This is a genomic window from Agrobacterium sp. K11, assembly GCF_059429395.1.
Genome location: NZ_JCAHRB010000001.1, coordinates 230,687 through 284,957, shown reverse-complemented (window position 1 = coordinate 284,957; position 54,271 = coordinate 230,687). Strand labels below are relative to the sequence as shown.

The 54,271-nt window shown below is 59.5% G+C and carries 64 protein-coding genes, 1 tRNA gene and 1 pseudogene (2 of these 66 cut by a window edge); 51 read left to right on the top strand and 15 right to left on the bottom strand.

What is annotated here, in order from left to right; all coding sequences use genetic code 11:
• Positions 1–326: pseudogene (locus AC5SEO_RS01370) on the bottom strand (helix-turn-helix domain-containing protein); its annotated part reaches 55 nt to the left of the window's first position; the annotation flags it as partial.
• Between AC5SEO_RS01370 and AC5SEO_RS01365 the strand changes: the two are divergent.
• From AC5SEO_RS01365 to AC5SEO_RS01315, 11 genes are all read left to right on the top strand, one after another.
• Positions 241–570: a helix-turn-helix domain-containing protein gene (locus AC5SEO_RS01365; protein WP_112357452.1), complete on the top strand. Its 330-nt coding sequence runs from the start codon at positions 241–243 to the stop codon at positions 568–570. The pseudogene AC5SEO_RS01370 and the gene AC5SEO_RS01365 overlap by 86 nt on opposite strands.
• Entirely contained in the window at positions 567–863 is a 297-nt protein-coding gene (locus tag AC5SEO_RS01360; RefSeq protein ID WP_495363698.1) for a hypothetical protein, read from the top strand. The genes AC5SEO_RS01365 and AC5SEO_RS01360 overlap by 4 nt, the downstream gene beginning before the upstream one ends.
• Complete coding sequence (locus AC5SEO_RS01355) at positions 860–1,528, top strand: hypothetical protein (RefSeq protein ID WP_112285852.1); 669 nt, start codon at positions 860–862, stop codon at positions 1,526–1,528. Before AC5SEO_RS01360 ends, AC5SEO_RS01355 begins: the two co-directional genes overlap by 4 nt.
• Positions 1,529–1,659: 131 nt before the next feature.
• The gene (locus AC5SEO_RS01350; protein ID WP_112191594.1) at positions 1,660–2,031 is read left to right on the top strand and encodes a hypothetical protein; all 372 of its coding nucleotides are present in this window, start codon (positions 1,660–1,662) and stop codon (positions 2,029–2,031) included.
• Positions 2,024–2,869, top strand: a complete 846-nt coding sequence (locus AC5SEO_RS01345) for a ParB N-terminal domain-containing protein (protein WP_495363697.1) — start codon at positions 2,024–2,026, stop codon at positions 2,867–2,869. Before AC5SEO_RS01350 ends, AC5SEO_RS01345 begins: the two co-directional genes overlap by 8 nt.
• A complete protein-coding gene (locus tag AC5SEO_RS01340) occupies positions 2,866–3,330 on the top strand; it encodes a hypothetical protein (protein WP_060642435.1) in 465 nt (154 codons plus the stop codon). Before AC5SEO_RS01345 ends, AC5SEO_RS01340 begins: the two co-directional genes overlap by 4 nt.
• Positions 3,327–5,345, top strand: a complete 2,019-nt coding sequence (locus tag AC5SEO_RS01335; protein WP_495363696.1) for a transposase domain-containing protein — start codon at positions 3,327–3,329, stop codon at positions 5,343–5,345. Before AC5SEO_RS01340 ends, AC5SEO_RS01335 begins: the two co-directional genes overlap by 4 nt.
• 78 nt (positions 5,346–5,423) lie before the next feature.
• On the top strand, positions 5,424–6,455 hold the full coding sequence (locus AC5SEO_RS01330; RefSeq protein ID WP_060642437.1) for an AAA family ATPase: 1,032 nt from the start codon (positions 5,424–5,426) through the stop codon (positions 6,453–6,455).
• Positions 6,452–6,778, top strand: a complete 327-nt coding sequence (locus AC5SEO_RS01325; protein WP_495363695.1) for a hypothetical protein — start codon at positions 6,452–6,454, stop codon at positions 6,776–6,778. The genes AC5SEO_RS01330 and AC5SEO_RS01325 overlap by 4 nt, the downstream gene beginning before the upstream one ends.
• Positions 6,762–7,124, top strand: coding sequence for a hypothetical protein (locus tag AC5SEO_RS01320; protein ID WP_495363694.1), 363 nt, complete (start codon positions 6,762–6,764; stop codon positions 7,122–7,124). The genes AC5SEO_RS01325 and AC5SEO_RS01320 overlap by 17 nt, the downstream gene beginning before the upstream one ends.
• Before the next feature lie 33 nt (positions 7,125–7,157).
• Positions 7,158–7,811, top strand: coding sequence for a DUF3164 family protein (locus AC5SEO_RS01315; protein ID WP_495363693.1), 654 nt, complete (start codon positions 7,158–7,160; stop codon positions 7,809–7,811).
• A 32-nt stretch (positions 7,812–7,843) separates the two neighbouring features.
• On the opposite strand, the gene AC5SEO_RS01310 is transcribed toward AC5SEO_RS01315, so the two are convergent.
• A complete protein-coding gene (locus tag AC5SEO_RS01310) occupies positions 7,844–8,587 on the bottom strand; it encodes a hypothetical protein (protein WP_495363691.1) in 744 nt (247 codons plus the stop codon).
• Between the two features lie 188 nt (positions 8,588–8,775).
• Here AC5SEO_RS01310 and AC5SEO_RS01305 point away from each other — a divergent pair, with 188 nt between their 5' ends.
• The 40 genes from AC5SEO_RS01305 to AC5SEO_RS01110 all read left to right on the top strand — a co-directional run bounded on the left by AC5SEO_RS01305 (position 8,776) and on the right by AC5SEO_RS01110 (position 38,166).
• Entirely contained in the window at positions 8,776–9,039 is a 264-nt protein-coding gene (locus AC5SEO_RS01305) for a hypothetical protein (RefSeq protein WP_495363690.1), read from the top strand.
• A complete protein-coding gene (locus AC5SEO_RS01300) occupies positions 9,023–9,217 on the top strand; it encodes a hypothetical protein (protein WP_495363689.1) in 195 nt (64 codons plus the stop codon). The genes AC5SEO_RS01305 and AC5SEO_RS01300 overlap by 17 nt, the downstream gene beginning before the upstream one ends.
• Positions 9,214–9,888, top strand: a complete 675-nt coding sequence (locus AC5SEO_RS01295; RefSeq protein WP_495363688.1) for a regulatory protein GemA — start codon at positions 9,214–9,216, stop codon at positions 9,886–9,888. The genes AC5SEO_RS01300 and AC5SEO_RS01295 overlap by 4 nt, the downstream gene beginning before the upstream one ends.
• Entirely contained in the window at positions 9,888–10,115 is a 228-nt protein-coding gene (locus AC5SEO_RS01290; RefSeq protein WP_495363687.1) for a hypothetical protein, read from the top strand. The genes AC5SEO_RS01295 and AC5SEO_RS01290 overlap by 1 nt, the downstream gene beginning before the upstream one ends.
• Entirely contained in the window at positions 10,093–10,464 is a 372-nt protein-coding gene (locus tag AC5SEO_RS01285) for a sigma factor-like helix-turn-helix DNA-binding protein (RefSeq protein ID WP_495363686.1), read from the top strand. Before AC5SEO_RS01290 ends, AC5SEO_RS01285 begins: the two co-directional genes overlap by 23 nt.
• Before the next feature lie 108 nt (positions 10,465–10,572).
• Entirely contained in the window at positions 10,573–11,316 is a 744-nt protein-coding gene (locus tag AC5SEO_RS01280) for a TIGR02594 family protein (protein WP_495363685.1), read from the top strand.
• Positions 11,317–11,321: 5 nt separating this feature from the next.
• The gene (locus tag AC5SEO_RS01275) at positions 11,322–11,615 is read left to right on the top strand and encodes a hypothetical protein (RefSeq protein WP_495363683.1); all 294 of its coding nucleotides are present in this window, start codon (positions 11,322–11,324) and stop codon (positions 11,613–11,615) included.
• A complete protein-coding gene (locus AC5SEO_RS01270) occupies positions 11,612–11,977 on the top strand; it encodes a hypothetical protein (RefSeq protein WP_495363682.1) in 366 nt (121 codons plus the stop codon). The genes AC5SEO_RS01275 and AC5SEO_RS01270 overlap by 4 nt, the downstream gene beginning before the upstream one ends.
• A 210-nt stretch (positions 11,978–12,187) precedes the next feature.
• Positions 12,188–12,406, top strand: a complete 219-nt coding sequence (locus AC5SEO_RS01265; RefSeq protein ID WP_495363681.1) for a TraR/DksA C4-type zinc finger protein — start codon at positions 12,188–12,190, stop codon at positions 12,404–12,406.
• Entirely contained in the window at positions 12,403–12,777 is a 375-nt protein-coding gene (locus AC5SEO_RS01260; protein ID WP_495363680.1) for a DUF2730 family protein, read from the top strand. The genes AC5SEO_RS01265 and AC5SEO_RS01260 overlap by 4 nt, the downstream gene beginning before the upstream one ends.
• Positions 12,774–13,085 carry a VpaChn25_0724 family phage protein gene (locus AC5SEO_RS01255; protein ID WP_495363679.1) on the top strand — a complete coding sequence of 104 codons (312 nt, stop codon included), beginning with the start codon at positions 12,774–12,776 and terminating at the stop codon, positions 13,083–13,085. The genes AC5SEO_RS01260 and AC5SEO_RS01255 overlap by 4 nt, the downstream gene beginning before the upstream one ends.
• Position 13,086: 1 nt before the next feature.
• Positions 13,087–13,749: a phage protein Gp27 family protein gene (locus AC5SEO_RS01250; protein ID WP_495363678.1), complete on the top strand. Its 663-nt coding sequence runs from the start codon at positions 13,087–13,089 to the stop codon at positions 13,747–13,749.
• Complete coding sequence (locus AC5SEO_RS01245) at positions 13,749–13,925, top strand: hypothetical protein (RefSeq protein WP_495363677.1); 177 nt, start codon at positions 13,749–13,751, stop codon at positions 13,923–13,925. The genes AC5SEO_RS01250 and AC5SEO_RS01245 overlap by 1 nt, the downstream gene beginning before the upstream one ends.
• Positions 13,926–13,989: 64 nt before the next feature.
• Complete coding sequence (locus tag AC5SEO_RS01240) at positions 13,990–15,600, top strand: hypothetical protein (protein ID WP_255610165.1); 1,611 nt, start codon at positions 13,990–13,992, stop codon at positions 15,598–15,600.
• Entirely contained in the window at positions 15,600–17,216 is a 1,617-nt protein-coding gene (locus tag AC5SEO_RS01235; protein ID WP_495363676.1) for a DUF935 domain-containing protein, read from the top strand. The genes AC5SEO_RS01240 and AC5SEO_RS01235 overlap by 1 nt, the downstream gene beginning before the upstream one ends.
• Before the next feature lie 119 nt (positions 17,217–17,335).
• Positions 17,336–18,433, top strand: a complete 1,098-nt coding sequence (locus tag AC5SEO_RS01230) for a phage head morphogenesis protein (protein WP_495363675.1) — start codon at positions 17,336–17,338, stop codon at positions 18,431–18,433.
• Positions 18,434–18,443: 10 nt separating this feature from the next.
• Entirely contained in the window at positions 18,444–18,953 is a 510-nt protein-coding gene (locus AC5SEO_RS01225) for a phage virion morphogenesis protein (RefSeq protein WP_495363674.1), read from the top strand.
• A gap of 73 nt (positions 18,954–19,026) precedes the next feature.
• A complete protein-coding gene (locus tag AC5SEO_RS01220) occupies positions 19,027–20,109 on the top strand; it encodes a phage protease (RefSeq protein ID WP_495363673.1) in 1,083 nt (360 codons plus the stop codon).
• 1 nt (position 20,110) lies between these two features.
• Entirely contained in the window at positions 20,111–20,500 is a 390-nt protein-coding gene (locus AC5SEO_RS01215; protein WP_495363672.1) for a hypothetical protein, read from the top strand.
• Positions 20,501–20,509: 9 nt separating this feature from the next.
• Positions 20,510–21,403, top strand: coding sequence for a Mu-like prophage major head subunit gpT family protein (locus tag AC5SEO_RS01210; RefSeq protein WP_495363671.1), 894 nt, complete (start codon positions 20,510–20,512; stop codon positions 21,401–21,403).
• A gap of 122 nt (positions 21,404–21,525) precedes the next feature.
• Positions 21,526–21,993 (top strand): HI1506-related protein, encoded by a 468-nt coding sequence (locus AC5SEO_RS01205; protein ID WP_219256671.1) that lies wholly within the window; start codon positions 21,526–21,528, stop codon positions 21,991–21,993.
• 146 nt (positions 21,994–22,139) lie between these two features.
• The gene (locus AC5SEO_RS01200; protein ID WP_495363670.1) at positions 22,140–22,409 is read left to right on the top strand and encodes a hypothetical protein; all 270 of its coding nucleotides are present in this window, start codon (positions 22,140–22,142) and stop codon (positions 22,407–22,409) included.
• 62 nt (positions 22,410–22,471) lie between these two features.
• Positions 22,472–22,909: a gp436 family protein gene (locus tag AC5SEO_RS01195; RefSeq protein WP_219256673.1), complete on the top strand. Its 438-nt coding sequence runs from the start codon at positions 22,472–22,474 to the stop codon at positions 22,907–22,909.
• Positions 22,909–23,487, top strand: a complete 579-nt coding sequence (locus tag AC5SEO_RS01190) for a hypothetical protein (protein ID WP_495363669.1) — start codon at positions 22,909–22,911, stop codon at positions 23,485–23,487. Before AC5SEO_RS01195 ends, AC5SEO_RS01190 begins: the two co-directional genes overlap by 1 nt.
• A gap of 8 nt (positions 23,488–23,495) precedes the next feature.
• Positions 23,496–23,678, top strand: coding sequence for a DUF2635 domain-containing protein (locus AC5SEO_RS01185; protein WP_219256675.1), 183 nt, complete (start codon positions 23,496–23,498; stop codon positions 23,676–23,678).
• Positions 23,678–25,165, top strand: a complete 1,488-nt coding sequence (locus AC5SEO_RS01180) for a phage tail protein (protein ID WP_495363668.1) — start codon at positions 23,678–23,680, stop codon at positions 25,163–25,165. Before AC5SEO_RS01185 ends, AC5SEO_RS01180 begins: the two co-directional genes overlap by 1 nt.
• A 15-nt stretch (positions 25,166–25,180) precedes the next feature.
• A complete protein-coding gene (locus AC5SEO_RS01175) occupies positions 25,181–25,543 on the top strand; it encodes a phage tail tube protein (RefSeq protein WP_495363667.1) in 363 nt (120 codons plus the stop codon).
• Positions 25,543–26,010 carry a hypothetical protein gene (locus AC5SEO_RS01170; RefSeq protein ID WP_495363666.1) on the top strand — a complete coding sequence of 156 codons (468 nt, stop codon included), beginning with the start codon at positions 25,543–25,545 and terminating at the stop codon, positions 26,008–26,010. Before AC5SEO_RS01175 ends, AC5SEO_RS01170 begins: the two co-directional genes overlap by 1 nt.
• A 216-nt stretch (positions 26,011–26,226) precedes the next feature.
• A complete protein-coding gene (locus AC5SEO_RS01165) occupies positions 26,227–28,668 on the top strand; it encodes a phage tail tape measure protein (protein WP_495363665.1) in 2,442 nt (813 codons plus the stop codon).
• Positions 28,668–29,912, top strand: a complete 1,245-nt coding sequence (locus tag AC5SEO_RS01160; protein WP_495363664.1) for a DNA circularization N-terminal domain-containing protein — start codon at positions 28,668–28,670, stop codon at positions 29,910–29,912. Before AC5SEO_RS01165 ends, AC5SEO_RS01160 begins: the two co-directional genes overlap by 1 nt.
• On the top strand, positions 29,912–31,114 hold the full coding sequence (locus AC5SEO_RS01155; RefSeq protein WP_495363663.1) for a phage baseplate assembly protein: 1,203 nt from the start codon (positions 29,912–29,914) through the stop codon (positions 31,112–31,114). The genes AC5SEO_RS01160 and AC5SEO_RS01155 overlap by 1 nt, the downstream gene beginning before the upstream one ends.
• Complete coding sequence (locus AC5SEO_RS01150) at positions 31,111–31,626, top strand: phage baseplate assembly protein domain-containing protein (protein ID WP_495363662.1); 516 nt, start codon at positions 31,111–31,113, stop codon at positions 31,624–31,626. Before AC5SEO_RS01155 ends, AC5SEO_RS01150 begins: the two co-directional genes overlap by 4 nt.
• A gap of 54 nt (positions 31,627–31,680) precedes the next feature.
• A complete protein-coding gene (locus AC5SEO_RS01145; protein ID WP_495363661.1) occupies positions 31,681–32,145 on the top strand; it encodes a phage GP46 family protein in 465 nt (154 codons plus the stop codon).
• Positions 32,145–33,284 carry a baseplate J/gp47 family protein gene (locus AC5SEO_RS01140; protein ID WP_495363660.1) on the top strand — a complete coding sequence of 380 codons (1,140 nt, stop codon included), beginning with the start codon at positions 32,145–32,147 and terminating at the stop codon, positions 33,282–33,284. The genes AC5SEO_RS01145 and AC5SEO_RS01140 overlap by 1 nt, the downstream gene beginning before the upstream one ends.
• Before the next feature lie 14 nt (positions 33,285–33,298).
• On the top strand, positions 33,299–33,895 hold the full coding sequence (locus tag AC5SEO_RS01135) for a YmfQ family protein (protein ID WP_495363659.1): 597 nt from the start codon (positions 33,299–33,301) through the stop codon (positions 33,893–33,895).
• A complete protein-coding gene (locus AC5SEO_RS01130; protein ID WP_495363658.1) occupies positions 33,895–35,073 on the top strand; it encodes a DUF2793 domain-containing protein in 1,179 nt (392 codons plus the stop codon). Before AC5SEO_RS01135 ends, AC5SEO_RS01130 begins: the two co-directional genes overlap by 1 nt.
• Positions 35,074–35,085: 12 nt before the next feature.
• Positions 35,086–35,670: a DUF4376 domain-containing protein gene (locus AC5SEO_RS01125; RefSeq protein WP_495363657.1), complete on the top strand. Its 585-nt coding sequence runs from the start codon at positions 35,086–35,088 to the stop codon at positions 35,668–35,670.
• Positions 35,667–35,933, top strand: a complete 267-nt coding sequence (locus AC5SEO_RS01120) for a hypothetical protein (RefSeq protein WP_495363656.1) — start codon at positions 35,667–35,669, stop codon at positions 35,931–35,933. Before AC5SEO_RS01125 ends, AC5SEO_RS01120 begins: the two co-directional genes overlap by 4 nt.
• Positions 35,933–37,354: an SGNH/GDSL hydrolase family protein gene (locus tag AC5SEO_RS01115; protein ID WP_495363655.1), complete on the top strand. Its 1,422-nt coding sequence runs from the start codon at positions 35,933–35,935 to the stop codon at positions 37,352–37,354. The genes AC5SEO_RS01120 and AC5SEO_RS01115 overlap by 1 nt, the downstream gene beginning before the upstream one ends.
• 92 nt (positions 37,355–37,446) lie before the next feature.
• Positions 37,447–38,166 carry a hypothetical protein gene (locus tag AC5SEO_RS01110; RefSeq protein WP_495363654.1) on the top strand — a complete coding sequence of 240 codons (720 nt, stop codon included), beginning with the start codon at positions 37,447–37,449 and terminating at the stop codon, positions 38,164–38,166.
• A 178-nt stretch (positions 38,167–38,344) separates the two neighbouring features.
• Here AC5SEO_RS01110 and AC5SEO_RS01105 read toward each other — a convergent pair.
• The 13 genes from AC5SEO_RS01105 to tolB form a co-directional block, all read right to left on the bottom strand.
• Positions 38,345–38,421 (bottom strand) — tRNA-Met (locus tag AC5SEO_RS01105).
• A gap of 135 nt (positions 38,422–38,556) precedes the next feature.
• A complete protein-coding gene (gene mnmA, locus AC5SEO_RS01100; RefSeq protein ID WP_174068912.1) occupies positions 38,557–39,753 on the bottom strand; it encodes a tRNA 2-thiouridine(34) synthase MnmA in 1,197 nt (398 codons plus the stop codon).
• 205 nt (positions 39,754–39,958) lie between these two features.
• Positions 39,959–41,149 (bottom strand): OpgC family protein, encoded by a 1,191-nt coding sequence (locus tag AC5SEO_RS01095; protein WP_003511376.1) that lies wholly within the window; start codon positions 41,147–41,149, stop codon positions 39,959–39,961.
• A gap of 489 nt (positions 41,150–41,638) precedes the next feature.
• The gene (locus AC5SEO_RS01090; RefSeq protein ID WP_111795487.1) at positions 41,639–42,721 is read right to left on the bottom strand and encodes a Tim44 domain-containing protein; all 1,083 of its coding nucleotides are present in this window, start codon (positions 42,719–42,721) and stop codon (positions 41,639–41,641) included.
• Between the two features lie 225 nt (positions 42,722–42,946).
• On the bottom strand, positions 42,947–44,542 hold the full coding sequence (gene serA, locus AC5SEO_RS01085; protein ID WP_003511378.1) for a phosphoglycerate dehydrogenase: 1,596 nt from the start codon (positions 44,540–44,542) through the stop codon (positions 42,947–42,949).
• Between the two features lie 83 nt (positions 44,543–44,625).
• Positions 44,626–45,804: a phosphoserine transaminase gene (locus tag AC5SEO_RS01080; RefSeq protein WP_003511379.1), complete on the bottom strand. Its 1,179-nt coding sequence runs from the start codon at positions 45,802–45,804 to the stop codon at positions 44,626–44,628.
• Positions 45,805–46,020: 216 nt separating this feature from the next.
• Positions 46,021–46,866 carry an outer membrane protein gene (locus AC5SEO_RS01075; protein ID WP_003511380.1) on the bottom strand — a complete coding sequence of 282 codons (846 nt, stop codon included), beginning with the start codon at positions 46,864–46,866 and terminating at the stop codon, positions 46,021–46,023.
• 188 nt (positions 46,867–47,054) lie between these two features.
• The gene (gene glmM, locus AC5SEO_RS01070; RefSeq protein WP_003511381.1) at positions 47,055–48,407 is read right to left on the bottom strand and encodes a phosphoglucosamine mutase; all 1,353 of its coding nucleotides are present in this window, start codon (positions 48,405–48,407) and stop codon (positions 47,055–47,057) included.
• Between the two features lie 188 nt (positions 48,408–48,595).
• On the bottom strand, positions 48,596–50,560 hold the full coding sequence (gene ftsH, locus AC5SEO_RS01065) for an ATP-dependent zinc metalloprotease FtsH (protein WP_013761814.1): 1,965 nt from the start codon (positions 50,558–50,560) through the stop codon (positions 48,596–48,598).
• Positions 50,561–50,714: 154 nt separating this feature from the next.
• Positions 50,715–52,052, bottom strand: coding sequence for a tRNA lysidine(34) synthetase TilS (gene tilS, locus AC5SEO_RS01060; protein WP_112178494.1), 1,338 nt, complete (start codon positions 52,050–52,052; stop codon positions 50,715–50,717).
• Positions 52,053–52,082: 30 nt separating this feature from the next.
• Positions 52,083–53,075, bottom strand: a complete 993-nt coding sequence (gene ybgF / locus AC5SEO_RS01055) for a tol-pal system protein YbgF (RefSeq protein ID WP_162632837.1) — start codon at positions 53,073–53,075, stop codon at positions 52,083–52,085.
• 158 nt (positions 53,076–53,233) lie between these two features.
• Positions 53,234–53,767 (bottom strand): peptidoglycan-associated lipoprotein Pal, encoded by a 534-nt coding sequence (gene pal / locus AC5SEO_RS01050; RefSeq protein WP_003511386.1) that lies wholly within the window; start codon positions 53,765–53,767, stop codon positions 53,234–53,236.
• Between the two features lie 210 nt (positions 53,768–53,977).
• Positions 53,978–54,271, bottom strand: the end of a protein-coding gene (gene tolB, locus AC5SEO_RS01045; protein WP_003511387.1) for a Tol-Pal system beta propeller repeat protein TolB. The gene runs 1,014 nt beyond the window's last position; 294 of the gene's 1,308 nt are visible here — the last part of the coding sequence; its start codon lies off the right edge, out of view; the stop codon is at positions 53,978–53,980.

The following is a 54,271-nucleotide window of genomic DNA, read 5'->3' as shown; positions in this document are numbered from 1 at the left end:
ACACCGAGCTGGGCCGCAAAAACGTCCCTTTCAGGATCGCCAAGCCTTCTCCGTAGCTCGCGAAGACGAGCGCCGAGAGCCGTTTTGGGCGGTATCTCCGGTCTAGCCAATAAATCACCGCATAAATCCGATTTCCGATTTACAAAATCCGAATTCTGATTTATTCCTTTCTGTGTTCGCAGAATTAATAACCCCAAAAAAGGAGGCCGGTCAGGGCCTCCCTTCTGGAAGGAATCCTTTATGCACCGTGTCTCTGACGGCGGCAAGATGAGCCGTGCCGAACGCCTTCGGCTGGAAGAAATTGCCCGTATTAAAGGCAAGCTCATCGTCGCCAAAATTACGCTTGCCGAGATCGACAAGAAATATGGCCTGCCGACCGGTACTGCCGGTAACGCAGTCCACGAGCCGCACGCGGCTGGTGAGCGCGCCATCGCAGCGGCACTGAATACCCGGCCGCACCTTCTCTGGTTCTCCCGCTACATCCCCGATGGTCGCAGGCTCAGCCCGCAGCCGTCGGAGAACTACCGGAACGGCCGTCGTGCCGCGGAAGCGGAGCAAGCCGCAGCATGAAGCGTGGAACGGTTCGGGATTGCTGCTCTAGCCTGCTGCACATCGTGTGCAAGGCGCTCAATCGCCCCGGCTGTCAGACCCAATCTCTCGACCGCTCCACACCCCGAAAATCGCCGATCAGCAGTCACCCCACAATGACGAAACCGCATGCCAATTTCGACATCCCGATTTTCATTCCGGCCCGCTCTCGCGTGTGCCGGTGGGCCGAAACCCTGCTGATTTTTAGTCCTGCGTTCGCAGGCGTTTCGGCCGTCTTTTTCACCATCCTCAAAAACTCTGGAGCAGCTCAATGACCGCAGCAGTCCGCAACTACGTCGCCGTGCCTTTCTTTGACCGTGTCCCGCCACGCATCATGGACTTGGTCATCACCACTTTCGACAACATCGTCGAGCGCGGGCAGTCAGTCCGTGAAGCCTATTATTTCTTCGGCAACGCCGTGAAAAAGCGCAATCTCGAAGGGCCAACGTTCGACGACTTCGCCCACTGGCACGAACGCGTAAAAAACGGCCTGATCGATCGCCCGCATCCTTCCGACGTGCTTCTTTTCACGCCTTCGCCGAAAACAGTAGAAGAGCGCGAAGTCAAACAACCGCACGCCGTTGCCTGCGTCGTTGATCTTGAAGCTGTCGATACCGAACGTTTGCGGCAGGCCCGCGCCATCGTAAAGGCCGCGTACGAATTCAACCAGGCCAAGCTGGCAGCCGGTTACGCCCCTGCATCCATCCTGCTCGATGACACTATCCTGCAGGAAGCCCTGCAGGAAGTCCTCTCTGCAGAGGCGAGCGCCACCGTCATGGACGCCGATGTCCACATGACACCCGGAAACAAGCTGGTCGATCTCCTTCTTGGCGAAGGCGATGAAGATATCGACGCCAAGCTTGTCGATTGCCTCACCATGGACATGCAGCCCGAGCTTTGCCGCCTCCTCTCGCGGTCAGAGGCCGCCAAATCCTGCTGATTTCCCGAACCGTCGCTCTGTTACCCCCATGGAGCGACGCCAGATGCCGGGGCGGCCAAAATCCCGGTCCCCACCGCCCCGGCATCGATCTGCCGCAATACCGTCGCCGTGCGACGAACCCGAGGTTTTCGATGGTAAATCCGTATTCCGATGAGGAGCGCCTGCAGGCGATGGTGGCGTCCAGCTACCGCGCCACACGCTCTCACTTCAATCACCTTCCCCTTCGTCACATCATCAATCCCCCTGCCGAAATGTTCGATGCGAAGCTTGCCCGCCAGCTGGCGATATATGTGCTTCATGTCGATTTCAACGTGCCGCGCCGTCGCCTGGTCGTCTTGCTCGGCGTGGCCCGCTGGACTGTCATGCAGGCGGTGCGCATCGTCGAGGCGCGACGCTTCGAGCCGGTATTTGACAAGGCTTACGAACGGATTGCCGCGCGGGCAAAAGACAACTTTATGACCATGCTGCACGAGGCGGCCGGACAGGACGCGGCATATGGCTGAGTTCATTCGCGTTGCCGTATCCAGCATCCATATCGGCGAGCGCCTGCGCCCGATCGACATGGATTACGTCGAGGCGATTGCCGCTTCGATGTCAGAACACGGGCAGATCAGCCCGATCATGATCCGCAAGACGCCTGCGAGGAAGGGAACGCCCTTCACTCTGGTGGCAGGCGGCTACCGCACCACCGCCGCAACGTTGCTCGGCTGGGCGGAGATCGACGCCATTGTCGTCAAGGCTGACGCCGTTGAAGCGCAGTTGCTCGAAATCTCCGAGAATCTGTACCGCAACGAGTTGAACCCGCTTGATCGCGCCATCTTCGTCATGAAGTACCGTGAGCTGTGGGAAGAAAAGCACGGCGAGATCAAGCGCGGCCGACCTTCGGAAAAAAACCGTAACGATTACGGAATTATCTTCTCTGGCGGGCGGGAGCTTTCCGAGCGCGTAAAAGAGCGCTTCGGCTTCGGTCAGAGCACCTATGAAAAGGTGACCAGCATCGGGAAAAATCTCGATCCGGTGCTGAGACAGGCGGTGCGCGGCACCACGGCTGAAAACGATCAGTCGCAGCTTTTGACCTTGGCCAAGCTTCCTCGGGAAGACCAGATCGCTATAGCCGGCGCGTTGAAGCACACCCGGGATGTGAAAAAGGTACTGGCCTTCACCAAGCCCCCGGCTCTGGTCGCCACGCCTCCCGTTCCTTCTCAATCCACCATCCTGACGAAACTGATCGCCGCCTGGGACGAGGCGAGCGACGAAACCCGCGAAAGCTTCCTTGAACACATCGGCATGTCTGACACGCCGGATGCGCTTATGGCCGCGATCCGCGAGGAGGCAGCATGAGCAGCAAACGCGATCCCAACCAGATGGACTTTTTCAAAGAGACAGTTTTCCCGGTGCGCTCTGCATCGGAACGTCTCGATATCGACCGCTTCCGTTCGACCTTGAAACGCGAAATGGCCCGTGCCATCCGCGAATGCCAGTATGACCGCGACACGATCGCGGCACGCATGGCCTACTATCTCGGCCTGGACAAGGTCTCGAAGTCCGCTCTCGACAGCTACACCGCCGAAAGCAAAACGGCCCACGACATCAGCATGCCGCGCTTCAAGGCGTTTGTCCGCGCCACCAACGCCTTCTGGCTTTGGGATGTCGTTGTTTCCGATGACGGCCTGTTGCTGCTCGAAGGCGACGAGGCCCGCCTCGCGGAAATGTCGCGCATTCGCCAAGAGCAAAAGAAGCTCGCCCAGGAACTGAAAGTTCTTCAGGCGACGCCGGTGCACATTCGTCGGGTGCGCAAATGAAGAAAGAATGGTTCACATCGGCCGAACTGGCCCAGGCAGCTTTGCCGGGTGTTCCGAGCACGCGCCAAGGGCTTGAGTTGTTTATTGCCCGCTCTGGCGTCCGATCCACCGTGAAAGCCCGTCCCAAGGCCGGACAGGGCGGCGGTTTTGAGTACCATTATTCCTTCCTGCCTCCGGTAGCGCAGGCGAAGCTTGCTTTCCTCAATGCGGAGCCGACCGATCCGCGCCCTACGAAACTCTCAAAGATGCTTTGGGACCGATTTGAGGCCCTTTCAGACGCCCATAAGGCTATCTGCAAGACCCGCTTCGCCGTACTGACGGAAGTTGAGGAACTGAGGGCCTCGGGCATCAGCATGAAACATGCCGTCGCCCACGTTACCCGCAGGGCCGATATCGTGCCGGCAACCTACTACGAGTGGCGCAAGATGATCGAAGGCCATTCCCGCCAGGACTGGCTCGCCGCCCTCGCCCCGGCGTTTTCGGGCAGCGCCAGCGGTGAAGCTGCCCATGTCACCCCCTGCCACCTGGAAGCATGGAAAATCCTGAAATCCGACTTCCTGCGGCCAGAGCGCCCGTCGTTTAGCGCCTGCTATCGCCGCATGATGATGGTTGCCCGCGACCAGAACCTGTCACCAATCCCTTCGGAGCGTTCCTTGCGCCGCCGCCTGGATGCGGAAGTACCAAAGGCTGCGCAGATCATCGCCCGCGAAGGCAAGGACAAGGCAAAGTTGCTTTTCCCCGCCCAGAAGCGCACGGTTTCTCATCTGCATGCAATGGAGATCGTCAACACCGATGGTCACCAGCTCGACCTGTTCGTGAAGGCACCATGGTCGGAAACACCCGTGCGCGTGATCCTGATCGGCATTCAGGATGTCTATTCCCGCAAGGTGCTTTCGTGGACGCTCTCCGAGGCCGAGACATGGGAAGCGGTTCGCACCTGCATCGGTTCGATGATCGAGAACCATGAGGGCATGCTGCCCTATCACATCTATATGGACAACGGCCGTGCCTTTGCGGGCAAGATGATTTCCGGCGGGGCAAAGACCCGCCACCGTTTCAAGGTGAATGAGGACGACGTTGCCGGCCTCCTGAAAACCCTCGACATCGAGCCGCATTTCGTGAAGCCGCGCTCCGGTCAGTCGAAGCCGATCGAGCGCGCCTGGCGCGATCTTGCCGAGGAAATCTCCAAGCATCCGTCGATGTCCGGTTGCTACACCGGCAACAAGCCCGAGGCGAAGCCAGAAAACTACGGCAACAGCGCCATTCCGCTCGAAACGCTCCAGCGCCATGTTGCACATTGCGTTGACGAGCATAATCACCGACTGAACCGCACCACGGAAACCGCCAACGGTCGCAGTTTCGCGCAAACGTTCGACGCGTCAATCGCGGAACCATCCACCATTGTTCGCTATGCCAGCATGGCACAGCGTTCGCTTTGGATGCTGTCGGCCGTTGCCATCACGGCGCGCAAGCCGGACGGCGCGATCCACATGCACGGTAATCGCTACTGGAATGCGGTGCTTAACGAGTGGATCGGCAAGAAGCTGACGGTTCGGTTCGACCCGGCCGACCTGCATAAGCCGGTCAAGGTCTACGACCCGGAAGGCCGCTTCCTTTGTGATGCCGACTGCCTGGCTAAAACCGGCTTTGCCGATACGGGTGCTGCCCGTCGCCAGGAGAAGGCACGCAAGACGCACGTCAAAAACCTTCAGGCCGTGGCCAAGAGCAATGCGGCGCTCTCACCGATGCAGCTTGGCGAGATCATGGAGAAAGGCCGGAAGGCCGAGGCCGCGAAGCGTCCGCAGACGCCGGTTCGTTCCGTCGTCACGCGCCTCGTCACCGGCAACCTTGCACATGCGCCGGTCGAGACGGTCAGCGCCGATCAATTCGAAGACAGTTTTGCGCGTGGCCTCGCCCGAGTGGCGGGCGGGGAAAGCGCGATCATCCAATTCCCCACGGGGAATACCGAGGCAGGCGGCAAGCCTGCCCGCAAAAGAAGAGCCGAGAAGTACTGAGTACGGTTCCAGTCCAACAGGGCGAAAAAAAATGAGCGACCCGAAGGCCGCCCCGCAATTGAACAAAGGAACCCTAGCATGAAAAAGACCACCAACACAAATAGCGTGTGGGAACAGTCTCAACCGACAATCGAGTTTACCGCAAAGCATCCTGCTTCCGACGTTGATGAATGGCGCAAGCTGACATCGCGGATGGTTGACGCTGCGACGGAATTTGGCTGGACGAAAGCCGAAGTGTCCCGCCGCACCGATGTACCGGACGGCACGTTGTCGCCGTGGTTTGGCGGCAAATATCTCGGCGTCTTGGCGAACATCAACCAGAAGGTTGCCAACTGGCTCGATGCGCTCGACGCGAGCCAGAACATGGCGGCCACAATGCCGGTGTCGCCTCCATTCCAGCGCACGGCGGTCGGGATGGACGTTTACAACGCCCTGCTGTTTGCCCAGGTGACATCCGGTTTCATCCGCGTCACGCTGCCCGCAGGCTCCGGTAAAACCACCGCTGCAAAGCACTTCCTGAACACGCGGCCGCACGTCTTCATGGCCACACTTAGCCCGAGCACCAAAACCGTTCACGGCATGCTCGTTGAACTTTGCGCGGCACTTGAAGTGCATGAGCATAACCCCGCGCGGTTCGTCCGCTCGATCGGCGCCAAGCTGAAACGTGTCGGTGAAGGCTCGCTGTTGATCATCGACGAGGCACAGAACGCCGTGCCAGAAGCCGTCAACCAGTTGCGCCACTTCGTCGATAACGACCATTGCGGCGTTGCCCTGCTCGGCAATGAGGATACCGCCACGGCCTTCATAAAGGACGTCGGGCGTTCAGTCGCAAGCCGCGCGCAGGTGCTTTCCCGGTTTGACCGACAGGTCAGGACGGCGCGCAATCCGGCTGCAGACGCAGAAATGCTCATCAAGGCGTGGGGCGTTGAGGAAGGCACCGATTGCGCCACCTTCCTGAAAGGCATTGCCAGCAAGCCGGGCGCGCTGCGCCAGATCGATCGCACCATGAAAGCCGCCTCCATGCTTGCCATCGGAGATGGCGAGGAAGGTGTGCGTCTGGAGCATCTTCAGGCCGCCTGGAAGAACCGCGACATGGGAGACAGCCTATGACGCCGGAAATTCCCGACCTGAAATCTCATCTGGATTACCTCGCGGGCATCTTCGCGGAAGCCAAAAAGATGACGCCGGACGAAAAACTGACGCTGGACGCGGAATCCGCCCAGACCGTCCTGAAAACCCTTCGCGCCCTGTCACAGCAGGCCGGCCACCTTGAGCTGGAGCTTTCCATTCTTCGCGACAGCGAAGCCGGGAAGCTTCTCGCCAAGACGGCCGAGCAGCTCGCAACCGGCGAACTCACGGGACTGCTTGAAAAGGCAGAGAGCAACATCATCCGCCCGAACTTTGGAGGAAAGAAGAATGACGGCGAAGCCTGAATGCGTTTCCGATTTTTTGCATGAGTTGCAGCGCGACCTGAATAGCGTCGTCGCTCAGCACGGTTTGATCCATCTCGATCGCGTCACGTCCGCCAGCTTCATCGTTCACCTCGGCCGGATAGCCGATCTGGCGCGAAAGCTTGAAAACGCCTGGTCGCAGGCGGAGTGGAACCGCCGCGCGTCTGAGGATCGCGTCAAGCTGCTCTCCGACATGAACGCGATCACGGCAGAGGTCCTCGGCCTTATGCGGCCCGACACCATGGACGGCGGCAAGGTCGTCCAGTTCCGCCCCAAACCCTCCAATGCTCCTGCACCTACCGCGCCGTCCGGTGGCGACGCGGCCTGATCCCCTTTCACATTAATTTATGAGGTTAAACCCATGCAGTCCGTAATTCTGGAAGAAAACAGCAAACCCGGCATCACCGTCATGAACGGCCGGGAATTCATGCATAATGCCAAGGGCGGTCTCGATCCGATCGGCAACGTGAAGGATCAGTATAAGCTTGAGGATCAGACGGTGCGCAAATGCATCGAATTCGCCTTGAACCTGAACGCGCAGCTCTCGCGTTTTCGCGGTCATACCGCAGCGGACCTATCGGCGCTCGATGCCCTGCTTGCCGAAAAGTACAAGGTTAAGATCGGGGGCCAAAAGGGTAACCGCACCTATCAGACCTATGACGGCCTGATGAAAATTCAGGTTCAGGTTTCCGACCTCATTAGCTTTGGCCCAGAGCTTCAGATCGCGAAAACACTGATTGACGAGTGCTTGATCGAGTGGAGTGCCGACAGCCGCCCAGAAATTCAGTCCATCGTCAGCCGTGCTTTCAATACCGAAAAGGAAGGTCAGGTGAACCGCGCCGATGTCTTCATGCTGTTGAAACTGGAAATCGAGGACAGCCGTTGGAGGACGGCAATGGAAGCTATCCGTGACGCGATCCGTGTTACGGGCTCGAAGGAATATGTGCGGTTCTACAAGCGCCATCGCCTTGAGGCCGAGTGGCAGGCCATCACCATCGATCTGGCGAAGGCATGAGGCCTGAGATGACTAGAATCGTTGATGGCCCATTACGCAAAGCTAAAACGCCCTTTCAGCTGCGCGAGTTCCGCAGCGGCATTTTCCATATTTGTAACAAGATTTCGAATGACGGTTGGAAAATCCGACGTAACACCCATCAAAAAAACGCTCTGGTCGTCCCATTGTCGCCGATAGAGTTCGAGGTTCTGGGCGCTCTCTCTGCCGGTGGATGTAGTTACTTCAATGTGACGGAAAACCCAAATTTTTACATTGTTCGTGTCGTCACGGGCACGCTCATATGCAATCAAAAGCGCGCCGTCAAAAAATTCGGCTGCATCTTTGATTGTTGGCCTATCCAGAATGCGGAAGATCGACCAAACAACGGAGCTAAGCGGCTCAGCGATATCATCAAACCACCTGTAGTTAAAATTTGGCTCGCTTTTGTAGTCGTCTATGTCCAGCCAAAGAGCGTCCAGACCTTCCAAAGCGTGACGCATCTCAGCCAGTTGCGGATGCAGTCCCCGATCCAAACGTCTCATCTCACCGCGCATTGCGAACATCATCGCCTCGCCGTGGCGCCGGTCTTGCTTTACGTCGCTATGCATCATTTGACGGACGGTGTAACCAGCGGCAAAAACAGCTGCTATGCCAGTTATGAGCGTTTGGTAATCGTAGATGAATTGTCCTACGTCGAGTGCCTCTCCCTCAGCTATCCTGGAAAGCGCAACGACCAGAAACAAAATGAACGCAATGCCGCTGATAAAAAGCAGCCAAGCCTTCTGCGTCCCATTCATCCTTTTATTCCCCCACCTCAGAACAGTCACTATTCGAAGCACGTTCTCAGTCTTTTGAAAAGTCGTTTAGCGAGTTGCAACCGTGAGCACGGGAATGCGCAAACCGCTAGGACGGCATCGGAATTCTCAGAATACCTTGGCCACTTGCCACTGCATTTACCATCCCAACGTGATGGAGTTTGTCGCTCATGACGAATAGGTGCCGAATTCCTGCGGCGTTCACCAAGGGCCATGTGCTTTGCTCTCCGTCGGGAAAGCTTCTGCCGAAAACATGGAGCGAGACCGCCGCCAAAGCGATCGCCTCCAAATACCGACAGCCCGAGACCTGGGAAAAGGCGGAGCGCCGGGGCTGGTCCGTCCAGTTCGTCTACGTGCGGTTTTTCATCCCGATTTTCAAAGTCACCTACACATCCACCGAAATCAACGAGGCCTGCAATGCGGAGGACATTTGAACTCGACCAGCTACTGATGGCGCTGATCGACGCATTTCTGAAGGACGGCCATTTTGTTCACGCTAAGGGCGGCAAGATGTTCGTCCTGGTCGTTACCGAGGAAGGCGACGAAAGCCGATCCTCTGAGTTCTGCCTTACCGACATCGCAGCCCACGCGGCACGGAGGATGTCGAAATGAGCCTGCGCAACCGTTCCATCTTTGGCGGCTTCCGTCAGCTCGGAATTACTGACGAGGACGCCCAGCGCGATATCTATACCCGTGTGACGGGGCAGTCTCGACTTTCTCTTATGAACGCACAGCAGCAGAACGCCGTTGTCGATGAGCTTCGACGGCTCGGATACAAGCCGAAGCCATCGACACCCACACTGTCGGGTTTCCGTCAGGACGGACGCGACGGCAAGCACAAGCTTTCCGGCAAGTACCTGCCGATGATGCGGGCGCTCTGGATTGCCTGTTACAATCTTGGCATCGTCGACGATCGCCGCGACAGCGCCCTTGAGGCCTTCGCCATGGGAAGGCAGTTGCCGAACATTTCGGATATGCGTTTCGTTCACAAGGCAGAGGACGCCGCCAGCGTCGTTGAGGCATTGAAGGGAATGCTGGCGCGGGCCGGTGTTTTATGGGCCGATCGCCTGCCGTGCGAGCCTTACGAGAAAAGCCCCGGCTACAAGATCGCCCGCGCGCAGTGGTTGATCCTGCATCCGGCCGAGCCGAATGCGTTCTGGCAGGCCGTCACCCACATCGTCACCGAGAGCATCAGCTACAGAAATTTGAGCGATGCAGAGTGGATCACTGTGATGAACCATTTTGGGCAGCAGGTTCGCCGGCTGAAGAAGGCAAAAAAGTGATGACCGGCAACATCGCTCCCCTGAATGGCATGCCGCTCTTTGGCTGGCCGGACCAGCGGGAGATCGATGTTCTTCAGAACCGGCGTGACCAACTCGCGGAACGGATCGCCAAGCTGCCCCGCTTTTCGCACCGACGTATCGAGCTTGAAGCCCGCCTGCGGGCGCTGACCAAAGAGCAGCTCAACATTTCGAACAGGATTACCCGTGGCCGAAGACCTCACCCTTGATCTTTTATCCACCCTTGGCGAAGACGGCTTCTTTTCCCTGGTCGAGGCGCATGCCGGCGTCAGGCTTTATGTTCCGTCTGATCCGGAGCGCAGCGAACTTTCCTCGACGATCGGCGTTGATGCTGCATACCGTCTAGCCAAAGCATATCCGGGCGGATATATAAGGGTGCCTCTGGCACGAGAGTTTCGCGCCCGCCGCTATGCCGATGCCGAAATGAGCAACCGCGATATTGCCAAACGTCTCGGTTTGACGGAAAGCGGTGTTGAAAGACTTTTGAAGCGCGCCCGAGAACGGGAGCCGCTTAAGTCCAGGCGAAAGACAGACCCCCGCCAGATCGAAATGTTCTAAAGGCCCGCCCGCCACAGCGGGCCTGATTTGTTTCAGGCCCAAACTCTAATTTGCCCCCATATCGGCCCGCGCGATCTCCGCCAGTTGCCACCATGACGGGGCTTTCCTTTGACCACCCAGACTTTTGATGAATGGCTGATCGACCGCCTGCGTGTCGCCGGCGCTTATGGCGGCATTGCGGACGGCGTTCATGGTCGCGAGGTTATCGCAGCGCTCCTGCGTTTCCAGCATGCGGCAGGACTGAACGAGACCGGCCGCGCCGATACTGCGACCATCAACCTCCTTCGTGGCGTGAAGAGCAAAAACCCGAGCAGCACGCTTGTCGTTCACGACAAGGTCGTGGTTCCGGCTGAGCCGGTCTGGATGCGCGAGGCCCGCCGCTTCATGGGCCTGAAGGAAATCGCAGGGCCGAAATCCAATCCAACCATTATGGGCTGGGCCAACAAGCTCGGCGGCTGGGTCGCAAGTTTTTTCACCGACGATGACATTCCCTGGTGCGGCCTGTTTATCGGCAATGTCATCGCCACAACACTTCCGAAAGAAGCCCTGCCAGCCAATCCGCTGGGCGCTTTAAACTGGAAGAAGTTCGGTATTGAGGGCCGGATTGCGCTTGGTGCGATCCTCGTGTTCAGCCGCAAGGGCGGTCACCACGTCGGCATTTATGTGGGCGAAGACCGGACGCACTATTACGTCCTTGGCGGCAACCAGAACAATTCGGTTTCCATCACACGGATCGAAAAAAGCCGGCTCATTGCTGGCGGCGTCCGCTGGCCAAAGACGGCCGACGCGCCGATCGGCGGCAAGGTCGAGCTTTCCAGCGCCGGCGTTCCGGTCTCGAAAAGCGAGGCCTGATACCGATGAAACCCACCTACGGCACATCGAAACGATATCTTTGGGGTTCTTTCTGGGCCTCGTGGGGCGGCGTTTATCTCCTAATCGTTGGCGCGCTTTTGGGCCGGACCGAGGCAACCGGTATGGCAACTATAGCCCTGCCAGCCTTGCTGACGCTGATCGCAACCATGCTCGGCGTCCATCGCCACTACGGCAGCAAGGATTTTGAGGCCGCCGCCCAAAACGAAGCCGTTCCGCCTTCGCAACCGCCCTATATGCCCCGAGACCAGCCGGAAGACATGTCGGAGCCTGCACGATGATTTCAGCCTGGCTAACGAAGGCGGCAAGGCCTGTCATCATCGTGCTGCTCCTGATCGGAGCTGCCCTTTTCCTCGGCGGGCTCACCATCGCCACCGTCAACGGCATGGTGGAACGGGCAGTCAGCAGAACGAAGTCCGAGAGCGATGCCCGTTGGACGGCCGCGATCGAGGCCGCCAACACCAAAGCCGCCAACGCCGAGGCGGCTCAAGCCCGTTATGCGCTCGACCTGGAGCGCAGCACTTCCGCCAAGATCGATGCGCTGCGAGCGCGAAATGAAGAACTGGAGACACAGAATGCGGCTTTGCCGAATGGCGATGATTGCGGCCTTGGCCGTGATCGCGTCCGCCTGCTCCCCCACTGAAAGCAAAGCTCCTCTCGTGCTTCGCACCGTCAAGCCCGCCGTGCCGCCCGCGTCCCGTGTGCCATGCGCGGTTGGCGATGTACCCGATCGTGACCTTCCCCAGCGCGAGGTCGCGACCCGCTGGAGTGCTGACCGAACCGAAATCCTCTCCTGTGACGCGCGCCGAGCAGCTGCCGTCGCGGCGATCGACAACATGCCGGAGACCTCACCATGAATTTCGGTGGAAACGCCGCTTTCGAACTAGCAGCCGAACGGACCGAACAGGAACGCGAGGCAGGTATTGCCGCCGCGTCGCGGGCATTGCGCACGCCTGGCACGCTGGAATGTGAGGATTGTGGGAACGACATTGCCCGCGAACGCCGCATCGCCTTGCCGTCCGCCACCCGCTGCATCGTCTGTCAGACGAAGTTTGAGAAGGCCCGCCGATGACGCCGACCGAAATCATTCCCTGGCTGACGCTAGTTCTCTCCAGTCTGGCGGTCCTTGGTCACCTGAAGGGCTTCTTCTCCAGCGGCGAAAAGAAGCTTGAGGCTGACATCAAAAGCGGTCGCGAAGAAATCGCGCTCCTGGGCAAAGACGTGGAGGCTCATGAAACCAAGCTGACCAGCCATGACCGCCGCATCCAAGCGATCGAGGGAGAAATGCGCTACCTGCCCGACCGGGAAAGCCAGCACCGTCTGGAGCTTGCCTTGGAGAAGGTGAATGGCCGCCTCGACACTCTGAACGAAACCCTCAAGCCCATCAAAGCCACGAACGAAAGAATGAACCAGCTACTGGTGGAAACGGCAGGCAAACAATGAGCATCGGCATCGACTATATGAAAATCATGCGCGAAGAAGCGCGGCTCATCATCTTGAGGGCATTGGCGGAACAGGTGAATGAGAGCCTGAGCAGCTCCATGCTTGAGCCGGTTCTTGCCAATTTTGGTATCAACCAGGAACGGCCCTGGGTGCATCAGCAGATCGAGTATCTGGAGACGATGGGCGCGGTTGTCGTCGTCAGCGCCGGCAGCATCAAGATTGCCTCCTTGACCGATCTCGGCCGTCGCCATGTCGATCGCCAGTCCGCGATCGAGGGCGTGAAGCGTCCGTCGCGCGTGGGTGTCTGACATGGCAAAAGCACGCGGCCGACTTTCAGCAATCGATCTTCTGCCCGACGAATGCAGCGATACGATCTCCTGGGCATCGCAGGCACTTGCCGACCGTGATCGCAGCCAGCTCGACATTTATGCCGAGTGGAAAACAAAGCTGATCGCGCTCCAGGGCGAAATCGGTCTCGATTTCGACATCCCGTCTTTTTCCGCGTTCAACCGCTTTGCCATCCGGCTGTCACAGATGACGCGCCGGCTAGAACAGACGCGCGAGATTGCCGCCACAATTTCCGAGCGCATGGACGCGGCCGGTTCCGACGATCTGACCCTGATCGCGGCCGAGGCTATCAAGACGCTGATTTTCGAACTGCTGCAATCGGCGGGTGATGCAGGCATTTCACCTAAGGGAGCCATGGAACTGGCGAACGCGCTGCGCGCTGCCTCGGCCGCCCAGGTCGCATCGTCGAACCGTCGCCTGAAGCTGGAGGCTGAAGAGAAGGTTCGCCGCATTGAGGCCGACATGAAGGCCAAGGCGGAACAGGCGCTGGACGTGCTTTCCAATGAACCCGGCATTTCGAAAGAGGCTATCGCCCGCGCCCGTCGCGACTTCCTCGGCGTGCGGCCGAAGGCGAAAGCTGTTCCCGAGGTTGCGCCTGACGCAGACAAGGAGGATGGCGAATAATGACTGTCACCCTTCCGAAAGACCCGTGCACCAGGTGCGATGGCACGGGGCGGGCCATCAGGCGGATCAACCGCCGACGTGACGGCAGCATTTCCAGCACCGTCTATGACCTGAAGAACGATTGCCGGTCCTGCAAAGGCACCGGTCTTGCTTGCATGGAGGAACAGCGTGGCTGAAGCCTTGCCCGGTTTGCCGCAAGGCAAATGGACGGACCCGCCAGTGCTTCCGATCGATCCGGCCATGTTGCCGGTCGAATTGCCTCGTGGCGCCGATATTCCGGCCGATCTCGACCCGCTGGCCGAGGGCGTGCTTATGGCGCACCAGGCCGAGTGGCTTGCCGACGACAGCATTCTGAAGGGCTGCGCCAAGGGCCGACGCACGGGCATCACTTTCGCCGAGGCGCTCGACGCGACCCTTATTGCCGCCGCCCAGCGGTCAGCAGGCGGGCAGAACTATTTTTATATCCCGGACACCAAGCCCAAGGGCCGGGAATTCATCGGCTATGCCGCGCATTTCGCCAAGACCGTCGCCAAGGAACTGCTGACGATCGAGGATGGCATTTTCTTCGATCAGCGCGACGACGGCACCACGAACGCGATCTCCAGCTATATCATCCGCTTCAAGTCCGGTTTCCGCATCGAGGCGCTTTCTTCCCGCCCGGAAAACATTCGCGGTCTTCAGGGCACGGTCTGTATCGACGAAGCCGCCTTCCACCGTGATGTTCGCGCCGTCATTGATTCCGTCGCCGCACTTCTGATCTGGGGCGGCAAGGTCCGCATCATTTCCTCGCACAACGGCGTCAGCAACCCGTTCAACGAACTGATCAAGGAGGCCGAGGCCGGAAAGAACGGCTTCAACTTCCACACCTTCACCTTCGGCGATGCGGTCAAGAACGGCCTGTTCAAACGTGTCTGCCTGATTAAGGGCGAGGATTGGTCGCAGGAAAAGGAAGACGCCTGGGAAGCGAAAATCCGTTCGGCCTACGGCACGCGCACCTCCAAGATGAAGCAGGAGCTGGACGCAATCCCGGCAGAGGCGGAAGGATCGGCGCTGACCCGCGTCCTGATCGAGCGCTGCATGAGTGCTGATCTGCCGGCCGTCATCCGGTGGGACCGCCCGGACGAATTCAAGAACCTCGACGATTTCGAGCGCGCCGAACAGGCTGAAGAGTTCTGTGAAGGCCTCTTGAAGCCGCTTTTAGACCGGCTCGACAAAGACCGCGAACACAGCTTCGGCGAAGACTTCGCCCGCTCCGGCGACAAGACCGCAATCGTAGTTTTTGAGATTGGGCCTGATCTCATTCGCCGTGCTCGTCTGATCGTCGAACTGAAGAACATCCCGTTCGATCAGCAGCGCGATATCCTCTTCTATGTCGGCGATGCCCTGCCGCGTCTGATCGGCGGCGCGCTCGATGCACGAGGCAACGGCCAGTACCTTGCCGAGAAGGCTCGCCAGCGCTGGGGGGAATGCATCCATGAAGTGATGCTTTCCGCCAAATGGTACGCAGCCAATATGCCCGGTTACATCGAAGCATTCGGCGACAAGAGCGTATTGTTTCCGAACGACGCCGACGTTCTCGCCGATCACCAGGCACTGGCCTACGTCAATGGCATCATCAAGGTTCCGGACGAACACTCGACCAAGGGCGCTGACGGTTACGATCGTCATGGCGATACCGCGCCGGCCGGAGCGTTGGCATGGTTTGCCTCCAACCAGGAGGCAATCGCCTACGAGTACGAGACCAACCGCAAACCCACCAATCCGATGCAGGGCCACAATGGCGGCCCGCCGATGCATGACGATGACCGCCGTGGCGGGTCTGTCGATATCTACCTGAGAGGATCGCTCTGATGGCGAAAAAGAAGAAGCAGAAGATTTCTCGTCACCTCGCCAGCTCCATGAAGGATCAGGACGGCAAGGTCGTCAGCGCGGCCGAGCTGACGGAAGAAGTTGCCGGCGCACAGGTGGGCGGGGTTCGCCAGTGGATTTCCGGTCACCCTGCCGATGGCATGACGCCGCTCAAGCTCGCGTCCATTCTGCGGGCCGCAGACCAGGGCGAGGTAGAAGCGTATTTCGAGCTGGCCGAGGACATCGAGGAGCGCGACAGTCATTACCTCGCGCAACTCGCCACGCGCCGCCGATCGGTGGCGCAGCTTCCGATCACCGTCACGTCCGCGTCGGATAGCGCTGAACACAAGAAGCACGCCCAGTTCCTGCGGGATTGGATTGAGACAGGCGTGCTGCGTTCCGCTCTCTTTGACATGCTCGATGCGATCGGCAAGGCAATCTCTGTTCTGGAGACAGATTGGCACCACAAGAACGGGAACATTCTGCCGCGCGCACTTGCCTGGCGGACACAGCGCTGGTTCACGTTTGACCGGGAAGATGGCGAAACCTTGCTGCTGCGCGAAGGCGTTGCCGGTGAGCCGCTCATTCCGCACAAGTTCGTTGTTCATCGTTCCAAGGCGAAGTCGGGCTTGACCATCCGCTCTGGCATTGCCCGCGTTGCCGTCTGGCTTTGGATGTTCAAGAGCTTCACCGTGAAAGACTGGGCGGTCTTCGTGCAGAACTACGGCCAGCCGATCCGGATCGGCAAATATGGCCGGGGCGCAACCGAGCAGGAAAAGGATGTCTTATGGCGGGCAGTCTCCGGCATTGCCGGCGACTGCGCAGCCATTATTCCCCGCGAGATGCTGATCGAGTTCCACGAGGTCGGCTCGAAGAGCAGCTCGACGGACATGTTTGAAAAGCGGGCTGACTGGTATAACCGCGAGATTTCCAAGCTGATCCTCGGGCAGACGACAACGACGGACGCTGTTTCCGGTGGCCATGCCGTCGCCAAGGAACATCGCCTTGTCCAGGAGGACATTGAACGTTCCGACGCGCTTGACGCATCCGACACGCTCAATGCGCAGCTCGTGCCTAATATCATCGCCTTCAATTTCGGTCCCCAGGACGAGTACCCGAAAATCCACATCGGCCGTCCGGACGAAGTGCCGCTGAAGGACTTTGCCGAGGCTTTCGACAAGCTCGCCAAGCATGGCCTGACCGCTGAGGCCAGCTTTCTCCGTGACCGCCTCGGCATTCCCACGCCCGCGACGGGTGCCGAGTTGGTCGGCGGACGTGAGACGGTCGTTCCGCCCGAGGACAAGACAGAGAAAAAACCGCTGACCGCAAAGCAAAGCCTCGATCGGCTCTTTGCCTCGGCGCATTCCCGCGAGGAACCGGACCTGCTCGAAAAGCTGACCGATCGGCTGGAGAAGGACGCGGCGGCCGCCATGGATGGCATGATCGACGAAGTCCGCGACATCCTGTTTTCGGCCGAGGATCTGCGGGACGCTGCGCGCAAACTCGCGGATCTCAAATTGTCGGCCGAGGATCTCGCGGAAGCCATGGCGCGCGGCATGACCATGGCGCACCTGATCGGACAGGCCGCACTCATTGATGACCTCAAGAGGCAGTCATGACAGGAGGCCCGCTGGCACGCTTCAGGGGGCTTTTTGCGACATCCGTAGCTTCCGGCCCGAAAAACGCTTCCACGGCCTTTAAACCGCCTTCAATTTTTAAGCCGTTGGTCGTTGCTCTGATGGCGACCACGGTGGGCGCGATCAATCTGCCGTTTGATGAGGCGATCGACTTCCTTCGCCAGAAAACCGCCGTCCCCACCGAAAGCCATCGCGATGTCTGGGACGCGGCGCATTCGAAGATGTTCATGGTGGCCGGAGCAAACAAAAAGGCGCTGATTGAGGATTTTCAGGCGGCGATCGTCAAGGCCGCCGAACAGGGCCTGACGCTCGAAGATTTCCGCGCCGACTTCGATGCGATCGTTGCGCGCCATGGCTGGCAGTACAACGGTTCGCGCGGCTGGCGTTCCCGCCTGATCTTCGAAACCAATCTCAGCACCGCCTATGCAGCCGGGCGCTACGCCCAGATGTCAGCTCCGGACACGCTCGAAGCGTTTCCCTACTGGATGTACAATCATTCCGGCGCGATCCATCCACGCCTGGAGCACAAGGCATGGGACGGCGAATGCTACGAGGCCACCGATCCGGTCTGGGCGAAAATGTACCCGCCGAACGGCTACCGGTGCGGTTGCTTCGTGACGCCGGTGTCTCGTCCTGGTCTTCGTCGCCTCGGTAAATCCAAGCCAGACACGCCGCCCAACCTTGACCAGCTCGGCACTGATCAGCCGCAGGGCATCGATCCGTCCTTCGCCTATAACCCGGGCGCTGCCTGGCTGACGCAAACCGCGCCTGGTCCGAAGGCGGTCAGCGCCGACCAGGTGCAGGTCGCGGCCTTCGTTCAATCGGCGCTGAAGGGCAAATGGCCTGACGGTGCCTGGACGCCGGTTGCAACCGCAAACAAGGCAACAGGTGCCGTCCTCGATGTCGCTGCCGGCACGGAAATCCGCCTGACGGCCGACACCATCCGCAGCCAGGCGCAAAATGCCGAAGCTCTGACGCCGGACGCGATCGGCGTCATTCCCGGCCAGCTCGTCCGATCGGGAAAGCTGCTGCGCGACAATCGCGGCCGGTCGGCCTTCGTCGGTGAACATGACGGCGTGTTCTATCGCGCCGATGTCGATATCGTCATGAAGGCCGATCGCAAGACGGTTTACATGACCTCGCTCCAGCGCGTCAGCCGGGCTGATCTGACCGACGCCTTCGGCTCAGTCTGGCAGTGAGGTCTTTGGCATGAGCGGCGCGTTAATCTCGATCACGGCACAGGTTCTCGATTCGGAAGTCCGGCGCGGCTTTCGCCAGCTCGAAGGTCTGATGACGAACACGACGCCCGTCATGCGCGCGATCGGCGCCGGCCTTGTCGGTTCGACGCATATGCGCTTCGTCACGCAAACCGATCCGGACGGCCAGGCGTGGCAAGCCCTGAACACGGCATATGCCGAGGGCAAGCGCAATTCACGCATCCTGACTGAAAGCGGACGGCTCCGGAACAGCATCAATGCCAGGGCCAGCAATGACGAGGTGCAGGTAGGCACCGATGTCATTTACGCGGCCGCTCACCAGTTCGGCGCGACGATCGTGCCGGTGCGGGCAACACATCTCTGGTTCCGGATGGGCGGGAACCTTATCAAAGCCGACAGTGTTACCTTGCCCGCGCGTCCCTTCCTCGGTATATCGTCGGATGACGAAGCGATGATTGCCGAAACCGTTTTTGGTTTTGTGGTCCGCTATACTCCCCGGTAAAATTCCCTCTCTTTCAGGCCCGCCCGCAGGCGCAGGCATGAATTGAATTTTGCCCGCATGGCATATCCGGACCATGCGAAACCTGATCTCGACCACTGTTGTTGCACTTCATTCGGCCTCGGCTGTGCCGGTCTCGACCCATATTGTCGCGTTACAGGCGGCCGCCACGGTGCCCGAATGGCTGCACGTTTTGCCAACCGGCCGCTTTTCCGGCGTCGATGGTCGCGGCCCATACGTCCTGGACAACGCCGATGCCCTGATCTCGGCATTCAATTCCGAGGGCAAGAAGCTTCCGGTTGATGAGAACCATTCGACCGACCTTGCGGCGAAGCAGGGTTTTTCCGCGCCCGCCCGTGGCTGGCTGACAGCACTTGAGCGCCGAGCCGATGGTGTCTGGGCAAAGGTCGAGTGGACGCCTGACGGCCTCGCGATGATGCAGGGCAAAGCCTACGGCTACATTTCCCCGGTTTTCACGCACAGCGCCAAGGCTCCCTTTGCGGTTCACAAGCTGCTGCGCGTGGCGCTGACCAACGATCCCAACCTCAACCTGAAATCGCTTCACTCTCAAAATTTGGAGACCACCATGGATTTGGAAGCTCTCCGGAAGGCGCTTGGCCTGCCGGAAACCGCAGATGCAACCGCGATCCTTGCGGCCATCACTGCGGCTCACTCTGCACAGACCGCACATGCGGCCCTGATGTCGAAGTTGGCGGAAGTCGCCGACGTCGAAGTCACTGCCGGCGCTGACGCGCTGGTGGCGGCCCTTCAGGCGAAAGCGAAGCCGGCCACCGGCGTCGAGCAGGAAAACGCCGAGCTGAAACTTCAGGTCAAGGCGCTCAACACCCGTGTCGAAACCCTCGTCACGGATACGGCGAAGGAAAGGGCGACCAGTGTCATCGACGCGGCGATCGCCAAGCTTCAGGTCGTGCCGTCCCTGCGCGAGCACATGATTGCCCGCCACATGAAGGACCCGGCCGAGGTCGAAGCGGAGCTGAAGGTCATGCCGTCGCTCAACGCCGGCGGCCTCGGTAGTCGTCAGCCGCCCAAGGAGGGCGAGACCGCAACCAGCGAAGAGCTTCATGTTGGTGCCCTGATGGGCGTCGATCCGGAAGCCTTCAAGAAGGAGCACAAGGCGCTCTTCGGAAAGGACATGTGACATGACGGCTACGGCTGACATTCGCCCTAAAACCCGCTCTGGCAATGCTTACGGTTATTCCGTTCTTGCTGGCGTCCGCATCTTTGGTGGCACGATGTGCGGCGTGACGGCTGCTCTTGCCGCCGTGCCGGCTGGCCACGCGTCTTGCGTCGCCCTGATCGGGTTCGCCGAGGAGGCTGTCGATAACCGCGACGGCGCGACCGGTGATCGCCTGATCAACCTGAAAAAGGAAATCAGGCTCATTCCGCTGGCCGGTGCGACCCCGGCCGATATCGGCAAGACCGTCTATGCGTCTGCCGACGACACTTACACGCTCGTCGCTGGCGCATTGCTGCCGGCCGGAAAAATCGATGCCATCGACGCTGACGGCGTCTGGCTGAAGCCCCTCTAAGGAACCACGATGGACATTAACGTCGCCAATTTGCGGGGCATCTACACCTCGCTTTCCACCATCTTCAACCAGTCGATGGCAACGGTTACGCCGTTTTACCAGAAGATTGCGATGACGGTGACCTCCACCACATTCGCCAACCAGTATCCGCGCCTGGACGATCTGCCCGGTTTCCGCGAATGGATCGGTGATCGTGTCGCCCATGATGTCGGCGCGACGCTCTATCAGATCGCAAACCGTGATTTCGAAAAGACGCTCAAGATCAAGAAGAAGCAGATCGAAGACGATCAGGTCGGCATCTTCACGCCGGTCGCGGCACAGTTTGGCCAGGACGGCGGCGCGTTCCCTGACAGCCTTGTATGGCCTCTGTTCAAGAAGGGCGAAACCACGCTTTGCTATGATGGTCAGTATTATTTTGATGGGGACCATCCCGGCTATAACGAGCAGGGCAATGTGATCTCGGTTTCGAACTTCACCGATGGCGCAGGTCCGGCGTGGTATCTGATCGACGATACGCAGGTTCTCAAGCCCATGGTCTGGCAGATCCGCAAGCCGATCAAGCTGACGCAGATGTTTGACGAAAAAGACCCGAACGTCTTCTGGCGCTCCGAATATGTCTGGGGTGCCGACACGCGCGGCAATGCCGGCTTCGGTCTCTGGCAGCTTGCCTACAAGTCGAAGGCGACGCTGAACATTGCAAACTACACCGCCGCCCGTGCCGCCATGCAGAACATTCGCCAGCGGGATGGCCAGATCAAGGTCATTCGCCCGACCGTCCTGATGGTTCCGGCTACCCTGGAAACGCAGGCCCGTCAGGTTGTCGAAGCTGCCCTGATCAATGGTGGCGAAACGAACGTCTGGGCGAAAACCGCCCGCGTCGAAGTCATCCCGCATCTCGCGTAACCGGCTGGGCGTTCCACATCGCCTGACCGCACCGCCAGCAATCATCCTCCCGGTTGCTGGCGGGTTTCCGGAAAACGGCCATGTAGCCGCTTTCCTGAACCCCGAAGCCCAAGGAACCACACATGTCGAAAATCCAGATCATTTGCTCGATACCGGGCCTTCGCCGCAACGGTGTCGTGCATCCCGCCCAGGAAACCTACGAACCCGGCCACTGGACGGAAGATCAGCTTAAGGCCTTCGATGCCGATCCTGCCTTCATCGTCCAGGAAGTCCATGGCAAGGCCGCCGAAGTATCCAGCGCCGACATCGAGCAGGCCGTGAAGGCTCGCGTCGAGATCGAGCGCCAGAAGCTTGAGGACAGTTTCAACAAAACGGTTTCTGATGCCGTCGCGGAAAAGCTCGCCGACACGAAGGCGGCCCACGACAACGCGATCGATGAACTTGGCAAGAAGCTGCTGGCCGCTGAAACCGAAATCGCCGTGCTGAAATCCGCCCAGGCGAACGGCTCCGAAAGCCAGCAGTCCGGCACCGAGGCGGGCGGCGCTGGCGAGGCCAACGGCAGCGACGGCAAAAAGACCGTCAAGAAGTAACTCCTGACGGGAGCGCCGCGAGGGGCTTGCGGACCGGATCAGGTCGCCGGACCAATCGCCCCGAAGCCCGCCGATGGCACGAGGCTCGCAAGAGGCCATCGGCAACAGCGGCAAAACCCTGAAGCCAACCCAAAGAGGAAATCTGCATGACACGACGTTACGGCTACTTCAGCCTCGCATTCTTCGCCTGCCTCACAGCTTTTTCGACGTTTGCCGGGCGCACCGTCGTCTTCGCCGTCAACATCGCGCGCTTCGTGGTGCACGCCGTGGCCAAGCCCGCCGCCTTCCTCTGGGCACGTCTCGCCCTACCGAAGGTCTCCGGTTTCAAGGCAATCGGCAAGCTGAAGGATATCTACCGCGAAAGCTGGCTGACCAGCGGGCAGTCTCTGCATTACCGCCGCTGGATTTACTGCTGATCGAACTGACTTGTCCGGGGCTGGCCTTCGGGTCAGCCCTTTTCGCCACTGGAGACTTTGCCATGTACGCCACCGTCACCGACATGATCGCCCGCTTTGGAGAGGTGCAGATCGTGCGTCTGTCCAATACGGAAGATCGAGAGGCCGAGACGCCGAACGTGGAAAAGGTCAACACTGCCCTGACCGACGCCACGTCGCTGATCAACAGCTACATTCGCGGTCGCTACATGACGCCGATCGCAAGTCCGCCAGAAGACTTGGTGCGCGCGACCTGCATCCTCGCCCGCTACGATCTCGCCGATACCGAGCGCTCCAGCCCTTCGGAAGAAATGGCGAAGGGTCGCGCCGAGGTCATCAAATGGCTTGAGAACATCGCCAAGGAAATGGTGCACCTGGACATTCCGCTGGCATCGCCGACAGGCGGCAACGCGGTCGGCTCCGGCCCGCGCATCTCCGATCGTGACCGCATCGTCACCTTCGAAACCTTACGGGGTTTCTGATGGACACGTTTCCCCTAATGCCGATCCGTAACCAGGAGCCGCTGATCATCGAGCGGCTCCGGATCGCCTTCCCGAAAAACCCTTTCACGATCGAGCGCGTGCCACAAGTTCTTAGCCTGGATGAGTTCAAGCGCGTCGTTAAGTTGTCGCCGTTCATCGGTCTCGCCTGGACGGGCATGAAACCGGACCCTGACAGTGGCCGTATGCTGAAGGGCAACATGCTCTGGCGGCTGATCCTGATAAACAGGGTTTCGAGCGGCCTTGAAGCCCGCTTTAAGGGCGACAAGTTCGATATCGGCATGGATGCGATGGTCGATGTCGCCTCCGTGCTTCTCCAGGGCGTCAACTTCGATGACCAGGGCGTCACCAACATCACACTTTCCAACAGCGTCATTGCGGACGGCTGGACCGACGACAACGTCGCGATTGCCCAGCTCGATTTCACCTTCAGCTTCGCATGCCGTGCAGCTGCGACCGGGAAGATGCAGCCCGAAGATTTCAAGGCGCTTGGCGTCACCTGGTCTGTGAACGGCTCGACCGAAACCATCACCGACGAACTTCAACCACCCCAGGAGTAAAACCGGCCATGGCCACACAGAAAGTTCTCATCGCGGCCGAGGGCCGCACGGTCCACCTCCCGGACGGCTCCGAATGGCCGAAGGAAGGCATGCCCGATCCCGACACGCATTTCACGCGCCGCCGCGTCCAGGACGGCGATCTGATCGAAAAGCCGCGTGAACCGGCCAAGAAGCCTGAAGGAGACAAATAATGGATTTCAACGAAATCCCCGTCGATCGCCTCGAACCTGCGACACTGCTCGAAATCGGGCCGAACTATCGCAATGTCGGCATTCTGCCATGGCCGGAAAAGGCCTTCATTATCGGCCAGAAGCTCGCCACCGGCACGCTCGCTGCCGGCGCAATACAGGAAGTGACCCGCGCCGATCAGGCGATCGCACTATTCGGCCGTGGCTCGATCGGTGCGGAACAGGTGGCCTACTTCAAGAAGGCGAACCGTAACACGCCGCTTTTCGTGATCGCACTCCCCGACGCCGGCGGCGCGCTGAAGGCGACTGGCACCTTCACCTTCGCGGGTTCGCCCACCAGCTCCGTCGTCTTGCGCTTCAAGATTGGCGGTCGGCAGGTGCGTATGACGGCGCTCTCCAGCGATGCCGTCGCCGCACTGGCGACAAAGCTTGCCGCCGCCATCAATGCCGATCTCGACATGGTCGTGACTGCGACGGCAGCACTCGGCGTGGTCACCGTCACTTCTCGTCATGGCGGCGAAGTCGGCAACGAAATCGATCTGCGCGTCGATACCAAAGCCCAGCCGCTTCCGGCCGGCCTAACCTGCGCCGTCGTTGCCATGGCAGGCGGTTCCGGAAATCCGGACGTGCAGCCGGCGCTTGATCTTCTTGTCAGCACCTGGGCAACCAAGCTCACGCATCCCTGGTCGGATGCGACCAACCTTGCCAAAACGGCCGAGTGGCTGCGGGTGCGTTATCTCGCCACCTCGAAGCTCGACTGCCATGGCTTCGTGTTCATGGGTGGCACATACGGCCAGCTCACGACCCTCGGCAATCTGACCAACTCGCCATTCCTCACCACGGCAGGCCTGAAGAAAAGCCCGACGCCCTCCTGGGCGATGGCCGCCTCGGCCATGGGTATCGCGTCGTTCCACCTGACCAACGACCCGGCCCGCCAGTTGAAGTCGCTCGTTCTGCCGGGTGTCGAAGCGCCGGCCGAGGCGGATCAGTTCCTTGACGAGGAAAACGATCTGCTGCTGCGCAACGGCATTTCCACCTTCGACTGCCTGTCTGACGGTTCGGTCACGATCTCGCGCATGATCACGACCTACAAGAAGACGACGCTCGACATCGCCGATCGCGCCTGGCTCGATATCATGGTGCCGGTCACCATGAGCCGCATCCGCTATGACTGGTCGGTCTACATCAACCTGATGTACCCGCGTTCCAAGCTCGTAGATGACGACAGCGACGCATCCTTCGCTACCCGCGATGACGATGACGAGGACGCCGGCACGGCCGTGGTGACGGCGAAGCGCATGGCCGGCTCCTGGGCGGCACGATGCAAGCTTTATAGCAAGAAGGTTTGGATCGAAAACGTCCAACGCACCCTCAAGGAAAGCGTCTTCCAGCGTTCCACGGACGATCGACAGCGGCTGGAAAGCCGCCAGCAGGTGGTGATCGTCGGCAATCTCATGGTCTTTGCCGGCCGTCTCGAATTTCAGGTTTAACAGGAGCTTTAAGCGATGACACAGGTATTGGGCATCGTCGATATCGTCTGGCGGGGACGTAACATCCCCGTCGAGAATGGGGCGAAATTCCGCAAAGGCGGTATCAAGAACAACGCCGTGACCTATGGCCGAGGCGTCGGCCGCGCCCAGGAGTATCAAGGGTCGCAGGTCACGGCCACAACCCACCTCGAAAGGGGGCAGCGCCTGGGCAGCCTGCTCGATCCCGGCGAGGGTGAGTTGCAGATCGTCTGCGACACCGGCCAGACATACGTCTTGAACGACGCCTTTCTTGAGGGCGACATTCCCGACGTGACGGGCGGCGAAGGCGGTAAAATCGAACTCAAATGGGCTGGCGGATCGCCCGAGGAAATTCTCTGATGGGTACTACACTCAAGGTCGATCTCGACGAAGACGCACCGAACGACGACGTTGTTTCGAAAACGGAGACCGTCATCAATGAGGATGCCGGCACACTCGTGGACGACGACATCATCGACGAAGACGCCAACGCCGATTCAAAGCTGCCGAAGCGTGCGCGCCCGAACGCCAATGGCTCGGTGACGCTTCCGCTCTTTGAAAACGTCACGCTCACCACCCGTAAAGACGGCAAGGTCAGGGACCGCGTTTTCACCGAACTGGTCTTCCATCGCTTCAACGGCGCTGATTTGCGAGCCATCCAGGCGACCAGCGACGCCAAGGCATCTGTCGTGATGTTCTCACGCTCGACCCGCATTTCTGAAATGGTGATGGATAAACTCTTCGACAAAATGGATGGCGTCGATGTCGCAGACGGCCACAGGATTGTTATGAGTTTTTTGACGAGTGGGACGAAGACTGGCCAGTAAAGCTCGGCGGCATCGCTGACGGCTCCGGGTTCAGCGAGGCCGAGATCGCCAACATGACGATCGACAAAGTGCAGTTCTGGTGGAACTGCATCATGGCCTACCGAAAACATGTAAACGACCTCGCAAAGACCTAGATCAGGCCCGCCCGCAACGGCGGGCCTGATCAGTTTCACGCGCGCGTGAGAAATTCCGTTTTATTTTGAAGCGGGGCGCGCCGTGGCCAATCGGAACATGAACCTTGATGTCATCGTTCGCCTCAAGGACCTCTTGAGCGGACCTTTGCGCGGCATTAAAGGTGCGCTTAATGGCGTCATTGATGCCGCTCGCAAGATCGGGTTTGTCGGCGCTGCCATTGCCGGCATCTCCTTCCTCGGCCCCATGCAGGAGGCCGCAGCCTTCCAGCAGCAACTGCTCGACATAGCCGGAACGTCGAACCTGACGGGACAGGGGGCCTTTGCGTTCGTCGATCAATCCAAGGCGAAATTCGAGCGGCTCGCCCTGGATGTCGGTCAGCTGTCGGACACTGTCGCCCGAGGCGCGGGACAGATGATCGCGGCCGGCGTCAACAACGACCTGGTCGATCGCTCGATCGGCTCGATCAGCCGCGCCGCCACCGCCGCCAATGCCGAGATGAACGACATGGCGTCCGTCGCCACGTCGCTGCTCACCACGCTGAAGCTTCCGGCCGATCAGTTGGATGACGCCATGGGCACGCTGGTGACGGCCGGCAAGCTCGGTTCCTTCGAGCTGAAGGACATGTCGCGCTATTTCCCGACGCTGACCGGGCAGATGGCGAAGTTTGGCGTGACCGGCCGCGAGGCTGTCAACTTCCTCGGCGCTGCCCTCCAGATCGCCCGCAAGGGAACATCCGACCCGGCCGAGGCCGCCAACAACCTGAAAAACTTCCTGTCGAAAGTGCTTGCCCCGACCACGGTCAAGAACTTCGCCGACATGGGCGTCGATATCCAAGGCGTGATGCAGGATGCGGTGACGAAGGGCATCAACCCGATCGAAGCCGTCGTTCAGAAGATCACGAAGCTGACCGGCGTTTCCAGCAAGGAAATTCAGGGGCTGATGGGCAAGGCGAAGGCTGCCGGCATGTCCGACGCTGACGCGCTGGCAACCGTCCGCGAGCAGCTCGAAAAGATTTATGGCGCTGGCAAGCTCGGCGAACTGTTCTCCGACATGCAGGTGATGGACTTCCTGATCCCGATGCTCGGCAACATCGACGAATACAAGTCGATCAAGGACGCGGTTGCGAAGGCGACCGGTAGCGCCGTCGATGCCGACTTTGAAACCCAGATGCAGGGCCTCAATCGCCAGCTCACGATCTTCCGCGAGATCGGCACGCAGGCGTCCCGCGAAGTCGGTCTAGCCTTCGGCACATGGATGCCCGCGATCAACGGCTACCTCATGGATGGCCTAAAGTGGGTTCGCGACTTTGACGCGGCGACAGGCGGCATGGTCAAGCAGGGCCTCGCCTTCGCAGGCGTGGCCGTTCTGGCGGCAGTCGGTCTCGGCGTCCTGGGCGTCGTGTTGCCTGCGATCGGCGCGGGTCTGTCGGTTCTGGCTGCTCTCTTCAGCCCGGTGGGTATCGCGCTGGCGGGCATCGCGGCTGCCGGCGTCTATATCTATCGCAACTGGTCAAGCTACGGTCCACGCCTGTCGCAAATGTGGAACCGGCTTGGCGATGCCTGGGGAACTGTTCGCCAGAAAGCCGCCGCAGCGGTTCCGCATCTGCGCAATATCGGCAACCAGGTCATGGGCGTTGCGCGCGATTTGGCAGGTCGATATGGCCCCGTTATCCGCGCCGGTCTCGGAGCTGCGCTCGACGACGTGACAGCAGGATGGCAAAACCTGAAGAAGCTGATGTCCGGTTTTGTCGAGGGCCTCGATCTCAAAATCGATCTCTCCGGCCTGACGATCGAGGATGCCAAGCTCGCGGCCTTCCGTGGCCTTGATATCGCATTGAGCGGCATTGCCAGGGCGTGGCAGGGCATGAAGGAATTCGGCTCCGGATTTGCACCATGGCTGGAGCCGATCGGCAAGGCGGCAGGCGGCGCGGTCAGATCGATCGCAGGCATAGCGACCGGGTTCATGCGGCTGGGAGCTGCTATCCGTGAACTTGTCGGGCTAGGCGAAGGCGGCAAAATGTCCGGCATGTTTACCGGCGTCATGAAATTCCTCGGAGACCTCGGCGGCCAGACGGTTCTAGCGGCATTCAAAATCCTTGAAGACGTAGCGGGGGCGATCGAGTGGGTGGTGAAAGGACTTGCGTCCATGGTCGAAGCCGTCAACCGCGGGATCAATTGGAGCGCACTCATGCCGGACGGCATCGCCGAGGCGTGGAACAGTGTTGCCACGGCACTGGAGCGCGTGAAGGCCGCCCTCAGCATCGAAAGTGTTTCGAACGCACTAGGCGTTTCCGGCAAGCGCAATTTAACGGAGTTCGGTCCTGGCAGTCGCCAGCCCGCTAACCAGAACGGCCTCCTGCCGGCACAGGCATCGCCGACCGCGCCCGCCGCGCCGCAGCAGCTCAACGTCAAAACCGAGGCGAAGGTTGTTGTCGAAGGCCCCGGCAAGGTTGTCGGCCAAACTACCACGGTCACGTCGCCGTCGCCGAACGTCAATACCGGCCGCGCCGTCGGGAGGGACTGATGCTGCTCGACAGTCTCGATTCTGCTGAAGGGCTGCTGCCGGGTGTCTATCGCGGCATCCCGATTTCCATCGTCGATGTGTCGAGCGACCACGGACGGCGGGTGCTCGAATATCTGTTTCCGGGTGTCGATCCAGCTGCCTATGACGATTTCGGCGTTGGTCCATCCGGTATCAGTATCGAAGCGCTTTATGTCGGTGACGACTATCGTGTCCGTGCGAAGCTACTGTCCAAGGCCTTTGAGACACCGGGGCCGGCGCTTCTTATTCATCCATGGCTTGGCCCGATGCAGGTCATCATGGAAGAGCCGGCGCAAATCCGCTTCTCGGAACGGGAACTGCGGGTGTTCCGGGTTTCAGCCCGGTTCAAGCGCGCGCCGTCGTCGTCGATATCTGGTTTCTCCGGTGGCCTTTTACCCTCGGCGCTCTCCGGCTTCGCCAGTGCTGTCACCTCGCTTGCCGCCTCCATCGCGCTAACGGTCATTTCCAGCGCCCGCACGTCTGCGACGATCCGCAGCCGGCGCGTTGCGTCATCGGTGGCAGATGCCATCACGGCGCGTCCGGACGCGCGCTCGGCCGTCAGTCAGATACGCTCGGCGCTGGCGGCATCGTCGCCGTCCTCACCCATGGCATTCGATGCGTGGGCCAGTTCGGCCGCCTCGGTCATTGCACAGACGATCGAGGTTCCGGCAGTTGCACCTGCGACAACGATCGCGGTTAGTACGGCAAGCGCCCAGGCGTTGATGAGCGCTGGCCTTTCCATCGCAACGGGCTTGCTGACGGAAGCGGGAAAAGCGCCGTCTGCGATTGACGCCCTGTTGCTGGCGGGTGCTGCTGGCCAGTTCATAGCCGCGTCGGCCGAGCAGTCGTCTTATGCAGATTTCGTGTCCCGGCAGGAGGCGCTCCGCTACCGATCTTCCATGACCTCGGCGCTCGCCTCCCTTGTTGACCAGGTCGAGCAGCAAGCACCCGATACGATGCAGGCCGCCAGTTCGGCGCTGTCATCGGCCGCGCGATCGCTGACAGCTGCGATCGTCTCCGATCTCAACGAAGTAATCGGCCGTCTGCCATCCGTTCGTCGTCTGTCAGTCAGTCGCGACACAGACGCCTGGCTGGTGGCGCAGCATCTTTCCGGCGATACGCCAGCGCTGATCGAAACCGTCTACGCCGATCTAGTGGCCCGTAATGATCCGACGCATCCCGCCCGCTTGTCTGCCGGCGTTGTCGAGTTCCTGGAGCGCAGTTGATGGCAAAAAGCATCAAGCTCTTTCTCGATGGTGTGGCCTATGACCAATGGACATCAGCTGAAGTCACCCGTGACCTGAAGGACTTTTCCGGAGGCTTCAGCTTCACGTTTCGCGATGGCGAGGCCTCAAAGAAAACTTTCATCTTCGCCTCGATGCCGATCCTGCCGCGTCTGCGCTCCCAGATGCAGGCTAAAATCATGATCGGTAAACGCACCGTGCTTTTGGGACACGTCGAAGATGTGGCCTATGATGTCAGCGACGGTAATGCGTCGGTGACGATCTCCGGCCGCGACAAGACTGGCGATCTGATCGACTGCTCGGCAATGGCGGAAGGTCCGGCCGAGCTGACGGGCGTCAGACTGGAAGACGCTGCGGCCAAGATTGCAGAGCCGTTCGGGCTGAAGGTGCGCACGGAGGTAGACACCGGCGATACCTTCGACCGGTATTCGATCGACCTTGGAGAGACCGCCTTTTCCGCCATCGAGAAAGGATCACGGCAACGTAGCGTCCTTATCCTTTCGGATGGCGTTGGCAATATCGTCATCACCCGAACGGGCAAGACCCGTGCACCCGATGGGATTAGCCTGCCGGGTAACGTCATGGCCGTAAGCGCATCCTTCAGCACGGCAAACCGCTACAGCAAGACGGTTGTGCGCGGCCAGTCGGAACGCTCCGGCAAGTCCCGCAGCGCTGCCGCCCTGGACACCACGGCCGAGCCGATCAGCGCGGACAGCCGCAATGATGGCGATGGCTCGGCCCGCGAGCGGGAGCGCAAGGGAACCGTCGCAACCGGCCGGGCCGAGGACGGCGAGATCAAGCGATATCGCCCCAAGGTCCATCTGGCCAGAAGCAAGGCCGGTGCGGTCAGCGCCCAGGACGAAGCCGACTGGCGCAATCGCACGTCCCGCGCTGAAGGCGACGAACAAACCTACACCGTCAAGGGTCACGAGGCGAACGGTCAGCTCTGGACAGTCAACCAGATCGTGCCCGTGTCCGATGCCTTCCTCGGCATCGAGCGCGATCTGCTGATCTCGGCCGTGCGTTATGCCGAGGCCGAGGAGATCACCACGGATATCTCAGTCTGCTCGGCCGAGGCTTTTGACAAGGAGCCGGTCGGCAAGCGCCGGACAGACAAGGCCGGAAAGGGCAAGGCGGCGAAAAAGCCTTCAGGCCCGCTGGATGCCACGGCGGAGGCACTATGAGCGAGATCGTCAACAAGATGCGTGGCCTCATCCGCCGCGTCACTGTTAAAGACATCAAGGATGACGGCCAGATGCAAACGGCCTCGGCCGAGGTGGCGGAAGGCGTCTGGCGCAATGACCTCGAAATCATGTTGCCCTATGGCCTCCTCTCGTTTCCCGACGATGACGGCGCTGTCGGTATCGCGCTGGCGATCGGTGGTGACGAAGGCGACATGGTTCTTCTGCCCCTCGGCAATCCGTCTCAGCGCATCGGTGGTTTGAGCAAGGGTGATGTAGGTATCGGCAACAAGTTCGGCGATCGCATGATCGTCAGGGCCAGCGGCGGCATCGATGTGCAGGCCGCCAGTTCCATCACCTTCAGGGTGGGCGGCGTGACAATGACGCTTGACGCCTCGGGATTGAGCGTCGAAGGCGGCAGCATCAGGCATGACGGCGTCGTGATCGACAAGACGCACAAACACACCGGTGTTGTGCCAGGCACTGGCAATTCCAGCGTACCTGTTAGCGGTTGACCGCCCGCCACGGCGGGCCTGATCAGCCTTGCGCGCGCGCGATAATTTCGCGCCATGACCGGATTTCTCGACCTTGCCCTGACCTACGACGCCACGCGGCGCTGCTGCGATCTGGCGCTCGATGACGAATTCAATCTGGTCGTGGACGACACCCCGATCACCCCCATCCTGCTTTCGGTCGGCGTCGATCGCCGCGCCTCTCCGGATGACGAGCTGCCGGAGGGACGTTCGCAGTTCCTAGCGCCGGTTTCCTTTTCGGAACGACGTGGTGCGTTGCTCGACGGCCTGAATGCGGCCGGCAACATGTCCGGCTGCAAGCTCTGGCTTCTGGAGCGTGCCAAGGAAACCGAGACCACACGCCAGCTCGCAGAATACTACCTCGCAGAGGGGCTTGCCTGGGCGGAAACCGAAACAGGCACGCCAGCGGAAATCGAAGTCTGGTGGCTGCGCCCCGGGGTTCTCGCCTATCGTGTCTTGGTCGAGGATGTCACGCTCGAATTGACACGGAAGGTGGCGTAATGGTGTGGCCTGTTCCTTCCGCGAAAAGCATCTTTTCCCGCATCGCCGCAGCCGCCGAAGTCGGTTTGCTATCGATTTACCCTCAAGGGGACGTGAAGGCGATTTCCCGTGCCGTCCGATCGGCGCGCGGCATGTTCGCCGTGATCTGGAGCGCAGTGGCCCCTGAAGTCCGCGAAACCCATGACCATGTCGCATGGTGGGCGCGGCAATGGATGCCTGATAGTGCCGATGACGAGGCGATGATCCTGCGCCACGCCTCGATCTGGGGCATCGATCCTCGCGACGCCACAAAGGCCATCGGCTCAGTGACGATCGAAGGTGTATCAGGGACGGTCCTTGCGTCGGGCATTGTCCTCGCCTCAACCTCTTCAATCACCTACATCACGACCGCAGGCGGGACGATCGCGGCCGGTGGAACGGTTACCGTCACCGCTGAAGCCGTCGCGGCCGGAAGCTCTGGCAACCTCGAAACCGGCGTACAGCTCTCGACCGTCGCAGCCTTTCCCGAGATTTCCAAGGCCACGGTCGCCACCGCTTTCGCCGGCGGCACTGATGACGAGGAGCCCGAGAGCGTCCAGGAGCGATACCTTCAGCGCATCCGTGAGCCGCCGATGGGTGGCTCTGCCCCGGATTATCGGGCGTGGGTCGGTAAAGTCGCTAGCGTCTACGCCGTCAAAGTCGTGGAAGAATGGATCGGTCGCGGCTCCGTGGGTCTCGTCATTGCCCTCAAGAACGATGACGGAACTCCGCGTATCCCGACCGAGCTGGAACTGACCGCAATCGGCACCTATCTCGGCGCACAGGGCAGTCAGACGGGCGTTCGTCCCGTAACCGCACGGGTTATTCCGCTTGCGGCCGAGCTGGTCAATGTTCCCGTGAGCGTGCGTCTTCGCCCAGACGGCGCTGTGACCAGGGCGGCGGTTCAGGCGGCATTCGATCGCTTCATTGCCACCATTGGTGACGACGACGACATGCAGAACGAAAGCCCGATCGGCGCGACGATCGAGCCGTCGCGGATCTCGGAAGCCATCTCGGCCGCAGACGGCGAATATTCCCATGATCTGACCATCCCGGCCGTCCGCTACACGCTCGGTGTCAAGGCCTGCCCCGTCGCCACTGCCATCACCTGGCTTAATTAAGGAGGCCTTGAAGCATGTCCAGGACCTCTTCAACGATCCTTCAAAGCCTCTTCTCGAAACTGCCGATCGGCTGGGCGTTCCGTTATCGCGGCGGCGTCATGGGCGTGATCCTCAGCGCGATCGCCGAAGCCATTGCAGATGCGGAGGCGGCCGCCGAAGCGATGATGAACGAAACGGACCCGCGCCTTGCGGACAAGCTGCTTTCGGACTTTGAGCGCTGCCTTGGTCCTGACCCTTGCGGGCGCGACAAAGACGGATTGACGGTCCAGCAACGCCGCCAGCTCGCCTTTCAGCGCTGGACGGCCCGAGGTGGGCAGTCAATCCCGTACTTCGTGTCGGTTGCCGCTGCCCTCGGCGTCAATATCACGATCGAGGAATTCTGGCCTTCCCGCGCGGGCGTGCTTCGCGCTGGTCAGCCCTTACGCCCCGAAGGATCGCAATTCGTCTGGCGCGTAAACATTCCCGGCCTCGTCACGGTCACGAAATTCCGGGCAGGCGCAAGCCGCTCTGGCCATCGCCTCGGTTCGTTCGAAATCTCGGCGATCGAGTGCGTTTTGCGCCGTTATAAGCCCGCTCACACAACCCTTGTTTTTAAGTACGGAGAAGCCTGATGGATCGCATCAATGGCGCTGACACTGTTGATATTGGCGGGGGGCGGCGTGGCTTCCGTGACGAAAATCTCGTCACAGGAACGGCCGGCACCGTCGTTACGGCTCTGCACCTCAACAGCATGCAAGAAGAAATGCTGAAGGTCATCACCGAGGCCGGGCTTGTTCCAAGCGACGCGGACTGGACGCAACTCTGGCAGGCGCTCCAGAGCTTGGGCCTTGCTCCTGACCGCGCTCGTCGGTGGCTGGCCGTGAATTCGATGACCTTATCGAGCGCGCCTGGCGCACCCTCGTCAGGTGATGCCTACCTTATTCCGGTTGGCGCTACGGGCATCTGGGCAGGGAACATCGGGAAAATCGCCTTGTGGTCCGGTGCGAGCTGGACCTATATCACGCCGACTGACGGCCACGGCATAAGCTTGCCGGATGGCCGTGTTTTCGAGCGCGTCGGCGGCGCATACGTCGAAAAGCTGGCGCTCGATGCACAGTCCGGAAAATGGAACTATGCCGTTGCGGGCGGTACTGCAAATGCGCTGACGGCAACCATAAGCCCGACACCTGCCGCACTGACGGATGGTCTCATCGTTGCCCTGAAGACCACCGCTACCAACACCGCAGCGGTCACACTCAATCTCAACGGTCTTGGCGCCAAGCCTGTCCTTAACCAGGCAGACGGCGCACTTGTCGGGGGCGAATTCGCCGCCAATGGCGATATTGTGGCCCGATACAACACGAGCCTCAATGCCGGGAACGGGGCATACGTTCTGTTAGCGAATGCCGGTGGTACTGCGCATGGGGTGACACCGCCAGACGCCGAAAACAGCACAAAGCTTGCGACGACGGGATGGGTTCGCAACGCCATGGCAAGCATTGCGACGGCTCTTGGTTTCTCGGGAAGTTTTGGACGTCCAGGATACATTAAGTTTCCGAGTTATCTTGGCAGCTTCATGATCCAGTGGGGTCAGACAGGCGTTATTTCGTCAGGCGGTGCTCAAACAATCACCTTTGCAACATCGTTTCCGAACCAGTGCCTCAGCGTGATGACAACCTTTGCCGCAACCTCGAATGGCAGCTTGCCGGTGACCTTCGGCGCGGGCTTCTACTCGACGGGCAGCTTCCAAGTCTACAACTACGCGTCCAGCGGCTCTAATGCCTGCGATTGGATTGCCTTCGGACGTTAACGGAGATCACCTATGACCATTTATTATTCCGCTTCCGCCAAAGCCTTCTACGATCTTCGCGTCGCCGACTATCAGCTGCCTGACGACGCATTCAAGATCACAAGGGAGACGCATGCGCAGCTGATGGCCGCGCAACAGGAAGGAAAGGCTATTGTTGCCGATGCTCAGGGCGCGCCCGTCGCTGTTGATCCTGCTTCCCTGGTGACACTCGATCAGGTCAAAGCGTTGCACGTGGCGACGCTCCGCGCAGCCTGTGAAGCCTCAATCACGGGTGGTTTCAAGTCTGCCGCGCTTGGAGTGGTTCATACTTATCCAAGCGACATGAAGGCGCAAATCAACCTGATGGGTTCCGTGACTGACAGCCTTATGCCGAACTTGGCGTCTGACTGGCAAACGCCGTTCTGGGTCTGCGATGCGGCGGGTGTCTGGGCCTACAAAATGCACAGTGCAGCCCAAATCCAGCAGGCAGGCAGGGACGGCAAGGCGCTCGTCATCAGCTGCCAGACCCTGATCGACAATCTTACCAACGATGTTTTGGCCGCAACGACGCCCGCAGCTGTTGCAGCGATTGTCTGGCCTGAAGGAGTTGAAGCATGATCAGGCTCACCACGATTGACGAAAATTTCGAAAGCGCCGCCTGGACACCGGCAGACGAGACTTACCTCCAGATCGCCGCGACCAGCGACCACACGACCGTGGACGTTCAGGCACGCGTTACCGTCGAGGCGGCTTGGGTAACTGTCGCCACCCTTCATCGGGCGTCTACGCCCATCGTTAGAATCGCCAAGCTGCCGAGCCTGCGCCTGGTCGCACGCAATAATCCGGCCAGCAAGACGCTGACCGTCTGGGACAACGCCTGATGCAGTTTGCGAACCTGCCTCTAATCCTGCCGCAGAATGGTCCGCTGGCGCTGTCAGCGAATGAGGCAGACGTTTTCTCCGTCAATCAGGCAAGCACTGCCTTCGGGCAGCTGAAGAATAAGCTTGGAGCCGGACAGAACGTCAATATTTTCGCAAACACCGATAGTACCGGCTATTCCGAATACGGGCCGTACTACAAATTCGCCGTCGCCCTCGGCGATCTCTACAACGCCACCGTCATCATGCATCGCTGGGCTGAATGGGGCGGTTCCTCTGCCAATGGTCCTAAGGCCTATGCCGCGCCGGTTGTCATCCGCAATGGAACGTCTCAGACGATTGACTTCTGGCTTGCTGCTCTTCCCGGCCAAGTCGCCGGCTGCATGTTTGAGGCATCGCGCAAGCCGACCGCAATCGACGCGATCCCGACACCCGATGTGGCTATCACCCATCACGGCCACAACATGTCCTCATTCGAAACGCCGGGGAATGATCTGGCGATCGGGCGCGGCCTGTTCTGGTCAATCATCGGCTTGATCAGCTGGCAATGGAAAGACGTGCCGCAGGTCATCACCACCCAAAACCCGTGGCGCGACAACGCCGGTTACGACAAGGTTTATAACGCCATCCTCGGCGTGGCATCTGTTTTCCCGAGCCTTACCATCGTCGATACCCACAAGCTTTATATCGACGCGGGCAAAGCCCCGATCCTCTACCGCACGAACGATGTATTCCCGGTTTATCATCCGTCCGACGCCCAAGGTAACGATGAGGGTGCCCGTCTCGCTGCCGGTGCGCTTATGGCGTCCTTCAGGAAAGCAAAGAAGGCGGCGTTTTCAACCGTCAGCTGGATGGAGCTGCCGATCGGCACGAACCTGTTCGTCAACGGCGATCTTTCAAACTGGTCTGGCGCGCTTCCGGTCAACTTTTCTGCTGTGTCGGGTGGTTCAGCAACCAAGGACACCGATCCGGCAAATATTCACCCTGGCGCGGGTGCGGCGTACTCGGCAAAGGTCAAGCCCGCAGATGCCAACGGGCATTTTTCGTCCTTATCGAATTCGTTCGATGCGACGGAGCGGGCCTCGATGTCCGGAAAAACCGTCACTGCCATTATGCTCGCCAAGGCCAACCCCTTACAGCGTGTTCCATTCACCAGCTTCGTCACGCGGGCGAACAATGGTTTGCGGACGTATTCCGGCGGTGCCTTGATGTGGGGTGCGCTGTCAGGCGCAGGCGGATGGATGCCGATTATCTATGGCGGCATACCTTGCGATCCGGGTAATGCCGATGCCAATTCAAGCTACAAGTTTGTACCGGCATTCGGCGCTTCAGCACCGCCCACCGCCGATGTCGCATGGCTTCAACGGTGCGTCATTATCGAGGGTCTTGTGCCCCGCCTCGGTCTTGTGAGGCCAACTACCTGAATGTCGCGGTCACGGCGTGACGTAGCCGCCCTCTGTACGGGTCATTTTCAAGTCGTTACAACCAAGTCACTAACGTTGGCTGGGGATACAGAATGACGCTCTTTCTCATCTTTATATGGATACTGGTCTGCGGGTTTGTTCTGTGGTCAGTCGTCTCAATGGTCTGGCGGAAAGACCACCGCAAGTCACTGAAGCGCCGAGCCATAGCCGGTTTCGTGGTAGGCGTTGGTGTTTTGGCTGGTATCGGTTTCTCTTTTGATCGCGACGCTAAAATGGCAGGCTTTGCGAGCATGGAAGATCAGTCTCGCGCAAACAAAGCTGGCATCACCGATGCTGCAATTTGGGCTAATACAAAGAAGGCAGACGAAATAGTGCGGGTGCAGCGAGCCGCTGACGAGGCTGAGAAAACCCGTTTAGTGGAAGCAGAGCGGCAAGCGAAAGCCGACGAAGACGCAAAGACCGCAGCACTCGCAGCGGAAGCCCAAAGGCGGAAGGACGAGGAAGAGAGCAAGGCGAAGGACGTCGCGTGCCGCGCCGACATCCAGTGCTGGGGGGAAGAAGGTTGGCCGGCGGCTACAGCGCGTTGCCCGAATGAAATCGAAAAGCTCGCAAAATGGGATTTCGAATGGACCGACAGTTGGTCTGAAACGAAACTGTCGCACTATCGCTGGAAGAGCCAAAAAGACGGCATCGTCACCTACATTGGTGACAAGTTAAAAATGCAGAATGGCTTCGGCGCATGGAAGCATGTGAGGTACACTTGCGACTTCGATCCGGTCACGAAAACCGTCCTCGACGTATCTGCGCTGTGACGTGAACCGCCCGCGTTATTGAATGGGCTTAAAATGACCCTCAAGAACCACTTAAGGCGGGTTTGACACCGTTATTGGAATTCCAGAAATTCCGATTTCTGGTGTCAAAATTCCGATTTCGCGCTACAGGGTACATCCAGAAGACGACGCAAACTTTGCTTTTCTCATTGAAGATGAATGGTAGCGGGAGAGGGACTTGAACCCCCGACACGCGGATTATGATTCCGCTGCTCTAACCACCTGAGCTACCCCGCCACAGGGAAAACGTGACAGCCATGTGACCGTCCGCTCCATCAGGATGAGCGGCTTATAAGGTGCCGCTCCCCAAAGTGTCAAGCGCATGACGCGCAAAAAATTCGCTTTCCACACGGCGGTGAAAACCGAATTGTTTCAGGCAGCAACCGGCTTTTCCAAAAGCGCCTTCAGCGAAGCCTCGGCGTCCACCGAGCGTTCCGAACGTTCGATGAAACCACCACCGTAAACGCGGGCATCAGCGCCCGGTGCAGAATAGAGCACGCAGGCCTGACCGGGAGCGACACCCGCCTCGCCGGTCATCAAATCCACGTAGATGCCGTTTTCATCGGCATGCAACATCGCTTCGGTTGGCGGGCGGGTGGAGCGCACCTTGGCGAAGCAGGCAAAGCCCTGCCCGGCCTCGTCCGCGAGCACGCCATCGCCAAGCCAGTTCATGTCTCGCAGATAGACACGGCGGGTCTCCAGCGCCTCCCGCGGACCGACGATGACCCTGCGGCCACGCGCATCGAGATGCACGACATACAGCGGCTCTCCAGTCGCGACACCAATACCCCGGCGCTGACCGATGGTATAATGCACGATACCGTCATGGCGGCCGAGTACGCGCCCGTCCAGATGGACGATATCGCCCGCCAACGCCGCATTCGGCTTCAGCTTGTTGATGATATCGGTATATTTGCCCTGAGGTACGAAACAGATGTCCTGACTGTCGGCCTTCTTGGCGACGACGAGACCCATATCTTCCGCCAGCGCGCGTGTTTCGGCCTTGGAGAGACCGCCGAGCGGAAACCGCAGATAGTCGATCTGCTCCTGCGTCGTTGCAAACAGGAACCAGCTCTGGTCACGATCGCTATCGATCGGGCGATAGAGCGCGCGGCGTCCTGGTTGGCCGGCAACGGGATTGGGACGCGAGCGGATGTAGTGGCCTGTCGCCAGCGCATCTGCGCCGAGTTCCTGAGCAGTGGCGAGCAGATCGGCGAATTTTACCGTCTGGTTGCAGGCAACGCAGGGGATCGGTGTTTCACCCATCGCATAGGCTTCGGCAAAGGGATTGATGACGGTTTCGTGGAACCGCGCTTCATAATCCAGCACATAATGGGGAATGCCGAGCGTTTCGCAGACCCTGCGCGCATCGTCAATATCCTGTCCCGCACAGCAGGAGCCGGCGCGGTGCACAGCCGCACCGTGGTCGTAAAGCTGGAGAGTTATGCCGAGGACGTCATAGCCCTCGCGCTTGAGGATACCGGCCACAACCGAAGAATCGACGCCACCGGACATGGCGACAACGATCCGGGTGTCTTCCGGCCTCTTGTCAAAATCGAGCGTATTCACGTTTTTTCCCATCGTCAGTCATAACGGGGGTAAAGGCCCCGCCGCCTGTCGGTCATCCGCTGCGGGAAGCCTTAGTCGAAAAAGACTGTCCTGCCTCGCCATCATGCAGATTTAAGGGCTGCATATAGAAAGGAATGGCCGCGCACGCAAGTACGGGGCGGAAATCCGCCCCGTAAAGCCATCAGAGTGAGGTGGTGACCGGTTGTTAAGCGCCCGCCGTCTTCTGGCCGCTGCTGCCAATCCACTTGTCGCGCTCCCTCCACAGGGCCGGCAAAGCCAGCAAGCCTATTGCGGTAAGGGCGATCAGCGTCTTGCTGACCTGCGAAAGTTCGGCCGTACGGCCATCCAGATAATAGACGCCATAGACGATAGCCACGTGCCAGACATAGACCTGAAGCGAATGGCGGCCGAGCAGCTGCAGGAATTTCAGCGAGAGCACCCAGATCACGCCCTCCGCAATCGAGCGAACGATCGGGCGGTGATGCTTCGGACCGGCGATCACCAGCCAAGTGAGACCCACACCAACAGCAAGGAAATTGATGAGGTAGACCGGGCCGAAATCGGCGCGGATTTCCATGGTGGAGAACTTGCCCATCACGAATTCCGGCATCAGGCCCCAGGCGGTTGCGATACGAAGCGGCATGAAAAACAGGCAGATGAGAAGTGCCGCCTTCGGAAGCCACGTTTGTTGCGGTGAGAAGATCGCCTTCCACGGAATGCGGTTCTGCGCCGTCATCGCGCCCAGCACCAGCGCCGAGTAGAACACCAGCTGCCAGCCGAGCAGATTGAAGCTGACACGGATACCCTGCTCGTCGGCACCCTTGACGAGTTCATTGAGCGGCGTCGTCACGATCTGCTGAAGACCGAGCTGGCCGGCCATCCAGACCAGCAGCGAGCCTGCCATGACATAAGCCCATTTGCCGTCGAGGCAGAGTTTAACGAGGACGGGTGCGAACAGCATGTAAACAATGTACTGCGGCAGAATATCCATGAATGTCGGCTGGAAGAGGAATGTCGCAATCGCCGCCAGACGCAGCGGATCGTCGAACGACGTCATGCCCAGCCAGTTGTACCAGATATAGGGCGCATGCGGGATGACCATGCGGAAAAACAGCACGGCGATGACGAGACCCATCGCATAGCGATAGAGCTCCATCGCCCGGTTCCAGATCATCTGTTTGCCGGCATCATAGCCATATTTCATCATCTTGCGGGCATAGACCATGCCGATCAGCAGACCGGACAGAAAGACGAAGCCCTGCGCGTCTTCCACGAAGGCAAACTGGCGGTGATTGATTTCCACCAGCCAGAAACCGCCTGCAAACACCAGATGGTTGATCAGCATGAAGACGAGGAAGTAACCACGCATCCCGTCGATCAGGTCAAAGCGTTTCATCTCGATAGCTCTCCGTTCTCGCGGGCCGTGCATTGCCCGGCCACCCAGCCCGGCTTGCGGGAGGCGGGCCGGGAATTGGATTGTCAACGCTGTTTTGCGCCTGTGGTTCCCTTCCCAAAGCGGTTTAGAACCGGCGCGAAAAGTAACATTGACGTGTACGCATGCTGGTTAGGATGCACGGACTGAACACCGGATGAATGAAAAACGGCAATTCCGTGGAGCAAAAGAGCTATGCGCCAGCGCCACACCTCGACGAAGAGGGCGCAAACCCCTGCATGGCAGGGAAAACGCGGACAGCCACTCGCGGGACGATACAGATATCACCCGTTAGATTTATCAGTCATTTTTTTGGAGAGTTGCGATCTGCCACCGCGATCACTGAATTATCGACGAAAGACAATGTCGCGGCATCACGCATCGCGGCACGCAAAAGCCCGGAGGTTGGTAAAACCTCCGGGCTGTTTCGTTCGGACAAGACTACGCGTCGTCTCAGGCAGCGGCCTGAATGGCGGCGACCTGCCAGTTGTCGTTACCGCCACGGCGCACGAAGGTCCACATTTCCACCGCTTCGGACGGATGCTGCTCGTCCCCTTCGATCACCTTGCCGGAGGTGCGGTCGCGCATAATGTCGATGGCAGAGTAGCGCATAGCTACCGTTGCATAGTCCTGGCCCTCTTCGTGCCAGGCTTCGGCAACGTCGCCCTGCAGCAGCGTTACGTCGCGCACGTCGTTTTTCACGCCGCTCGTCGCGTTGTCGCTCAGTTCCTCAGCAAGATAGGACATGGCTTCCGGCGTCGTCAGCTTGCGCAACGTGCCGTAATCTTCTGCCCCATAGGCAGCCTGAACATCCTGCAGCATTTTCTGGAAGACTTCGAGATCGCTCTGGGTAATGCCAATTTCGTCACCTTCGGACATTGCATTGGCATGTGCCACCGGCTTTGCGGTTGCGGCAGTGGCCGCGGCTGCGCCGCCCGCAGCACCGGCAAGCGCGCCGATCTTCGGAATCTTGAACGAGGATGCGGAAGGACCTGCCTGCGGGCCGCCATTAAAGGAGGAGCCGGAATGATCCGTGCGCTGCGATCCGCCTGCGCCACCGAAAGCCGGCTGGCCCTGACGGCGCGATGCGAAGAAACGCATGGCGAACATGACCAGAAGGCCAATCAGCGCCACCTGCAGCAACATACCGAAGAAACCGGCCATACCGCCGAAACCGCCGCCCATGAGCATGCCGAACAGGCCACCCATCAGCAGTCCGCCCATCAAGCCACCCATCATGCCGCCAAACAGGCCACGGCTCTGCTGCGGTGCCTGCGCACCGGGACGCGCCGGCTGTGCAGCACCGGGCGTCGTCTGGTTTTGCTGGGTGTTAGGAGTCATGCTGCGGTTGATCGGCGCGGTCTGGCCGGGGGCGGTGCTGGTCGACGGCGGCGCGGAAAACGTCCTTGTGCCGCGGCTACCGAAACCGCCGCTCGCACGGCGTGCTTCCGCCATATCGACGGCTACGAAAGATACCGCGATACCAAGCGCGGCGACTGCGAACAAACCTTTGAAGCGCCGAAAGGCAGCAAACATCACTATCTCCTGTTGGCCACCCTCCCATGAGCGGCATATCAGCACGCGATATAGCAACTCATGATCATCATTTTTAGTATGCCCGCCTTAAATTTTTCGTGATATGCAACCAGAGAGAGAAACACGCACACATTTCGGTGAAACCGGCGGTTCAGAAACAAAAAAACCGGCACAGGGTTTCCCCTGCACCGGCCCTTATTGTCCCCTTGGGAGGAACGATAGGTATCAGTCGATGTTGAATGTCAGCGGCCTGACCTGGCGGATTGCCGGGTTGGCGCGCAGCTTGTCCAGCACGTCTTCGGAAACCGGACCATCGACATAAAGAAGCGCGATGGCGTCGCCGCCTTCCTTTTCACGACCGAGCTGGAAGTTGGCAATGTTGACGCCAGCCTCACCAAGCGTGGTGCCCATGAAGCCGATCATGCCGGGAACGTCGGTGTTGGTGATGTAGATCATGTGCGATCCAACATCCGCATCCATGTTGATGTTCTTGATCTGGATGAAGCGCGGCTTGCCATCCGAGAACACCGTACCAGCAACCGAGCGAACCTGGTTTTCAGTCTTGACCGTCAACTTGATGTAACCGTCGTAAACGCCGGTCTTGTCACGCTTGACCTCGGACAGGATAACACCCTTTTCCTTGATCATAACAGGCGCGGAAACCATGTTCACATCCGCAACCTGGCTGCGGATAAGGCCCGCCAGCAACGCGCTGGTCAACGCCTTGGTGTTCATGTTGGCGGTTGCACCATCATAAAGGATTTCGATTTCCTTGGTGGCGCTTTCCTGCACCTGACCGACGAAGGAGCCGAGGACATCCGCCAGACGGATGAAGGGCTTCAGGCGCGGTGCTTCTTCCGCCGTGATCGATGGCATGTTGATGGCGTTGGAGACGGCACCCTTGACCAGATAATCCGACATCTGCTCGGCAACCTGAAGTGCAACGTTTTCCTGTGCTTCCGTGGTCGAAGCGCCGAGATGCGGCGTGCAGACGACATTGGGAAGACCAAAAAGCGGGCTTTCGGTGGCGGGCTCGACTTCGAAAACGTCAAAGCCTGCACCGGCGACATGGCCGGACTTGATGGCGTCGGCAAGAGCCGCCTCATCCACCAGACCGCCACGGGCGCAGTTGACGATACGTACGCCCTTCTTGGTCTTGGCAAGGTTTTCGGCATTGAGGATGCCGCGTGTCTTGTCGGTCATCGGCACATGCAGGGTGATGAAATCGGCCTGCGCCAACAGCTCGTCCAGCTCAACCTTCGTCACGCCCATTTCCTGCGCGCGCTCCGGCGACAGGAAGGGATCGTAGGCCAGAACGTGCATCTTAAGGCCAAGTGCGCGCGAGCAGACGATGGAGCCGATGTTGCCGGCACCGATGACGCCGAGCGTCTTGCCGGTGATTTCGACACCCATGAATTTCGACTTTTCCCACTTACCCGCCTGCGTGGAGCTATCGGCAGCCGGAAGCTGACGAGCGACCGCGAACATCAGCGCAATCGCATGTTCGGCAGTGGTGATAGAGTTGCCGAACGGCGTGTTCATGACGATGATACCGCGGCGCGAAGCGGCCGGGATATCGACGTTATCGACGCCGATGCCGGCGCGGCCGATGACCTTGAGATTGGTCGCCGCTTCGATCAGCTTTTCGGTCGCCTTCGTGGCGGAACGAATGGCAAGACCATCGTAATTGCCGATGATTTCAGCCAGCTTGTCCTTGTCCTTGCCGAGTTTCGGCTGGAAATCGACTTCGACGCCACGATCACGGAAAATCTGGACGGCGGTTTCCGACAGTTCGTCGGATACGAGTACGCGAGGTGCCATGGTTCAGGGGCTCCTTGAAAAACGGTGCAGTTTTAAAAGCGGGAAATCGGCGGCCCTGCATCAACGCAGGGCCGGTATCAAAATCAGGCGGCAGCCTTGGAAAGTGTTGCCTTCTGCGTCTGGTAGGCCCAGGCGAGCCAGGGCATGACGGCTTCCATATCAGCCGTCTCGATTGTTGCGCCGGCCCAGATGCGCAGACCGGACGGTGCGTCACGGTAAGCGCCGATATCGAGGGCGACATTTTCCTTTTCAAGCAGGGCAACGATGCCCTTGGCGAAATCCGCCTGCGCAGCAGCATCCAGCGCCTGTACGTCGGGATCGACGATCTTCAGGCAGACGGAGGTGTTGGAGCGGGTTTCCGGCTTGACGGCCAGGTTGGCGATCCAGTCGTTCTTCTCGATAAAGTCGTAGATGACCTTGGCATTGGCATCGGCACGGCCAATCAGCGCCTTCAGGCCACCAAGGTTCTTCGCCCACAGCAGCGCGTCGATATAATCCTCAACGCAGAGCATGGACGGGGTGTTGATGGTTTCGCCAGTGAAGATGCCTTCGATGAGCTTGCCGCCGGAGACCATGCGGAAGATTTTCGGCAGCGGCCATGCCGGCGCGTAGCTCAGCAGACGCTCGACAGCGCGCGGCGAAAGGATGATGACGCCGTGGCCACCCTCGCCGCCCAGAACCTTCTGCCAAGAGAAGGTGACGACGTCGAGCTTTGCAAAGTCCATATCCTGCGCGAAGGCCGCCGATGTGGCATCGCAGATCGTCAGACCCTTGCGGTCAGCAGGAATGAAATCGGCATTGGGAACGCGGACACCGGAGGTGGTGCCGTTCCAGGTGAAAACCACATCGCGGTCGAAATCGACTTCTGCCAGGTTCGGCAGCAGGCCGTAATCGGCCTCCAACTTGCGTACGTCCTTCAGCTTCAGCTGCTTGACGACATCGGTAACCCAGCCGGCACCGAAGCTTTCCCAGGCAAGCATATCGACGCCGCGTTCACCGAGCAGCGACCAAAGGGCCATTTCAACGGCGCCGGTGTCGGACGCGGGAACAATACCGATGCGATAATCGGCGGGAACATTGAGAATTTCACGGGTGAGATCGATGGCCTGCTTCAGCTTGGCTTTGCCAACCTTGGCGCGATGCGAGCGACCGAGCGGTGCATCGGAGAGAGCATCTAGCGACCAACCGGGACGCTTCGAGCAGGGACCAGAAGAAAAATGCGTATTACCCGGACGGAGGTCCGGCTTCACTATATCTGTCATTTGACTACCCTTTCAGATAGGCGCCTCTCGTTAGGGAGAGGTGTCCTGACGCCGTTGCTATTCCTCTCACCGGCCTCCGTCAAGCGGAATATGTCGCTACGCATGAGAATTTTAGTCCATATGCGTCATGCGACGAATTGGATACCGCTGAAAACAAAAACCGCCCGCACCGGAGGAGGATGCGAGCGGCTTGAAGCTAACAGTCGGGCGTGACGTTTATTTATAAACGGCAGGCTGCAGCGGAATATCGGCAGGCGGCATGTATTGCGCGGTATCGCAGCCGTTAAAGACATAACGGCCACCGACGCGAACCTCATGCGAATACAGACCCTTGTCGCGGCCAGGACCGCCACCATTCGCAAAATCGAACATGTCGCCCTTGTTGATCTGGCGGAAGCGGTAACCGACATCTGCCTTCAGATTACAGGTAACATCGATCGATGCACCGGCCATCAGGGCATAGGCGAAGCGCCACTTGCCTCTGCCGCCATGTTCGGTGGTCGGGTCGCAGCCAAGGCCGTTGGTGCTGCACGAAGTATTGCGCAGCTTATCCCATTTGACGTAGGAGCCGCCGATACCGCCGCCAACATAAGGCGTGATGCGGCCATAGGTACCAAGATCGACATAGGCGTTTGCCATCAGCGTATATGCTCTAAGTGAGCTGAGATCCGCTGAAACGCAGGGACCGGGCACGGAACCACAGCCGCCGATGGTAGACCCGCGGAAATCCGATTTACCCATGTAATCGAAGGTTACGTCACTGCGGAAATAGTTGTTGAACTGATAACCGACACCGGCGCCGACGATGTAGCTATCCTTGACATTAGCCGTATCGAAATCGGCGAGATAACCACCCGGTCCACCCTGATAATAGTTGGCGCCACGAAGCTTGTTGAAGGAATAACCGACGTCGCCGCGCAGATACCAACCACTTGCCTGCGTGATCTGCACTTCGGGTGCCTCGACATAGGCAGGCGCAGGTTCAGCTTGATAAAGATCGGCAGCGAAGGCGCTCGTGCCGGTCATCAGAACGGCCAGAATGCCGGCCAAAGCGTTTTTCATGACTTCCACTCCAGAAGAGGCACCTGCCGTTGCGGCAGCAAATGCCAGTGAACTGTTCAGTCACGGAGATTGGCGTAAAATGGTTAAGTCCCGATTAACCACGATCATTCACTATATTTATTAGGCAATACTCAAAGAAAAAGCCGACTCGAAAGCCGGCTTTTTCTTTTCACATTTGGTGGCGCAATTTATGCAGCCGAGCGGGCATTGGTGATGACCCCGACGAGATCGTTGACGATCTGCTCCACCTTCGCACTATCGTCGCCCTCCGCCATGACGCGGATCAAAGGCTCCGTCCCGGAAGGGCGGATGACGAGGCGGCCATTATTGGCCAATGCGCTTTCCGCATCGGCGATCGCCTGCTGCACGATCGGATTTTCCAATGGCTTGCCGCCGGAAATACGGACGTTCTTCAAAAGCTGCGGCACCGGCTCGAATTTGCGGCAAACCTCGCTGACGGTGAGGCCCGAACGTTTGACCTTGGCGAGAACCTGCAAAGCTGCCACCAGCCCATCGCCAGTCGTGCCGTAATCCGACAATACGATGTGGCCGGACTGCTCACCGCCGACGTTGAAATTGTGGTTGCGCATATGTTCGACAACATAACGGTCGCCCACCTTGGTGCGAGCAAGGGTGAGACCCTTGTCGCCAAGGAAACGCTCAAGACCGAGATTGGACATCACGGTTGCGACAATGCCGCCACCACGCAGGGTATTGTCGGAAGCCCAGCTGTCGGCAATCACCGCCATGAGCTGGTCGCCGTCGACGATCTCGCCGCGTTCGTCGACGATGATGACACGGTCCGCATCGCCATCGAGCGCGATGCCGATATCGGCCCGCACCTCATGCACCTTTTTCTGCAGGGCTTCCGGGTGGGTGGAGCCGCATTCGAGATTGATATTGATGCCGTTCGGCTCGTTGCCGATGGTAACGACTTCGGCGCCCAGTTCCCAGAGTGCTGCGGGAGCCACCTTGTAGGCAGCGCCATTGGCACAGTCGATGGCAATCCTGAGCCCGCTCAGCGTCACATCACGCGGCAGGGTACGTTTGACGAATTCGATATAGCGGTAGATATCGCCATCCACGCGCTTGGCGCGTCCTATCTCGCTCGGCTTGGCGAGCTGGGCATAGAGATCCTTGTCGAGAAGATCTTCGATTTCCAGCTCAAGCTCGTCGGAAAGCTTGTATCCGTCGGGTCCGAAAAGCTTGATTCCATTATCGGAAAATGGGTTGTGCGACGCCGAGATCATTACGCCGATATCGGCCCGCAGCGAGCGGGTCAGCATGGCAACAGCGGGGGTTGGAATGGGCCCGAGCAGGAAGACATCAAGGCCTGCCGCGGTGAAACCTGCGACCAGCGCGTTTTCTAGCATGTAGCCCGAAAGCCGGGTATCCTTGCCGATCACGACACGATGGCGATGATGGCCCCGGCGGAAGATCGTTCCGACCGCAATGCCCACACGCATCGCCAGATCCGGCGTCATGGGGAAGACGTTCGATTGTCCGCGGATACCATCGGTTCCGAAATAACGGCGTGCCATTTGAACTCCAAATCTTTCGGGCATTCCGGCATAGCATAAAACTACCGGAAGCGTTTTTGGCTAAATGCCACAAACCACGATAAACAGCACGTAAATTACAGCAAAAATGGCTTATATCTTGTTACCAAACTGAAAAGGCCACCCGGAAAACCGGATGGCCTTTTTCAATAGTCGTCTTGATCAGGCAATCAGTGCGGCTGTGGCTCCATGCCGCCTTCAGCCTCGCCGTCGCCCTTGGCTTCGCCGTCACCCTTGACTTCGCTTGGGCCATCCTTCTTGGTGCCTGCTTTCGGAACAGCCGAGCCACGGCTGCCAGGAGAATCATCACCCAGATCGCGGGCCGGCTTCTCGCCCCTCAGCAAAGCCTTGATCTCGTCGCCCGTGAGGGTTTCGTATTCCAGAAGACCCTCGGCAATAGCAACGAACCCGTCGTGATTGTCCGTCAGGATACGACGTGCCTCTGTATAGGCCTCGTCGATCAGGCGGCGGACTTCGGTGTCGATCGTCTGAGCCGTTGCCTCGGAGACATTCTTGGACTGCGAGACGGAATGGCCAAGGAAGACTTCCTGCTGGTTTTCACCATAGGCGACCTGGCCGAGAGCGTCGGAGAAGCCCCATTGCGTTACCATGGCGCGGGCAAGCTTGGTGGCCTGCTCGATATCCGAAGATGCGCCGGAGGTGATGTTTTCCTTGCCGAAGGTCAACTCCTCGGCAACGCGGCCACCCATCATGATCACCAGACGCGACACCATCCATTTGTAACTCATGGAGTAGCGGTCACCTTCAGGCAACTGCATGACCATGCCGAGTGCACGGCCGCGCGGAATAATTGTCGCCTTGTGCAGCGGATCAGCCAAAGCAACCTTCAGCGCGGTAATCGCATGCCCCGCCTCGTGGTAAGCGGTCAGTTTCTTTTCCGCTTCGGTCATGGCGGAGGAGCGGCGTTCCGCACCCATCATGATCTTGTCCTTGGCGTCCTCGAACTCCTGCATGGTAACCACGCGTTTGTTACGGCGAGCAGCCATCAGGGCGGCTTCGTTGACGAGGTTCATCAAGTCAGCGCCCGAGAAACCGGGGGTGCCACGGGCCAGAACCTTGAGATCGACATTCGGAGCCAGCGGCACGTTGCGAACGTGAACCTTGAGAATGCGCTCACGGCCGACGATATCCGGGTTCGGCACGACGACCTGACGGTCGAAACGGCCGGGACGCAGAAGCGCGGGATCGAGAACGTCCGGACGGTTGGTGGCGGCGATGAGGATAATGCCTTCATTCGCCTCGAAGCCGTCCATCTCGACCAGCAGCTGGTTGAGCGTCTGTTCGCGTTCGTCATTGCCACCGCCGAGACCGGCGCCGCGATGACGACCGACAGCGTCGATTTCGTCGATGAAGATGATGCACGGCGCATTCTTCTTGGCCTGCTCGAACATGTCACGCACACGGCTTGCGCCGACGCCGACGAACATTTCCACGAAGTCAGAACCGGAAATGGTGAAGAACGGCACATTAGCTTCACCCGCGACGGAGCGCGCCAGTAGCGTCTTACCAGTACCTGGAGGGCCGACCAGCAGCACGCCGCGCGGGATCTTGCCGCCGAGGCGCTGGAACTTCTGCGGATCGCGCAGGAATTCCACGATTTCCTCAAGGTCCTGCTTGGCTTCGTCCACACCTGCGACGTCGTCAAACGTCACGCGGCCGTGCGCTTCCGTCAAAAGCTTGGCCTTTGACTTGCCAAAGCCCATCGCGCCGCGCGAACCACCCTGCATCTGCCGCATGAAGAACAGCCAGACGCCGAGGATGAGGAACATCGGCAAAAGCGTGCCGAGATAGCTCAAAAAACCGGAAGAGCCGTCGCTCTCGGGACGCGCGACGATGGTGACGTTCTTGCTCTGCAAGCGCTCCATCAAGCTGTCGTCGATTACTGGGGAATAGGTCTGAAAGGCCGTGCCGTTTTCGGTATAGGTTCCGAGAACCCGGTTACCGGTGACGGTCACGTCGCGAACTCGCCCGGAATCCACATCGCGGAGAAACTGGGAATACGGAATTTCCCGCGAACCCGTTTGCGTCGGCGAAGTCTGGAACATGCTGAACAAAGCGATCAGCAAGAGGGCAATCACGGCCCACAAGGCGAAATTTCTGAAATTTGGGTTCATCGAACTCCCCGAACTCACACGGACATGTTTGCTGCCCGCTATTACTCGACCCTAACATAAGGACGACATCTGCCGTTGCCAAGGCAAAGGGCGTTATCTGATGCGTTTTGGTGTAAAAACTATTCCAAGGCAATTCACGAAAAAGAGGCCGGATTTAAACCGGCGGCTGTGGATAGGCCGCACGGCCGAATAAAACCGCGATGGCATTCGCCAACTCAAGGTCGAAGCGCGGCAGAAAAAGATCGAAGGGGGCAAGCCTCGGCACGATACTGATGGCACCTTCCGGAGAGGCTCGACCGGGAACCAACGTGGCAATTTGCGGCAGGATCGCCATCGCCTGTTTTGCAATCCCTGGCGGCACCGCTGGAAAAAGCGCTGCCGCATCCACAATACCACCCGTCCTGCCCGCCGCAATATTGACCGGAAAAGCCGACGTGTTTTTCACAAGGAAACGATCGTCCCAGAGGCCCTGCCCACCAGCCTCGACTTGCAGTTCCGGCATATTCCGGTGCTCGCGGAAAAGATAAAGCCCGTCCTTTCGGCGATCGAGAAGAACGCGGCCAACCGTTATCCGTCCGTTCTCGCTGGTTTTGAGAAACTGCAACACCCGATCCATGCTGCTGGCCGCCGGGAAATAGACCCTTCCACCGAGATTAGCGATGAGCACCGCTAGCCCGTGCCGAAATTCGGGAAGATCGGGCATCAGGCCTTCAATCGACAATCTGGCGAGCGTGGCGTGAAAGACTTCTGCGTTTTGTTGGAGGAAAAAGGCGGTTTTCTCGGAATATGCCTGTCGTTTGACGGCGGCCTGCGCATCAAACGGCGGCGGAGAGTCGGAAAGCGACTGCCGCACACGAACCCGCTCGTAGTGCGCGTTGTCATTACTCGGGTCGTCAAACCAGCCACGCGAGCGAGATGATACGAAATCGCGGATCTCCTGTCTTTCACAGGTCAGGAACGGCCGCATGATCCAGTGGCGTCCACCGTATAATACAGCATCCGCCATGCCGGCGAGGCCGAGATTTTCGCTGCTGCCGCTTCTGGCGGCACGCATCGCCACGGTTTCCCGCTGGTCGCCAAAAGTATGCCCCGTCATGACGAGATCAGCGCCAATGTCGCTCGCAACACCGGCGATCAGACTATATCGGGCAAGGCGAGAGGCTTCGGAAATGCCGGAAGCGGGTTTGGGGTCATCCCATCGGCGCACGGTATGCGGGATACCGAGTTCCGCGCAGAGCAAGGAGACCTTGTGAGCCTCATCAGCGGATTCCGCCCTTAGGGCATGGTCAACCGTGACGGCGGAAAGCCGCACCCGGTCGGGGTCTGCCTCCGCCCTCGCCTCATGCATTGCCAGCAACAGACCGGTGGAATCGCTACCGCCGGAGATTGCGATGAGAATATGGACGGGTTTGCGAAGATTTTCGACAAAGGACCTTGCCGCAGCGAGCGGCGCAACCGTCTTTTCGTTCAAAATGCGGACATCAACCGGCATGGAAAGACCGCCGCCATGGCAGGAGCAAGATCAGCAGCTCAGCCGCTTCTGTTCGCTGGCAACCTTGTTCAGCACAGTCTTTGAAGCACTGGGATAACGCTTCGGCACTTCGCGCAGCGTGGCGCAGGCGGTCTCGGTGTTGTCCAGAGCTGCAAGCGACATGCCGAGCTTCATCAGCATTTCCGGTGCTTTCGGAGACTTGCCATAGGTCTGATGGCCGTTCAGGAAAGTTTTTGCGGCCTCGTTGAACTTGCCCTGCGAATATTGTGCCTCGCCCAGCCAGAAGCTGGCATCGGCGGCCTTGGCGCCTTTCGGGTAACCCTGGAGATATTGCTGGAACCCCTGCTCCGCAAGCTTGTAATCGCCGGAAAGAACATGGCCGTAAGCAGCCTGATAGATATCGCCCTCGCTGGTGAGTGCTGCGGTGTTGACCGGATCGGTCTTGCGCGCACCGTTGCCGGTGGTAACGCCCGGAAGACTACCGGAAGAATTGTTGGCACCCTGGTTCAATGAGCCACCGATCGGCATGCCCTTGGAATCAAGCTCGATGGAGCCAAGCGTCGTCTCTCCCGGTGCACTCGTCGGCGCGTTCGCGGAAGAGGACGGCGAAACGGAAGCGCCACCCTGAGGTGGCGTTTCGATGATCGTTGCAACGTCGTCGCTCGGCGGAGCGGCCGGAGTGGCCTCCGCCTTCTTTTTCGGCGCAGTGGTACTCGCGCCTTTGCCGCCTTCCAGTTCCTGGAAACGGAATTCATTGTCTTCCTGCGCCTTGCGGATCGTTTCCTGCATCTGCAAAAGCTGGAAGCTCATTTCTTCGATACGGCCGTTGAGCTGCCGGATCTGTTCTTCAAGCTGCTGAACCTTATAGGCTTCATTGGCCTGAACCCGCACAATTGGGACCTGCTGAGAGTTGATCGTGCCGAAGCTACCCCCCGCACCGAACAGCGGACCCGAAACGGCTGTGCCGCTCAAGCCGGTGCAGGCTGCAAGCCCCAGCATTCCCGCCACGACAAGTTTCTTCATCTCATTTGCCCTGCCTTAACTGATTTGCACCGGAATGGCGCAAGCCGGATTTTTTCCATATCAACCGAAAAAGCAACTTAACTTCGGCCAAACTATGAAAAAAACGAAAGGCGGCCCATAGACCGCCTTCCATTCGAGATCACAAAAGCGTCAGGCGATTACATGCCTGCGCCACCGAGAACCGTCACAGCGCGGCGGTTCTGCGACCAGCAGGAAATGTCATCGCAGACGGCGACCGGCTTTTCCTTGCCGTAGGAGATCGTCTTCATGCGGCTTGCCGGAACGCCCTGGGACGCCAGGAAGTCACGGGTTGCAGCGGCACGACGGGCGCCGAGCGCCAGGTTGTATTCACGCGTACCGCGCTCGTCGGCATGGCCTTCGACGGTGATGGCGTATTTCGGGTAACGGGCAAGCCACTGTGCCTGGCGCTGCAGCGTCTGCTGCGCGTCTGCACGGATGGACGTCGAGTCCGTATCAAAGAAGATGCGGTCGCCAACATTAACCGTGAAGTCCTGCTGGGAGCCGGGCGTCGCAGAACCCGCACCGCCGAGACCGAGCTCACCGGCGCTATTCGGCATGTTCTTCTTGTTCGCGCAGCCTGCGAGAGCAAGAGCGAGCGTCATGGCGATAACAGCCGGATTACGGGCCAGTTTCTGCATCGGGCTGAGTGCCGAAGTGTGTGTACGGCTCATCGCCGGTCTCTCCTTGGGATTGCAATAACGTTGCCAGACACTAACGGATCGAGGTTAATAGCCGACAAACGCTTATGGTTAACAGAAAGGAAACGTCCCACTTTTTTGCTCCCTCACAACACTTTGCGGCAAGAAAGAGGCAGTTTCCCGTACGGCATATGTAAAAACATGACGGCGCCGGTTGGGCCGGCGCCGTCATGGCAGTCAATATCAGTCCAGAAGCGGCGACCAGGCCGGGTCTGAAGCGAAGGTGGGAGTCTTGATCAGCTGTTCGTTGTAGCCGGTCAAGTCGATCGAATAGAGCTGCGGACCGCCAGCACCAGCGTTCTGGCGGAAGAACATCAGCACACGGCCGTTCGGCGCCCATGTTGGGCCTTCATTATGAAAGCCGCTGGTCAGAATGCGCTCACCCGAACCGTCGGTTTTCATCACGCCAATCGAGAACTTACCGCCCGATTGCTTTGTGAAGGCGATCAGATCGCCGCGTGGCGACCAGACCGGCGT

Bases quoted from the DNA above. Each gene is read 5' to 3' on its own strand.
- AC5SEO_RS01365 (WP_112357452.1), top strand. From the start codon at position 241: ATGCACCGTGTCTCTGACGGCGGCAAGATGAGCCGTGCCGAACGCCTT.
- AC5SEO_RS01360 (WP_495363698.1), top strand. From the start codon at position 567: ATGAAGCGTGGAACGGTTCGGGATTGCTGCTCTAGCCTGCTGCACATC.
- AC5SEO_RS01355 (WP_112285852.1), top strand. From the start codon at position 860: ATGACCGCAGCAGTCCGCAACTACGTCGCCGTGCCTTTCTTTGACCGT.
- AC5SEO_RS01350 (WP_112191594.1), top strand. From the start codon at position 1,660: ATGGTAAATCCGTATTCCGATGAGGAGCGCCTGCAGGCGATGGTGGCG.
- AC5SEO_RS01345 (WP_495363697.1), top strand. From the start codon at position 2,024: ATGGCTGAGTTCATTCGCGTTGCCGTATCCAGCATCCATATCGGCGAG.
- AC5SEO_RS01340 (WP_060642435.1), top strand. From the start codon at position 2,866: ATGAGCAGCAAACGCGATCCCAACCAGATGGACTTTTTCAAAGAGACA.
- AC5SEO_RS01335 (WP_495363696.1), top strand. From the start codon at position 3,327: ATGAAGAAAGAATGGTTCACATCGGCCGAACTGGCCCAGGCAGCTTTG.
- AC5SEO_RS01330 (WP_060642437.1), top strand. From the start codon at position 5,424: ATGAAAAAGACCACCAACACAAATAGCGTGTGGGAACAGTCTCAACCG.
- AC5SEO_RS01325 (WP_495363695.1), top strand. From the start codon at position 6,452: ATGACGCCGGAAATTCCCGACCTGAAATCTCATCTGGATTACCTCGCG.
- AC5SEO_RS01320 (WP_495363694.1), top strand. From the start codon at position 6,762: ATGACGGCGAAGCCTGAATGCGTTTCCGATTTTTTGCATGAGTTGCAG.
- AC5SEO_RS01315 (WP_495363693.1), top strand. From the start codon at position 7,158: ATGCAGTCCGTAATTCTGGAAGAAAACAGCAAACCCGGCATCACCGTC.
- AC5SEO_RS01310 (WP_495363691.1), bottom strand. From the start codon at position 8,587: ATGAATGGGACGCAGAAGGCTTGGCTGCTTTTTATCAGCGGCATTGCG.
- AC5SEO_RS01305 (WP_495363690.1), top strand. From the start codon at position 8,776: ATGACGAATAGGTGCCGAATTCCTGCGGCGTTCACCAAGGGCCATGTG.
- AC5SEO_RS01300 (WP_495363689.1), top strand. From the start codon at position 9,023: ATGCGGAGGACATTTGAACTCGACCAGCTACTGATGGCGCTGATCGAC.
- AC5SEO_RS01295 (WP_495363688.1), top strand. From the start codon at position 9,214: ATGAGCCTGCGCAACCGTTCCATCTTTGGCGGCTTCCGTCAGCTCGGA.
- AC5SEO_RS01290 (WP_495363687.1), top strand. From the start codon at position 9,888: ATGACCGGCAACATCGCTCCCCTGAATGGCATGCCGCTCTTTGGCTGG.
- AC5SEO_RS01275 (WP_495363683.1), top strand. From the start codon at position 11,322: ATGAAACCCACCTACGGCACATCGAAACGATATCTTTGGGGTTCTTTC.
- AC5SEO_RS01270 (WP_495363682.1), top strand. From the start codon at position 11,612: ATGATTTCAGCCTGGCTAACGAAGGCGGCAAGGCCTGTCATCATCGTG.
- AC5SEO_RS01265 (WP_495363681.1), top strand. From the start codon at position 12,188: ATGAATTTCGGTGGAAACGCCGCTTTCGAACTAGCAGCCGAACGGACC.
- AC5SEO_RS01260 (WP_495363680.1), top strand. From the start codon at position 12,403: ATGACGCCGACCGAAATCATTCCCTGGCTGACGCTAGTTCTCTCCAGT.
- AC5SEO_RS01255 (WP_495363679.1), top strand. From the start codon at position 12,774: ATGAGCATCGGCATCGACTATATGAAAATCATGCGCGAAGAAGCGCGG.
- AC5SEO_RS01250 (WP_495363678.1), top strand. From the start codon at position 13,087: ATGGCAAAAGCACGCGGCCGACTTTCAGCAATCGATCTTCTGCCCGAC.
- AC5SEO_RS01245 (WP_495363677.1), top strand. From the start codon at position 13,749: ATGACTGTCACCCTTCCGAAAGACCCGTGCACCAGGTGCGATGGCACG.
- AC5SEO_RS01240 (WP_255610165.1), top strand. From the start codon at position 13,990: ATGTTGCCGGTCGAATTGCCTCGTGGCGCCGATATTCCGGCCGATCTC.
- AC5SEO_RS01235 (WP_495363676.1), top strand. From the start codon at position 15,600: ATGGCGAAAAAGAAGAAGCAGAAGATTTCTCGTCACCTCGCCAGCTCC.
- AC5SEO_RS01230 (WP_495363675.1), top strand. From the start codon at position 17,336: ATGGCGACCACGGTGGGCGCGATCAATCTGCCGTTTGATGAGGCGATC.
- AC5SEO_RS01225 (WP_495363674.1), top strand. From the start codon at position 18,444: ATGAGCGGCGCGTTAATCTCGATCACGGCACAGGTTCTCGATTCGGAA.
- AC5SEO_RS01220 (WP_495363673.1), top strand. From the start codon at position 19,027: ATGCGAAACCTGATCTCGACCACTGTTGTTGCACTTCATTCGGCCTCG.
- AC5SEO_RS01215 (WP_495363672.1), top strand. From the start codon at position 20,111: ATGACGGCTACGGCTGACATTCGCCCTAAAACCCGCTCTGGCAATGCT.
- AC5SEO_RS01210 (WP_495363671.1), top strand. From the start codon at position 20,510: ATGGACATTAACGTCGCCAATTTGCGGGGCATCTACACCTCGCTTTCC.
- AC5SEO_RS01205 (WP_219256671.1), top strand. From the start codon at position 21,526: ATGTCGAAAATCCAGATCATTTGCTCGATACCGGGCCTTCGCCGCAAC.
- AC5SEO_RS01200 (WP_495363670.1), top strand. From the start codon at position 22,140: ATGACACGACGTTACGGCTACTTCAGCCTCGCATTCTTCGCCTGCCTC.
- AC5SEO_RS01195 (WP_219256673.1), top strand. From the start codon at position 22,472: ATGTACGCCACCGTCACCGACATGATCGCCCGCTTTGGAGAGGTGCAG.
- AC5SEO_RS01190 (WP_495363669.1), top strand. From the start codon at position 22,909: ATGGACACGTTTCCCCTAATGCCGATCCGTAACCAGGAGCCGCTGATC.
- AC5SEO_RS01185 (WP_219256675.1), top strand. From the start codon at position 23,496: ATGGCCACACAGAAAGTTCTCATCGCGGCCGAGGGCCGCACGGTCCAC.
- AC5SEO_RS01180 (WP_495363668.1), top strand. From the start codon at position 23,678: ATGGATTTCAACGAAATCCCCGTCGATCGCCTCGAACCTGCGACACTG.
- AC5SEO_RS01175 (WP_495363667.1), top strand. From the start codon at position 25,181: ATGACACAGGTATTGGGCATCGTCGATATCGTCTGGCGGGGACGTAAC.
- AC5SEO_RS01170 (WP_495363666.1), top strand. From the start codon at position 25,543: ATGGGTACTACACTCAAGGTCGATCTCGACGAAGACGCACCGAACGAC.
- AC5SEO_RS01160 (WP_495363664.1), top strand. From the start codon at position 28,668: ATGCTGCTCGACAGTCTCGATTCTGCTGAAGGGCTGCTGCCGGGTGTC.
- AC5SEO_RS01155 (WP_495363663.1), top strand. From the start codon at position 29,912: ATGGCAAAAAGCATCAAGCTCTTTCTCGATGGTGTGGCCTATGACCAA.
- AC5SEO_RS01150 (WP_495363662.1), top strand. From the start codon at position 31,111: ATGAGCGAGATCGTCAACAAGATGCGTGGCCTCATCCGCCGCGTCACT.
- AC5SEO_RS01145 (WP_495363661.1), top strand. From the start codon at position 31,681: ATGACCGGATTTCTCGACCTTGCCCTGACCTACGACGCCACGCGGCGC.
- AC5SEO_RS01140 (WP_495363660.1), top strand. From the start codon at position 32,145: ATGGTGTGGCCTGTTCCTTCCGCGAAAAGCATCTTTTCCCGCATCGCC.
- AC5SEO_RS01135 (WP_495363659.1), top strand. From the start codon at position 33,299: ATGTCCAGGACCTCTTCAACGATCCTTCAAAGCCTCTTCTCGAAACTG.
- AC5SEO_RS01130 (WP_495363658.1), top strand. From the start codon at position 33,895: ATGGATCGCATCAATGGCGCTGACACTGTTGATATTGGCGGGGGGCGG.
- AC5SEO_RS01125 (WP_495363657.1), top strand. From the start codon at position 35,086: ATGACCATTTATTATTCCGCTTCCGCCAAAGCCTTCTACGATCTTCGC.
- AC5SEO_RS01120 (WP_495363656.1), top strand. From the start codon at position 35,667: ATGATCAGGCTCACCACGATTGACGAAAATTTCGAAAGCGCCGCCTGG.
- AC5SEO_RS01115 (WP_495363655.1), top strand. From the start codon at position 35,933: ATGCAGTTTGCGAACCTGCCTCTAATCCTGCCGCAGAATGGTCCGCTG.
- AC5SEO_RS01110 (WP_495363654.1), top strand. From the start codon at position 37,447: ATGACGCTCTTTCTCATCTTTATATGGATACTGGTCTGCGGGTTTGTT.
- AC5SEO_RS01095 (WP_003511376.1), bottom strand. From the start codon at position 41,149: ATGAAACGCTTTGACCTGATCGACGGGATGCGTGGTTACTTCCTCGTC.
- AC5SEO_RS01090 (WP_111795487.1), bottom strand. From the start codon at position 42,721: ATGTTTGCTGCCTTTCGGCGCTTCAAAGGTTTGTTCGCAGTCGCCGCG.
- serA (WP_003511378.1), bottom strand. From the start codon at position 44,542: ATGGCACCTCGCGTACTCGTATCCGACGAACTGTCGGAAACCGCCGTC.
- AC5SEO_RS01080 (WP_003511379.1), bottom strand. From the start codon at position 45,804: ATGACAGATATAGTGAAGCCGGACCTCCGTCCGGGTAATACGCATTTT.
- AC5SEO_RS01075 (WP_003511380.1), bottom strand. From the start codon at position 46,866: ATGAAAAACGCTTTGGCCGGCATTCTGGCCGTTCTGATGACCGGCACG.
- glmM (WP_003511381.1), bottom strand. From the start codon at position 48,407: ATGGCACGCCGTTATTTCGGAACCGATGGTATCCGCGGACAATCGAAC.
- ftsH (WP_013761814.1), bottom strand. From the start codon at position 50,560: ATGAACCCAAATTTCAGAAATTTCGCCTTGTGGGCCGTGATTGCCCTC.
- tilS (WP_112178494.1), bottom strand. From the start codon at position 52,052: ATGCCGGTTGATGTCCGCATTTTGAACGAAAAGACGGTTGCGCCGCTC.
- ybgF (WP_162632837.1), bottom strand. From the start codon at position 53,075: ATGAAGAAACTTGTCGTGGCGGGAATGCTGGGGCTTGCAGCCTGCACC.
- pal (WP_003511386.1), bottom strand. From the start codon at position 53,767: ATGAGCCGTACACACACTTCGGCACTCAGCCCGATGCAGAAACTGGCC.